General features: G+C 61.3%; 50 protein-coding genes (1 of these 50 only partly in view). 38 read left to right on the plus strand and 12 right to left on the minus strand.

All coding sequences use genetic code 11. The annotated features are described in order from the left end of the window. The 3 genes from J2R76_RS34460 to J2R76_RS34470 all read left to right on the plus strand — a co-directional run. Positions 1–114, plus strand: the 3' end of a protein-coding gene (locus J2R76_RS34460; RefSeq protein WP_253625486.1) for a class I SAM-dependent methyltransferase. 825 nt of this gene lie to the left of the window's left edge; the window shows 114 of its 939 coding nt (coding positions 826–939); its start codon lies off the left edge, out of view; the stop codon is at positions 112–114. 124 nt (positions 115–238) lie between these two features. Beyond that, entirely contained in the window at positions 239–1,066 is an 828-nt protein-coding gene (locus tag J2R76_RS34465; protein ID WP_168855306.1) for an ATP-binding cassette domain-containing protein, read from the plus strand. 40 nt (positions 1,067–1,106) lie between these two features. Then, on the plus strand, positions 1,107–2,651 hold the full coding sequence (locus J2R76_RS34470; protein ID WP_253626113.1) for an ABC transporter permease/substrate-binding protein: 1,545 nt from the start codon (positions 1,107–1,109) through the stop codon (positions 2,649–2,651). A gap of 998 nt (positions 2,652–3,649) precedes the next feature. On the opposite strand, the gene J2R76_RS34475 is transcribed toward J2R76_RS34470, so the two are convergent. Further along, entirely contained in the window at positions 3,650–3,886 is a 237-nt protein-coding gene (locus J2R76_RS34475; protein ID WP_253625487.1) for a hypothetical protein, read from the minus strand. A 456-nt stretch (positions 3,887–4,342) separates the two neighbouring features. Between J2R76_RS34475 and J2R76_RS34480 the strand changes: the two genes are divergently transcribed. Beyond that, entirely contained in the window at positions 4,343–4,558 is a 216-nt protein-coding gene (locus tag J2R76_RS34480; protein WP_253606941.1) for a hypothetical protein, read from the plus strand. Positions 4,559–4,873: 315 nt separating this feature from the next. Here J2R76_RS34480 and J2R76_RS34485 read toward each other — a convergent pair whose 3' ends face one another. From J2R76_RS34485 to dctP, 5 genes are all read right to left on the minus strand, one after another. Further along, complete coding sequence (locus tag J2R76_RS34485; protein WP_057017476.1) at positions 4,874–5,542, minus strand: outer membrane protein; 669 nt, start codon at positions 5,540–5,542, stop codon at positions 4,874–4,876. A gap of 742 nt (positions 5,543–6,284) precedes the next feature. Further along, the gene (locus tag J2R76_RS34490; protein WP_253625488.1) at positions 6,285–7,814 is read right to left on the minus strand and encodes a class I adenylate-forming enzyme family protein; all 1,530 of its coding nucleotides are present in this window, start codon (positions 7,812–7,814) and stop codon (positions 6,285–6,287) included. Positions 7,815–7,846: 32 nt separating this feature from the next. Next, on the minus strand, positions 7,847–9,130 hold the full coding sequence (locus tag J2R76_RS34495; RefSeq protein WP_253589162.1) for a TRAP transporter large permease: 1,284 nt from the start codon (positions 9,128–9,130) through the stop codon (positions 7,847–7,849). A 107-nt stretch (positions 9,131–9,237) separates the two neighbouring features. Then, entirely contained in the window at positions 9,238–9,741 is a 504-nt protein-coding gene (locus J2R76_RS34500) for a TRAP transporter small permease (protein ID WP_253625489.1), read from the minus strand. A gap of 9 nt (positions 9,742–9,750) precedes the next feature. Then, positions 9,751–10,773 carry a TRAP transporter substrate-binding protein DctP gene (gene dctP, locus J2R76_RS34505; RefSeq protein ID WP_253625490.1) on the minus strand — a complete coding sequence of 341 codons (1,023 nt, stop codon included), beginning with the start codon at positions 10,771–10,773 and terminating at the stop codon, positions 9,751–9,753. Between the two features lie 404 nt (positions 10,774–11,177). Between dctP and J2R76_RS34510 the strand changes: the two genes are divergently transcribed. From J2R76_RS34510 to J2R76_RS34595, 18 genes are all read left to right on the plus strand, one after another. After that, a complete protein-coding gene (locus tag J2R76_RS34510; protein WP_253625491.1) occupies positions 11,178–12,338 on the plus strand; it encodes an ABC transporter substrate-binding protein in 1,161 nt (386 codons plus the stop codon). Positions 12,339–12,348: 10 nt separating this feature from the next. Beyond that, positions 12,349–13,215, plus strand: a complete 867-nt coding sequence (locus J2R76_RS34515) for a branched-chain amino acid ABC transporter permease (RefSeq protein ID WP_253625492.1) — start codon at positions 12,349–12,351, stop codon at positions 13,213–13,215. Positions 13,216–13,219: 4 nt separating this feature from the next. Further along, positions 13,220–14,257 carry a branched-chain amino acid ABC transporter permease gene (locus J2R76_RS34520; protein WP_253625493.1) on the plus strand — a complete coding sequence of 346 codons (1,038 nt, stop codon included), beginning with the start codon at positions 13,220–13,222 and terminating at the stop codon, positions 14,255–14,257. Then, the gene (locus J2R76_RS34525; RefSeq protein WP_076826880.1) at positions 14,254–15,012 is read left to right on the plus strand and encodes an ABC transporter ATP-binding protein; all 759 of its coding nucleotides are present in this window, start codon (positions 14,254–14,256) and stop codon (positions 15,010–15,012) included. Before J2R76_RS34520 ends, J2R76_RS34525 begins: the two co-directional genes overlap by 4 nt. Continuing rightward, complete coding sequence (locus J2R76_RS34530) at positions 15,012–15,704, plus strand: ABC transporter ATP-binding protein (RefSeq protein ID WP_050387518.1); 693 nt, start codon at positions 15,012–15,014, stop codon at positions 15,702–15,704. The genes J2R76_RS34525 and J2R76_RS34530 overlap by 1 nt, the downstream gene beginning before the upstream one ends. Next, positions 15,704–17,098 (plus strand): MmgE/PrpD family protein, encoded by a 1,395-nt coding sequence (locus tag J2R76_RS34535; protein WP_076826882.1) that lies wholly within the window; start codon positions 15,704–15,706, stop codon positions 17,096–17,098. Before J2R76_RS34530 ends, J2R76_RS34535 begins: the two co-directional genes overlap by 1 nt. Further along, the gene (locus J2R76_RS34540) at positions 17,095–17,904 is read left to right on the plus strand and encodes an SDR family NAD(P)-dependent oxidoreductase (protein WP_057017379.1); all 810 of its coding nucleotides are present in this window, start codon (positions 17,095–17,097) and stop codon (positions 17,902–17,904) included. The genes J2R76_RS34535 and J2R76_RS34540 overlap by 4 nt, the downstream gene beginning before the upstream one ends. 79 nt (positions 17,905–17,983) lie before the next feature. Further along, entirely contained in the window at positions 17,984–19,147 is a 1,164-nt protein-coding gene (locus J2R76_RS34545) for a CaiB/BaiF CoA-transferase family protein (RefSeq protein WP_253589168.1), read from the plus strand. Next, positions 19,137–19,931: an enoyl-CoA hydratase/isomerase family protein gene (locus J2R76_RS34550; protein WP_057017381.1), complete on the plus strand. Its 795-nt coding sequence runs from the start codon at positions 19,137–19,139 to the stop codon at positions 19,929–19,931. The genes J2R76_RS34545 and J2R76_RS34550 overlap by 11 nt, the downstream gene beginning before the upstream one ends. 13 nt (positions 19,932–19,944) lie before the next feature. Then, entirely contained in the window at positions 19,945–20,880 is a 936-nt protein-coding gene (locus J2R76_RS34555; RefSeq protein WP_253589169.1) for a hydroxymethylglutaryl-CoA lyase, read from the plus strand. An 11-nt stretch (positions 20,881–20,891) separates the two neighbouring features. Then, positions 20,892–22,094: an acyl-CoA dehydrogenase family protein gene (locus J2R76_RS34560; RefSeq protein WP_375166548.1), complete on the plus strand. Its 1,203-nt coding sequence runs from the start codon at positions 20,892–20,894 to the stop codon at positions 22,092–22,094. 11 nt (positions 22,095–22,105) lie between these two features. Beyond that, positions 22,106–23,479, plus strand: a complete 1,374-nt coding sequence (locus J2R76_RS34565; RefSeq protein WP_253589170.1) for an MmgE/PrpD family protein — start codon at positions 22,106–22,108, stop codon at positions 23,477–23,479. 8 nt (positions 23,480–23,487) lie between these two features. Beyond that, on the plus strand, positions 23,488–24,300 hold the full coding sequence (locus J2R76_RS34570) for an aspartate/glutamate racemase family protein (protein WP_253589171.1): 813 nt from the start codon (positions 23,488–23,490) through the stop codon (positions 24,298–24,300). Continuing rightward, positions 24,297–25,184: an MBL fold metallo-hydrolase gene (locus J2R76_RS34575; RefSeq protein ID WP_253625494.1), complete on the plus strand. Its 888-nt coding sequence runs from the start codon at positions 24,297–24,299 to the stop codon at positions 25,182–25,184. The genes J2R76_RS34570 and J2R76_RS34575 overlap by 4 nt, the downstream gene beginning before the upstream one ends. 219 nt (positions 25,185–25,403) lie before the next feature. Then, positions 25,404–26,411, plus strand: coding sequence for a LacI family DNA-binding transcriptional regulator (locus J2R76_RS34580; RefSeq protein WP_233475241.1), 1,008 nt, complete (start codon positions 25,404–25,406; stop codon positions 26,409–26,411). Between the two features lie 55 nt (positions 26,412–26,466). Further along, the gene (locus J2R76_RS34585; RefSeq protein ID WP_253589173.1) at positions 26,467–27,663 is read left to right on the plus strand and encodes an NADH:flavin oxidoreductase/NADH oxidase; all 1,197 of its coding nucleotides are present in this window, start codon (positions 26,467–26,469) and stop codon (positions 27,661–27,663) included. Between the two features lie 420 nt (positions 27,664–28,083). Continuing rightward, on the plus strand, positions 28,084–28,296 hold the full coding sequence (locus J2R76_RS34590; RefSeq protein WP_028333410.1) for a hypothetical protein: 213 nt from the start codon (positions 28,084–28,086) through the stop codon (positions 28,294–28,296). Positions 28,297–28,298: 2 nt separating this feature from the next. Then, positions 28,299–28,577: a hypothetical protein gene (locus J2R76_RS34595; RefSeq protein ID WP_057017387.1), complete on the plus strand. Its 279-nt coding sequence runs from the start codon at positions 28,299–28,301 to the stop codon at positions 28,575–28,577. Between the two features lie 13 nt (positions 28,578–28,590). On the opposite strand, the gene asnB is transcribed toward J2R76_RS34595, so the two are convergent. Further along, complete coding sequence (asnB, locus tag J2R76_RS34600) at positions 28,591–30,531, minus strand: asparagine synthase (glutamine-hydrolyzing) (RefSeq protein WP_253625495.1); 1,941 nt, start codon at positions 30,529–30,531, stop codon at positions 28,591–28,593. A 270-nt stretch (positions 30,532–30,801) separates the two neighbouring features. Between asnB and J2R76_RS34605 the strand changes: the two genes are divergently transcribed. Continuing rightward, positions 30,802–32,097, plus strand: a complete 1,296-nt coding sequence (locus tag J2R76_RS34605) for a glycosyltransferase family 4 protein (protein ID WP_253589175.1) — start codon at positions 30,802–30,804, stop codon at positions 32,095–32,097. Here the strand turns inward: J2R76_RS34605 and J2R76_RS34610 are convergent. Together J2R76_RS34610 and J2R76_RS34615 are read right to left on the minus strand one after the other, a co-directional pair. Then, a complete protein-coding gene (locus J2R76_RS34610; protein ID WP_253589176.1) occupies positions 32,033–33,310 on the minus strand; it encodes an acyltransferase in 1,278 nt (425 codons plus the stop codon). The genes J2R76_RS34605 and J2R76_RS34610 overlap by 65 nt on opposite strands. Then, the gene (locus tag J2R76_RS34615; protein ID WP_307720388.1) at positions 33,307–34,455 is read right to left on the minus strand and encodes a polysaccharide biosynthesis/export family protein; all 1,149 of its coding nucleotides are present in this window, start codon (positions 34,453–34,455) and stop codon (positions 33,307–33,309) included. Before J2R76_RS34615 ends, J2R76_RS34610 begins: the two co-directional genes overlap by 4 nt. Positions 34,456–35,055: 600 nt before the next feature. Between J2R76_RS34615 and J2R76_RS34620 the strand changes: the two genes are divergently transcribed. The 5 genes from J2R76_RS34620 to J2R76_RS34640 all read left to right on the plus strand — a co-directional run bounded on the left by J2R76_RS34620 (position 35,056) and on the right by J2R76_RS34640 (position 42,200). Then, positions 35,056–36,432 carry an O-antigen ligase gene (locus J2R76_RS34620; protein WP_244558772.1) on the plus strand — a complete coding sequence of 459 codons (1,377 nt, stop codon included), beginning with the start codon at positions 35,056–35,058 and terminating at the stop codon, positions 36,430–36,432. A gap of 44 nt (positions 36,433–36,476) precedes the next feature. Then, positions 36,477–38,438 (plus strand): hypothetical protein, encoded by a 1,962-nt coding sequence (locus tag J2R76_RS34625; protein WP_244558773.1) that lies wholly within the window; start codon positions 36,477–36,479, stop codon positions 38,436–38,438. Positions 38,439–38,688: 250 nt separating this feature from the next. Further along, entirely contained in the window at positions 38,689–39,672 is a 984-nt protein-coding gene (locus J2R76_RS34630; RefSeq protein WP_244558774.1) for a GNAT family N-acetyltransferase, read from the plus strand. A gap of 120 nt (positions 39,673–39,792) precedes the next feature. Further along, a complete protein-coding gene (locus J2R76_RS34635) occupies positions 39,793–40,863 on the plus strand; it encodes an NAD(P)-dependent oxidoreductase (RefSeq protein WP_076826903.1) in 1,071 nt (356 codons plus the stop codon). Positions 40,864–40,880: 17 nt separating this feature from the next. Continuing rightward, positions 40,881–42,200 (plus strand): DUF4910 domain-containing protein, encoded by a 1,320-nt coding sequence (locus tag J2R76_RS34640; RefSeq protein WP_076826905.1) that lies wholly within the window; start codon positions 40,881–40,883, stop codon positions 42,198–42,200. 4 nt (positions 42,201–42,204) lie between these two features. Here the strand turns inward: J2R76_RS34640 and rfbC are convergent, their stop codons facing one another. Beyond that, positions 42,205–42,735: a dTDP-4-dehydrorhamnose 3,5-epimerase gene (gene rfbC / locus J2R76_RS34645; protein WP_076826907.1), complete on the minus strand. Its 531-nt coding sequence runs from the start codon at positions 42,733–42,735 to the stop codon at positions 42,205–42,207. 208 nt (positions 42,736–42,943) lie between these two features. Between rfbC and J2R76_RS34650 the strand changes: the two genes are divergently transcribed. From J2R76_RS34650 to J2R76_RS34675, 6 genes are all read left to right on the plus strand, one after another. Beyond that, positions 42,944–44,233 (plus strand): class I SAM-dependent methyltransferase, encoded by a 1,290-nt coding sequence (locus J2R76_RS34650; RefSeq protein WP_076826909.1) that lies wholly within the window; start codon positions 42,944–42,946, stop codon positions 44,231–44,233. Continuing rightward, positions 44,230–45,024, plus strand: coding sequence for a glucose-1-phosphate cytidylyltransferase (locus J2R76_RS34655; protein ID WP_057017398.1), 795 nt, complete (start codon positions 44,230–44,232; stop codon positions 45,022–45,024). Before J2R76_RS34650 ends, J2R76_RS34655 begins: the two co-directional genes overlap by 4 nt. 5 nt (positions 45,025–45,029) lie before the next feature. Beyond that, a complete protein-coding gene (locus tag J2R76_RS34660) occupies positions 45,030–45,683 on the plus strand; it encodes a PIG-L deacetylase family protein (protein ID WP_253625496.1) in 654 nt (217 codons plus the stop codon). Positions 45,684–45,751: 68 nt separating this feature from the next. Continuing rightward, positions 45,752–46,804, plus strand: coding sequence for a hypothetical protein (locus J2R76_RS34665; protein WP_253589180.1), 1,053 nt, complete (start codon positions 45,752–45,754; stop codon positions 46,802–46,804). Then, the gene (locus J2R76_RS34670) at positions 46,767–48,338 is read left to right on the plus strand and encodes a lipopolysaccharide biosynthesis protein (RefSeq protein ID WP_253625497.1); all 1,572 of its coding nucleotides are present in this window, start codon (positions 46,767–46,769) and stop codon (positions 48,336–48,338) included. Before J2R76_RS34665 ends, J2R76_RS34670 begins: the two co-directional genes overlap by 38 nt. Before the next feature lie 15 nt (positions 48,339–48,353). Further along, positions 48,354–48,842 (plus strand): hypothetical protein, encoded by a 489-nt coding sequence (locus J2R76_RS34675; RefSeq protein ID WP_253589182.1) that lies wholly within the window; start codon positions 48,354–48,356, stop codon positions 48,840–48,842. 17 nt (positions 48,843–48,859) lie between these two features. On the opposite strand, the gene J2R76_RS34680 is transcribed toward J2R76_RS34675, so the two are convergent. Further along, on the minus strand, positions 48,860–50,374 hold the full coding sequence (locus tag J2R76_RS34680; RefSeq protein WP_253589183.1) for a hypothetical protein: 1,515 nt from the start codon (positions 50,372–50,374) through the stop codon (positions 48,860–48,862). Between the two features lie 140 nt (positions 50,375–50,514). Next, positions 50,515–51,648 (minus strand): glycosyltransferase, encoded by a 1,134-nt coding sequence (locus J2R76_RS40875; protein ID WP_253589184.1) that lies wholly within the window; start codon positions 51,646–51,648, stop codon positions 50,515–50,517. 593 nt (positions 51,649–52,241) lie between these two features. On the opposite strand from J2R76_RS40875, the gene wecB reads away from it, so the two are divergent. Genes wecB through J2R76_RS34705 form a run of 4 tightly spaced genes read left to right on the plus strand, consistent with a single transcriptional unit; the run spans position 52,242 to position 57,658 of the window. After that, positions 52,242–53,459 (plus strand): non-hydrolyzing UDP-N-acetylglucosamine 2-epimerase, encoded by a 1,218-nt coding sequence (gene wecB, locus J2R76_RS34690; RefSeq protein WP_082653799.1) that lies wholly within the window; start codon positions 52,242–52,244, stop codon positions 53,457–53,459. A gap of 12 nt (positions 53,460–53,471) precedes the next feature. Then, on the plus strand, positions 53,472–55,679 hold the full coding sequence (locus tag J2R76_RS34695) for an AAA family ATPase (RefSeq protein ID WP_253589185.1): 2,208 nt from the start codon (positions 53,472–53,474) through the stop codon (positions 55,677–55,679). 4 nt (positions 55,680–55,683) lie between these two features. Beyond that, the gene (locus J2R76_RS34700) at positions 55,684–56,673 is read left to right on the plus strand and encodes a glycosyltransferase family 2 protein (RefSeq protein ID WP_253625498.1); all 990 of its coding nucleotides are present in this window, start codon (positions 55,684–55,686) and stop codon (positions 56,671–56,673) included. 4 nt (positions 56,674–56,677) lie between these two features. Continuing rightward, a complete protein-coding gene (locus tag J2R76_RS34705) occupies positions 56,678–57,658 on the plus strand; it encodes a WecB/TagA/CpsF family glycosyltransferase (protein WP_253589187.1) in 981 nt (326 codons plus the stop codon). Positions 57,659–57,671: the final 13 nt, after the last annotated feature.

Here is a 57,671-nt window from a genome sequence, read left to right on the forward strand (position 1 = left end):
GCCGCTCCCCTGGAAGACATTGTTACTGTTGCCAGCGGCAGGGGGCGTCCGATCGGACCCCGTTATGTCCATGTTGAGGGCGACGACGGCCTGCAGGTCGCGTTGGAGCCGTGACGGGTTCGCCTTCCGAAGATGGGCGTGGGTGTGACCCAGGGACCTGTGCATCCAAGTGGATCATGCCCTGACGCCTGCTTGCTCATTTTCTGGCAGTTCTGCAGTCCACAGGGAGGCCCTATTCATGACAGCTTCGCCGATTTCGAATCCGTCTAATTCCGTGCCGTATATCGAGATCGATGCTGTATCGAAATCCTACGATGGGGGGCGGAGTGTTGCTGTTTCCAACGTATCGCTCGACGTACAGCAGGGGTCACTGGTCGCGCTCGTGGGCGGCTCGGGATCCGGCAAGACCACGCTGCTGAAGACCATCAATCGACTGGTCGATCCTGACGTTGGAGAAGTCAGGATCGACGGAGTGCCTGTAAGCAAAGCCGAACCACCGATGCTGCGGCGGAGCATCGGCTATGTCTTTCAGGGGATCGGTTTGTTTCCACACATGCGAGTTGCCGACAACATTGCCGTGACACTCAAATTGCGTGGCTGGCAGGCGAACGAGATCGAATCGCGGGTGGCCGAGATGCTGGATATGGTGGACTTGCCGCAGGATTACGCCAGCCGCTTTCCGCACATGCTGTCCGGAGGTCAGCGCCAACGGGTTGGCGTCGCGCGTGCAATCGCCGCCCGACCGCGCATTGTTCTGATGGACGAGCCGCTGGGTGCGCTCGATCCTGTCACCCGCGACAGCCTGGGTTCTTCCTACCGCGAGTTGCACGACCGGTTCGGCATGACGACCCTGATGGTGACCCATGACATCCAGGAAGCTGCGCTGATGGCTGATCGAATCGTCGTCATGAAGAACGGCCGCGTACTCGCCGACGATACGCCGCATACTCTGATGATGGGCTCTGGTTCTGACGATCCGGACGTGACCGCCTTGATGGAAGTGCCGCGACGTCAAGCGGAACGCATCGCCGCGCTTGCGACCAAGAACGGACCTGCTCGTGCCTGATGCCGGCGCAGAGCTGCTTTCCAGTGCCCGATTAGACGCGTTGTTCGACGCCTGGCGCCTGCTTCCCACCTATCTCACACCACATATTGTACTTTGCGCCACGGCGCTGGCGCTTGGACTGCTCGTCAGCCTGCCGCTGGCTGCCCTCGCAGCGGAACGACCATGGCTACGCAGGCTGGTGCTTGCCATCGCCAGCTTGATCCAGACCATACCGGGACTTGCGTTGCTCGCACTGTTCTATCCATTGCTCCTTGCGCTCTCGACATTGACGGCACGGCTCTTCGGCTTCGGCATCCCCGCACTGGGATTCCTGCCGACGCTGATCGCATTGACGCTCTATGCGATGCTTCCGATCTTGCGCAACAGTGTGGTTGGTTTGAATGGCGTCAGTCCAGCTATCGTCGAAGCGGCAGAAGGCGTTGGTATGACGCCTCAGCAGATTCTGACGCGCGTCAAGGCGCCGCTCGCCACGCCCGTCATCATGGCCGGGGTGCGGACTGCAGCCGTATGGACGATTGGAGCAGCCACGCTTTCCACGCCCGTCGGCCAAACCAGCCTTGGCAATTACATTTTTACGGGGTTGCAAACCGAGAACTGGGTTTCCGTGCTGTTCGGCTGCATCGCCGCGGCCGGGCTTGCTCTGATCACCGACTTCTGTCTCGGTCTTGTGGAGACAGGGGCGTCTGAACGCAGCAGGAAGCGTGTGTTGTTCGGCATCGCCGGGCTTGCTCTCGGCACGCTCGCCGGTTTCGCGCCGCTGCTCTCGAACGAAGCAGAAACCTATGTCATCGGCGCGAAGAGCTTCTCCGAACAGTTCATTCTGGCGGACCTGATGGGTGACCGGCTGAAGGCTGAAGGAGTCGGCGTAACGCGCAAGGATGGGCTCGGTTCGGCTATCGCCTTTCGCGCGCTGGCTCACAATGACATTGATGCTTACGTCGATTACTCCGGCACGCTCTGGCGCAACGTTATCGGTCGCACTGACATGCCACCGCGCGAGGAGATGCGGGCGGAGATCGTCCGCTGGATGAAAGCGGAGCAGGGCGTCACGGTACTCGGTGCGCTTGGTTTCGAAAATGCCTACGTTCTCGCGATGAAACGGGAGAAAGCGCAGGAACTAAATGTCACCTCGATTGCCGATCTTGCTCGTGTTGCACCTCAACTTACCATCGGCGATGACCTTGAGTTTTTGGGCCGACCGGAATGGCGCTCGCTCAGGAATGCCTATGGTCTGTCGTTCAGAACGCGACGCTCGTACAATCCAACGATCATGTACCAGGCTCTCGAGGCCGGCGAGGCCGATGTCATCTCCGCGTTCTCCAGCGACGGGCGTATCGCGGCGCTTGATCTGCTCGTGCTGGCTGACCCGAAGCATGCGATACCTTCCTATGATGCGCTGATCCTCACCGCGCCAAAGCGCGCCGCCGATGCGCGGCTGAAGCGAGCACTTGTTCCGCTTGTCGGCTCGGTGCCTGTTGAGGCTATGCGCGCCGCTAACCTTATGGTCGACGGCGATACGGACAAGGCTTCTCCGGAAGAGGCGGCGCGAGCCCTGGCAAAGGCCGTGCATTTGCAGTCGCGATAAATACGAGAACACGATCAGGGGCGTTCTCGTTCGAGGTTCGACCATCGCCGATGAGTCGTGCTCAAGGTCCCGGACGAAATTGCGCGTCACGCAATGAACGATCACTTCGGCAGCGTGATTCATAATGAAGCCACGAATCGTGTCACGAATGTATAACCGTATTTGGGGATGACAATGCGGGCAAAAAGAGTGGAAAGGGCGGTTGGTTCCAACCAATCGCTACTCGAGCTGCTCCAGGCAGAACTTGCAGCCCTCAATTCGCAAATCGAAGCGGTTGAAAAGACGCGGGCAGAAACGCAATCGATCGATGAGTTGAGAGAGTGTGCGATCCGCGCGTGTCGACGGATTGACGAGATTCGTTCCATCGTTGCTGCCGAACAGTCGAACGACGCGCCCAACAGCGCAACTCGTGAATCTCCGTCTACGGTTGCTCGTTGAAGCATGTTCGAGACGCTGTTTTAAGCATCGCCGGCCGCGTGGTCCGTCTCTCGGATTCCTGAGCGGTAGACGCGATCAAGGCGCTCGCCAAACGGGGGCGGCGATGCTCCGCTCGCTCGTCTGCGGCGGTCGTCCTGTGGCGACGACGAATCTCGACTTGCGTCATGCGCTTGGGCACCAGCCCTAACCAAAATCGTCCCTTCGATCCCGACAGCCGCGCGTATCGCAATCAGCCAACTTCCGGGTGTAGCGCGATCAGCAAGATCGCCACCGCGACCACTGCGAGCCAGCATTCAGCGGCGATGATGGCCCATTCGGTGCCGGTTCGATTTTTCATTGGCGCCACCTTTTTCGACGGCTCCGACGTGAGTCTGAGGGGTTTCAACGTCGGAGCCATCTTCGCCGGTGCTTCGGACTATCCGAGTTTGATGCGCTGTGGGGCTCGGCTGATCCGGGCGACGATCAGATCACACTCGGCCTTAGATGGAAGTGCACTTTGTGCCAACGCAACCGGTTCCGTTGCCGTGGTTGCATCGAAATTCATGCGCAATCCATGCCGCCTATCGTGAGGCACCCAATTGTGTTGCCGCCAGTGCATTCCAAGCCAGGCCGAAGCTCAGTCCGATGGACGACACTTGATCCGCGTTGAGCGCAAGCCTGATTTCCCATCCGCGTCCATGCTGGCGTGAAATCAAAACTTCGGCCGACCCAAATCCGCGCACGTCGCGTTTCCATTCGCGCAGCATTAGAATCAATTCCTTCTCTTCCGCGCTCACTTCTATTCTGGACATCGCCATCACCGCATCAAGCCACCCCAACCGGCAAAGCTATTGAGCGCCTCAACGCCGCGTCAACACGCGCGCGTGCATATCCGACATTGGCACTCGATGGCTGTCACCCATCTCGCAAGCTCCGCTGACGCAAGCGACGGCCCCGACGTGCTGTCTGAGGGCCGCGCCGGAGCCGTCTTTGCCAGTATTTCGGATTGGCCGAGCCGATGCGCGTGCTCGGTCGATCCGATGTACGCAATGAGATCACAACCGCCTCGTGATGGGATGTGCAGTCCGTGCCAACAGCACCGGTTCCATGGTCACGATTGCATCATAATCAATCAACAACCAAAACGCCCACGCGTGTTGCTGTTCCATCGAATGCGTTTCACTTTGCATTTTCCTCGGCGGTGGTGGGCGACTCATGATCCAGCACTGGACTCGCAAAGTGTGTCGGCTAGCACTCGCCGGGGAACGGAGGCCATGATGAAACGCTGCGACCGCAAGCGCTCCGACATGACGCCGTGCGTGATTACCGACGGCGCGGATGCCTATAGCTTCGAGAGCGATCAGGACACCCACCCGATCTGCGTTGGCTGCGGTCGCAGCCCGCAAGTTACAGGCGTGGCGCCACCCGCCGATTGGGCTGAGCAGGTTGCCGACTATTTGAAGGCCGTGCAGATCAGGCAGCGGCGCTGAAGCCTCGCAGCGCGCGGCGCCCATGCAGCAGATCCGACCGGCCTGCCCAATCCACCAGCCCGGCCGAACCGCTCGCAACGGGCCTCGTGTTCGCGCTCGATCAGCCCGATGAGCGCTAGCTGCCATCGTCCCTTGGAGGTCAGTTCCATGACGCATTGATCGTCGTGCGTCATGTCGTCACGGATCAGCCCGTCAACGTGCGTCAATCGACCGCGCTAGAGGCTTCCAATCCGGGAGAAACCACCGTTTCAACGAAAAAGCTCCGGGCCTTTGTTTGGCCCGGAGCTCTCATGTCGCTTGGAGTTAAGCGAGCGATCAGTACCTGGCGACGGCCGGGCCGCCCAGGTTGAACCTGTAGTTCAAGCCCGCCTTGATGGTGTGCTGGTCGTTGCGGAAGCTGCCGATAAAGCCGAGAGAATCGGACACGTTGACGGTGCCGAAGTCATAGTACTGATATTCGAGCTTGCCCGACCAGTTCTGGGTAAACATGTATTCGAGACCGGCACCGACGGTGTAGCCGTCACGGCCGCCGTCGCCGCCGAAGCCGTTCGAGAAGCGCGTGTCAGCCCAGGCATAGCCGCCCTTGACGTAAAGCAGCGCCGGACCCCAAGTGTAGCCGAGGCGGCCGGTTACCGAACCGAGGCCACGATTGGCGAAGCTCGAACTGGTATCCAGAAAACTATAGTTGGCTTCAAGACCCAGCACCCAGCTCGGCGCGAACTGATAATCATAGCCAGCCTGCACGCCGCCCATGAACACACCGTCGTTGCCACCGCCGAAGCCGGGGGCGAGGACGTTGTCGTTGCCACCGAACGCACCACCGACGTGACCACCGATGTAGAACCCGGTCCAGTTGTAGATCGGGGTCGGAGCAACATAGGGCGGAGCCTTGGTGTAGGGCTGCGGCGCGAGATCAGCCGCGGAAGCGGGCGCGACCGCGCCGAGCGCGATCATGCTGGCGGTGACAAGCAGAATTTTCTTCATCTTTTTCATTCCAACTTTCTTGTACTAGCCCAGCCCCAAGTTCATCGCCTATCAGACACGTGCGGAATTGCTGTAACTTGGCTGCAACAGGCGGCGCCAAACGGGGGCTGCTAACGACAAAGGCGAGGGACGCTTGGCGTTAGGCGAGCTTGGAACTTTCGTGACGCGGATTATGCATTGCCGATCACGTCCCGGCGCAACGCGTCGGTGGATAGATGACTATCTTCGCATGGAACTGGGGCGAGCTCGAAGACGACCGAGAGCGAAGCGCGGGCCTGCAGCGCTTGTCGAGCCAAAAGGAAGAGTCACTATCGGGCTTCTGTCCCGTAGCGGAACGAAGTGGGAGGCCCCGACGCATACCAGCCCCGCGCCGCGGTCCGTTTGCGTGCGCGCAACACCCCGCCCGATATCTCTGACAGATTGATCCAGCGATAATGCAGGGCAGCGTCCCGATGATGGGAGTCCTGAACCAGGCTGTGTCAATCACCGGAGAGGATGTCGCAGCAGACTCGTCCGATGAGCCACGAAATAAGGCCAAGGGCGGCGATCACGACTCCAACTATTGGGGCAAACGCCACGTAATGGCGACAGGTCGTCGATTGGGGCGCTACGTAAGCCTTCTCGTTCGCTGGACGGTGCCGTTCTCGTGAAAACGGCGTGCTGTGCGTTCGACCGGAGTAAAGAAATGCGGCCACATTCTCTGCGCTTGCAACGCGAACTCGGCTTCGTCGCTCGCGCTGAACTAGGAGCGCTTTTCGAGCCGCGGCCGCGGCCCTTCGGTGATGCGGAACCGGGACAGCACGTCGGTGCGAATGGCGCCGCGGAGGATCTTGCCGATTCCGTTGCGCGGCAATTCGTCGAGGGCAATCAGCAGGCGCGGACGCTTGTAGTCGGTCATGTTCGGCACCACGCGATTGATGCGCTCCTCCCAGCCTGATGCGGGATTTTCCACCGCTGCAAGAATGACCTCGCCCCAATAGTCCGAGGGAATGCCGACCACCGCGACTTCCGATGGCTGCAGCGCCGGCGCAAGCAACCGTTCGACCTCTTCCGGCGCTACTTTGTAGCCGCCGGATTTGATGACGTCGGCGCTACGGCCGGTGAGGTGCAGCCGGCCGCGTGCATCGAGATAGCCGAGATCGCCGGTTTCGTGGAATTCATTCGGTGCCAATCGGACGAAACCCTCGGCGGTGCGATATCCGGCCATCAGATGTTGCGCGCGGATCAGGACTTCGCCGCCATCGCCCATGGCGGCCGGCCGGCCGTCCTCGCCGCGGATGACGATTTCAACACCGGGAGCGGGCCAGCCGACGCAGGCGTCCTCGCCTCCGGATGCATACCAGGACTCGGTCTCCTCGGCTTCAAGCACTGTGATCGGATTGAATACCTCGCTCTTGCCATAGGTCACCCGCACCACGGGGCCGAACATCTCCTTGACGCGCGCGTAGAGCGTGGGCTTCAGCACGGCCGTGCCGCAGAAGATCGTGCGCAGCGACGAGAACTGGCGCGTGCCCGCGGCAGCCACGATCTTTGCCAGCACGGTCGGCGGCGCAAACATCGCATCGCATGCGCCGCGTGCAAGGATATCAAGTACGCGCGGCGGGTCGACGCCGTCGAGCAGTGTCACGGCCGCACCCGACGACAGATAGGCATGCGTCATCAACGAGGAGCCGTGCGAGAATGGCGTCATCAGCAGGACGTTGCTGCCGGCACCCGGGCGGAACGGCAGGTTCGCCCGCAGCAATATGTTGGCCGTCCAGCGGCCGATCTGGCTGTGAACCGCGCCTTTCGGACGTCCGGTGGTACCAGAGGTGAAGACGATACGCGCCGGCGCGTCGCCGTCGACCTGCGGAAAGGCGGCCGGATCCAACGCGGTCCGTTCGATGCTTTCGACCTCGATGATGATCGGACCGCCGGCGGCCTTTTCGGTCGCGAGGGCCGCGCCGGTGATCAACAGACGAACGTTGGAGACCGCGAGGCAGTAAGCGCGTTCGTCGCTGCTCAGCGCAGGGTTGATCGGGACTTCGACGGCGCCCGCCAGCATGACGCCGAAAGTGGCCGCAACGGCGTCGGCGCTGTTGCGGAACAATGTAGCCACGGCATCTGCCGGGCCGATCCCGGCCTGCATCAGGGCATCCGCAACGCCGGCGGCTTTGGCGAACAACTCCGCATAGGACGTCGTGCCGGCGGCGTCGACGACAGCCGGCCTGTTGCCGTAGCGGAGCGCGAGCGTGGAGAATTCGCCGGCCCAATGGATTGATTTCGATAACATGCTCGAGTTCTCCGTCGAGACGATCCGCGCTGCTAGCCCGCGCCATAGACCAGATTGGGCAGCCAGAGCGAAAGCTGTGGGACATAGGTGATGATTGCAAGGCACAGCAGCAGCAGGCCGAGGAACGGCAGAACGCCGCGCACCACTTCGGTGACCGGCGCCGTCGAAATCGTGGCCAGCACGTAGAGGTTCAGTCCGACCGGGGGATGAACCAGCGCGATCTCCATGTTGTGGGTAAAGACGATCGCGAAATGGACGGGATCGATTCCGAGCGGTTTCAGCGCAGGCGCAAGGATCGGCATTACCACCAGCAGCGTGGCGGCGACCTCGAGAAAGCATCCGAGCACGAGCAGCAGCACGTTGATCGCGAGCAGGAATTGCCAGGGATGAAGCTGGTTGTCGAGCGTGAACTTCACCAGCGAGGCCGGGATGCCCGAGTCCGTCATCCAGTGGCCGAATGCCAAAGCGGTCGCGACGATGATCATGATCGTCGCGGCGCTCTTGATTGCCTCGGCGATCACCTCGAGCGTCTGGCTGACCTTAAAGCCGCGATAGAAGAACAGGCTGACGAGAAGAGCCACCGTGGCCGAGACCGCGGCTGCTTCGGTGACGGTCATCAGGCCGCCGTAGATTCCGACCATCACGATGAAAGGTACGCACAGCGCGGGCAGGGCATTGAGACTCATCCGCACCAGTTCGGCGCGAGGCACGGACGGTTCGCGCGGCAGCTCGTATTTGTGCGAGTAGTAGAACACCCAGCCGAAGAACATCGCTGCCTGCAGCAGCCCGGGCATGATGCCGGCCAGGAACAGGCGCGGTACCGATTGCTCCGCGATCAGTCCGTAAAGAATCAGCGACAGGCTGGGAGGAATCACGATGCCGATCGTGCCGGAAGCGCCGACCACGCCAAGCGCAAAATGACGCGGATAGCCGCGCTCGATCATCGCCGGCACCAGAATGGTGCCCATGGCGAGCGCGGTCGCAACCGAGGAGCCGCAGATCGCGGCAAACAGGGTGCATGACACCACCGTCACGAGACCGAGTGCGCCCCGCAATCGTCCGAACCAGGCGATCGCGACATCGACCAGCGCTTTGGCGACGCCGCCGCGCCGCATGAATGCGGCGGCCATCACGAACAGGGGCAAGGCCATCAGTGTGCTGGAATTCATTTCATCGGCGATCTTCTGCGCGATCGCCACCAGAGGCTGGTCGCTGAAGCCGAACAGGACCGCCGCGCAGAGACCCAACACCAGAAAGATCGGCATTCCCGCGCAGAGCAGCCCGAAGAACATCAGCAGGAAAAGCATCGTCCACATCGTGTCGGTCTCGTTGTTGCTGGACCTGAAGCGTCCCGATGCGGGACCACGACGGTCAGTTTGCCGATGGCAGATCGGTCATCAAGACGGCTGACGTCGTCGATCGCTCAGTGATCGTGAACGGCGATGACCATGGTGGCGGGATCGAAGCGGAATACGAGCAAATAAAGCTTGATGACGCAGCGCAACAGCATCAGCACGGCGCCGGTCAGGATGGCCGAGTAGTAGATCCACATCGGGAATTCGAGGCCCGTGATGCTGCGCTCGTCGAGGCTGCGGGCGACATACGCAACCTGGAAGCCGCAATAGGCCAGGCCGCCACAAAACAAGATCGCGACACAGCAGTTGAATGCCTCGACCCATCTTTGCCCTTGCGGCGGCAACAGTCGCAGCACGACGTCGGGCCTGACATGCCCATCGGTCCGGACCAACTGGCTCGACGCCAGAAACACCGCCCAGACCGTCAGATAGACCACTACCTCCTCGCCATTGATGAAGGCGAAGTTCTTGTTCACGTAGCGACCGATGACCTGAGCGGTCCCGACCGTCAGCGCGGCGGCACCAAGAACTCCTATCAACAGGAGTTCAAGCCCGTTCCAGATCTTCATCATGGGTGGCAATCAATGGCCGACGGTCGTTACATCCGCCTGCACCTGCAGCAGCAAGGCGGGCGAAATCCGCAACTCCTTCGCGATGCCGTCCTGCAAAGGCAGCATCTTGGCGCGGACCGCAGCGAGCGCGCTCTCGGACGGCGAAACGAACACGATGCCGTTCTTTTCCAGCGTGTGGCGCGCCTCGGTCTGAGCTTCTTCCATACTCTTGCGGTAGGCCTGGATGTTCTCCTGCCAGAGGTCGACGACCAGCTTCTGGAGATCCGGCGGCAGCTTCTTGTAGAAGCTCTCGCTGATCATCGGCACGTAGAACCCGACGAATTCGCGATCCGCAAATCCATATTTCACGCCGGATTCCCAGAGCTTTGCGCTGGCAAGGCTTTCATCGGTCGAGCTCAGCCCGTCGAACGTGCCTTGCGAGAGCGCCAGCGGAACGTCCGGCCAGGCTGTGACGTTCGGTGTTGCATTGAGGAACTTGGCTCGCGCCGATTGTCCGGCACCGCCGGAGTTGCGGATCTTCATGCCGGCCTGATCGGCGAAGTCGCGGATCGCCTTGTTGGTGCTGTAGGTGTTTTGATATCCGAGCTGCAGCCAGGGGCCGAGCAATTTGACATCGAGCTTGCTCTCGAATTGCTTGTTGATGATCTCGCCGATCTTGCCGTCGGCAGCAGCATAGACCACCGGGTAGGGCTGCCCGAAAAATGCCGGCAGCTGGAAGACGTCTGCATCGGGGACGAAGCCGGTCAGCACCCAGGTGCCGGGGATCGCCATCTCGACGGCGCCCTGACGCAGCGCCTTCACCACGTCGCGGTCGCGAAACAACTGGCCGCTGTGGAACAGCTCGGTCGTGATCCGGCCGCCGGATTTTTCCTGCAGCTTCTTCAGGTAGTCGGCGGCAGACAATGTCCGTCCGTGTGTCGCCGACGTGTCCACCGAAGCCCGCAGCTTGAACTGAGGTTCAGCTGCTAGCGCTCCCTGGCTGCACTGAATCGCAAGCACGGCAAGCACGGCCGTCACGGCGCACCGCATCATCGAGTTTCTCCCCTTGGCCGTCGTCTTCTGTCCGCGACGGGTCACGGAAGCTAACGGGCAGGTTAGGTTGATTCAAGTGGAACGTTTCATTGCATAGGTGTGTCAGTAGCGGTGCGTCGTTTGGAGTTTCTGATGGATCATTCGATCGACAGGGTAAATTACTGTTATTATTCATGTTTATTGCATGTCCAGAACGGTGGCTCATCTCAAGCATAGCTGATCTGCCCTATTTTTCATGAAACGTTTCATTGACAAGGCGACCTCCGCGCGCCTAGCGTCCCGGCGCCGAGCGATACGCGCGGCCCCGGGGCGAACGCTTCGGGTTTCCACGCAACAAGTGGACGGCGCATGAGCCGCAACAAATTACGGGGGGAGTGATGAGCACTACGCGGAGAAATCTGCTGTTGTCTGGCATCGCCGTCGGCGCTGCGCTGGCCAGTTCGAATGTCTCGGTGATGGCGGCGGGACAGGAATTGACGCTCGGCGTCGTCGGCGTTCTGTCGGGTCCCGCTGCGCAATGGGGCCTCGCGCTGCGCGGCGCGGTCGAACTCGTCGCCGCCGAGGCCAACCGGGACGGCCTGATCAAGGTCGACGGGGCGCCATGCAAGGTCAACGTCGTTGCCATCGACAGCAAATACACGGCCGAAGGCGCCGCCGCTGCAGCCAACACGTTGGCAGGGCAGGGCGTTAAATTCATCATCGGCCCGATCGGCTCGCCCGAGCTCACCGGCGTGAAGCCGATCGCCAAGCGCAATTCGATGCTGGTGATGGGCAACGGCTACGCCAAGGATGCGCTGTCGCCGCAGTTGCCACTGGTGTTCCACATGGGGCCGGGTCCTTCGGGCTGGGCCGAGCCGATCATCAAGATCGCCAAGCAGAAGTTCGGCATGAAGAGCGTGGTGCTGGTCGCGCCGAACGACCAGGGTGGCACGGATATCGCGAGCGTCGACGCCGACGCATACAAGAGAACCGGCATCACCGCTTCCGAAGAATATTATCAGCGTGGCACCACCAATTTCGCGCCGATCGTGACCCGGATCATGAACGCGAAGCCCGACGCCGTCGATCTCGCTTCATCGCCCCCTGGCGACGCCGGCATCATCGTGAAGCAATTGCGTCAGGCTGGCTTTGAGGGACCGATCGGACGTCTCGGCGGTCCGGGATACACCGAAATCTCCCGCGTCGCCGGTGGCGACGAGGTGCTGAAGGACTTCTATTGGTACGAGCCGGTTCTCATCGACGAGAAAGTGCAAATGATCGCCGACGAGTACAAGAAGCTGCTCGGTGCCGAGCGGCCGGAAAACAATCTGTTCTTTCAGTGGGTCTCCGCCGCCCGCATGGTAACCAAAGCCATCGCCAAGGCCGGTACCATCTCGGACACGGCCAAGGTTGCCGAGGCCCTGCGATCGTTGCCGGTTGAGGATCCCAATATCGGTCCCGGTCATTGGATCGGGCAGGATTTCTTCGGCATCAACCAGGAACTGTCGTTCCCGTTCGGTGTCGGACTCGTGGAAAAAGGCAAGCTGCAACCGACCATCAGGGTCGAAGCGGCCGGCGGCAAGTAGCGGGTACTCCGTGCAAGGTTTTGTCGCCACCTGCCTCATCGGCATCAGCCTGGGTGCGCAGTACGCGCTGCTCGCCCTCGGCTTCACCCTGATCTTCGGCATTCTGGGAGTCGTCAATTTCGCGCATGGCGGCTTCTACGTTCTCGGAGGATATCTCGCCTATTCCGCGGTGACCTATCTTGGCATGCCCTACGCGCTGGCGGTGATCTGCGCGGCGCTGGGCTCCACGCTGCTCGGATTCCTGTTCGAACGCTTCGTGCTGGATCGCGTGATCGACGATCATCTGGCGACGCTGATGCTGACGCTCGGCCTCTATTTGATGATGTCGAGCGGCATATTGGTGGTGTTCGGACCGCAATCTCCGGCCTTCGCCTTTCCATTGACCGGTGTCATTCACGGCCATGGCTTCTTTGTGCCGATCGAGAATCTCGTGGTGCTGGGCGTCTGCATCGTCGGGATCCTGTCGATCTACGGCCTGATCTATTACACCGATTTCGGCCGCGCGCTGCGAGCGCTGGCCGATGACCGCGCGGTGGCGACAGCGCAGGGACTGCGTCCCGCGATTCTGTTCCCGGCTGCCTTCGCCCTGGCGACGGGGCTCGCCGGCCTCACCGGCGCGCTGGTCACACCGATCCTGTCGCTCGCGCCGCATATCGGCGATCCTGTGCTGGCGACGTCCTTCCTGATCGTCATTCTCGGCGGTCTCGGTAGCGTCGGTGGTGCGACAGTCGCGGCTTTCATCGTCGGCATGGCGGAGGCGTTCTCTGCGGTCTATCTCGGTGGCTCGAAGGGCGCACTCGCGCTGTTCGTGCTCGTCCTGGTCATGCTGGTCGTCAAGCCATCGGGTCTTTTCGGTCACCGGGGTCGGGGAGCTTGAGCACATGACAGCCCGCACCCTTTCCAAGCGCGGCGACCTGGCCGAGGCAGCAAGCGTCGTGGTCATCGCGGCCGCTTTCGTAGTTCCCTGGCTCAGCCAGAACCCGATGGTCTATTCGCTGGCCAACCAGATGCTGATCGCGATTACGGCCGCGTTCAGCGTCTACATCATGCTGCGCATGAATCTGATGACCTTCGCGGTGCCGACCTTCATGGCGATCGGCGGTTACACCGTCGCGATCCTGGGGCTTCGTCACGGCGTGACCGATGTGCTGCTGCTGGGGCTTGCGAGCTTCGTGGTGCCGGCGCTGTTTGCGCTGCCGCTCGGCGCGCTGGTGCTCCGTCTGACCGGCGTCTATTTCGTGCTGGTCACGTTCGTCCTCACCGAGATCACGCAACTGTTGCTGTTTGAAACGCCGGGGTGGACCGGCGGGTCCAATGGACTGGTCGGCATGCCGGTCGTGACGCTGTTCGGGCTGGAGCTCGCCGACAACCGCGCGGTGCTGCAGGTCACGATCGGGCTGGCGCTCGCCGGCGCTATCGTCACCGCTGCGGTGACCCGCACGCTGCGCCAGCATTTCGCGGCGATCGAGGAGAACGAACTGCTCGCCCAGAGTCTTGGTCTCGTCGTCTGGCACTACAAGGCGTTCGGCTTCGCCATCGCCGCGGGCGTATCCGGGCTCGCCGGCTTCGCCCTCGTCAACATGCTGCTCACGGCCCATCCGACCTCGTTCAGCGCGCTGTCATCGGTCAACTACATTGCCTATGCGATCATCGGTGGGAAGAGCAGCATGCTTGGCCCGGTTGTCGGTGGCGCCCTGCTGATCTGGGCGGGAGACGTCTTCGCATTGCGCGGGGAGTATTCCCAGTTCCTGTTCGGCTTCCTGATCGTGGTGGTGGTGCTGGTCGCGCGCGAGGGTGTCGTCGGGACGATCCATCGCCTCGGCGTCCGCGTGTTTTCGCCACCGTCGCCGTCGCGGTCTTCCACCGTCGCCTCGTCGCCGACGCTGAGTGTGCCCAATGCGATGGAGCCCCTGCAATGACGGCTGAACGCACCGGACGGACCGACGGCGGCGCGCTGCTCGAGGTCGCAGCCATCTCCAAGCGTTTCGGCGGGCTGCATGTCTTCGACAATGTCAGCTTCGCCATCCCGCCAGGCGACGTCCTTGGCGTCATAGGGCCGAACGGCGCCGGCAAGACCACGCTCATCAACGTCATTTGCGGCATGCTGCCGCCGACCATCGGCCGGGTGCGGCTCGACGGCAAGGATATGACCGGCAAGCCGCTGCATGCCGTCAGTCGCATGGGAATTATCCGCAGCTTCCAACAGACCAACACCTTCCGTACGGCATCGGTCCGCGAGAACATTTCGAGGGCCCTTCGCTTCAGCGGCAGTGGGCCCGGATGGGACAGCGTCGCGCCGCTGATCGACGAGTTCGAGCTCGAACCGCAGCTCGACGAGCAGAGCGACAAGCTGCCGTACGGGCTCCAGAAGATGCTGGGCCTTATTCTGGCTTGCGCCGCCCGGCCGAAAGTCCTCCTGCTCGACGAGCCGGCGGCCGGTCTCGAGCGGCGGGAGCGCCTGCGGGTCGATGCTTTCGTGCGCCACGTGAGGACGGAGCTCGGTTGCGGGGTCCTGATCGTCGAGCATGACATGGATCTCGTGCGCCGCCTCTGTCCAAGAATACTGGTTCTCGATTCCGGTCGTGTCCTGGCCGAGGGCGCTCCGGCCGACGTCCTGGCACGCAAGGATGTCATTGACGCCTATCTCGGGACAGTGGACGAGGAGGCGGCCTGATGCTGGCGGTGAAAGACCTCGAAGTCCGCTACGGCGGCATCACGGCAATCAGCGGCGTCTCGATCGACGTCGCCGAGGGCGAGACGGTGCTGCTGATCGGCGCCAATGGTGCCGGCAAGTCGAGCCTGATCAACGCCATCATCGGTCTGGTCCAGGCCTCGCATGGCAGCGTGCGCTTCGCGGGCCGTGATCTCAGTGCCGTATCCTGCGATGGGCGCGCGCGGGCCGGAATTGGGTATTCGCCCGAAGGGCGCCGCGTGTTCCCGACCATGTCGGTCGCTGACAACGTCCTGAGCGGCGCCTGCTGGCACGGCGGAGCGAGCCAGCGCCAAGCCTGGGCCTGGCTTTGTGGCATCTTTCCGATCCTGAAGGAGCGCGCCAGCCAGCCGGCCGGACAATTGTCGGGGGGACAACAGCAGATCGTCGCCTTGGCGCGCGCCATGAGTTCGTTTCCCAAGCTGCTGCTGCTGGATGAACCCTTCCTCGGGCTCGCGCCGGTGTGGATCGCGCAGATCAGCGAGGCGATCCGTCATATGCAACAGCGCGGCACGACCATTCTCATGACCGAGCAGATGGCGCGTCCGGCGCTCAAGCTTGCCACACGCGGCTACGTGATGCGCGGTGGCGAGGTCAGGCGGAGCGGCACCGTCGCCGAAATTCGCGACGTTGCGCTTGCCGAGGAGTATTTGTGATGTCCGCTACTTTGAACGCCACTGCGCTGCTCGGGACCTTCGCCGCAACGACGTCGGCGAGCGAACTGTCCCCGGATGTCGCCACGAAGGCAGCCATTTGCCTGCTGGACTCGCTGGGGCTCGCGCTCGCGGCGCGACACGAGCCGACGGCCGCGGCCGCGCGCGCGATGTCCGCGGAGGTGCTGCCTGGACCGCGCACCGCGCGCATCTGGGCGAGCGGCAAACATGCCGCGCTGTCCGAGGCGGTTCTCGCTAACGGCATTGCCGTTCACGCCCATTTTCAGGACGACACCGACCACGATTCATGGACGCACCCGGGATCCCTGATTGCGCCGGTCGCGGTGTCGCTTGGTGAAACGCTGGATGCGCCGCTGCGCACCGTATTGACCGCTCTCACGGTCGGCTACTCCACGCTCAAATGGCTTGGTGCGGGTGAAGTCGTTGCCCGCGGCCTGATCGGCAGGGGCGTGCGGACCAGCCCGACCTTCGGCACGATCGGTGCTGCGGCGGCGGCCGCAGCCGCACTTGGGCTCGATCCACCGAGGTCCACCAGCGCGGTTGCAATCGCGGCCTGCACGACCGGCGGCACGCTGGAGCCGGTGCGCTGCGGCTCCGATGAATGGCGCGTACAGAACGGGCGCGCCGCCCAGGGCGGGCTGGTGGCCGCGGAGCTTGCGGCGCGCGGCGTCCAGGGGGCGCCCGATGCGCTGGAAGGACCGAAGGGATTGTTGCGCTCGCTTGCCGGCCTCGATCGCACGCCAGAACAATGGCAGCGAGGCCCCGATGTCGCGACGATGATCGGCATCATGGCAAAGCCGTTCGCAACCCTGGGCGACAACATGTCGGCGGTGCTGGCGGCGCATATGCTTCACCGCGACGGCATCGATCTGTCGCAGGTGAAGCGGATCACCGTGACGATCTGGGAGCCCTATACGCAATATCCGGGAACGTCATTCAAGGGACCGTTCACGCGGACCGTGCAGACCCAGGCCAGCACCGCCTTTGCGGTCGCCGCCATGCTGCGCTACGGCCGCCTCGACTACGAGATGGGCGTCGAGCACCGCCAGGACCGGGAGATCATGGCACTCGTCGGAAAGACGATCGTCGAGCCGGACGCGGTCGGCACCCATCTCGACGCGACCGTCGAGTTGGAGATGGAAAATGGTGCGCGTCTTCGCCGGACCGCGCGCGAGGCGCCCAAGGTTCTGGTGTTCCAGGACGAAGCCCGCGCCACCGAGGTTTTCGATAGCCGCCTGGCCGGCACCGGAATTCCGGCCGGCGAAGGCGCCAGCCTTGCGGCCGAGGTTTTCGCCTCGGCACGTAGTGGCGGATCGATGCCTGTGCGCAGGCTGCTCGACCGCCTGACCCGATCTCAAAGGGATGCGATCAAATGAAACTTGGACTTGAAGGCAAGACTGCGATCGTCACCGGCGGCAGCAAGGGCATTGGTCTCGAGACCGTACGCTTGCTGGCGGAGGAGGGTGTCAAGGTTCTGGTCTGCGCGCGCCGCGAGGACGCGCTGGCCGAATGTCGTTCTGACGTCGAGCGGAGCACCGGCGTCAAGGTCGAAACGCTGTCGCTTGATGTGACGGATCTGAAGCAGATCGAGCGGCTGCCGGCGGTCGCCCGCGACCGTCTCGGCCGCGTCGACATCCTGGTCAACAATGCCGGCACGGGCACCTACAAGCCGTTCCTCGAAGTCACCGACGAGGAACTGCAATACGGCATGGCGATCAATTTCTTCGCTCAGTTCCGTATCTGTCAGCGCATCATCCCGATCATGATCGAGCAGAACGGCGGCGGCATCGTCAACGTGTCGGGCGAAACCGGGATCATGGTGACGATGCCGCCGTTCCTGTCGTCATGCACCGGTCCGGCCAAGTCGGCCGAAATCCGCTTCTCCAAGATTCTCGCCAACGAATTCGGGCCGCACAACATTCGCGTCAACTGCGTCGTTCCCGGTTTCGTCAATACTCCGGAACGTTTTGCAAAATGGGAGCGTGAGCTCGCCAAGCGCAATCTGGGCGAAGAGGAGGCGGAAGCCGAACGCAAGCGCTGGTCGGAAAATAACTCGATGCGCAACACGCGCTGGGGCACGCCGGAGGAACTCGCCAATTTGATCGTCTTCGCGCTGTCCGACCGCGCGAGCTTCGTCAACGGCGCGGTGCTGGTTGCCGACAATGCGCAGGACAAGTCGTGAAAGCGACGCCGCTCGACATGATGAATCGATTGATGACAACAGGAACGTCGGCGGCCCTTGCGGCAGCCGGGAGGATTTGATGGACGTTGACAAGCCGCTCGCTAGTATCACCGTGATTGAACTCGGACACAGCGTGGCCGCCCCCTATGCCGGATTGATTCTGGCCGATCTCGGCGCCCGTGTGATCAAGGTCGAAAATCCCAAGAGCGGCGATTATGCGCGTGGCTGGGGGCCGCCGTTCTGGAACGGAACGGCAAGTGTGTTCCATAGTCTCAATCGCGGCAAGGAAGGCATCACCGTCGATTTCGGCGCGGCGGAGGATTGCGAGAGGCTGAAGTCGCTGATCCTGAACGAGGCCGATGCCGTCATCCAGAATCTGCGGCCCGGCATTCTGGACAAGTTTGGTCTCACCGCGGATGCGCTCAGCGCCGCGAAGCCATCGCTGATCTGGTGCGACATCGGCGCGTTCGGCGCCAAGGGGCCGCTCGCCAGCAAGCCCGGCTACGATCCGCTCGCCCAGGCCAGCACCGGCATCATGAGCGTTACCGGCGAGGGCGGCCGGCCGCCGGTGCGTGTCGGCGTCTCGCTGGTCGACATGGGCTCCGGCATGTGGGCAGTGATCGGCATGCTCGCTGCGTTGGTGGCGCGCAACAAGGGCGGTCAGGGTCGCAGCGTTGCGACCTCGCTTTACGAGACCGGGCTCGCGTGGATGACCGTTCCGCTGGCCGGCTATGCGGCGTCAGGTGAGGTGCGCAAGCCCTATGGATCGGGCACCGCGGAAATCGCGCCCTATCAGGCATTCGAGGCGTCCGACGGATGGCTGATGATTGCCGCCGGCAACGACAATCTGTTCCGCAAGCTGTGCGTGGCGTTGAGCCTCGAGGCGCTTGCGCATGATCCTGACTTCGCGACCAACGCGGCAAGGGTCGTCAACCGCGAACGACTGATCCCCCAAATCGCGGCCGCGGTGCGTAAGTATACGGCCGATGCGCTTGGCTTCATTCTCGACGGCGCCGGGGTTCCCAATGCACCGCTGCTGACCACCGATCAGGTTGCGGAGCATCCGCAAACCCGCGCCCTCGACATGATGGTGCGATGTGCTGGCGACGATATCGATCTTGTCGGCGTTCCGCTTGCCTTCGACGGTATGCGACCGCGCGCACGCACCGCTGCGCCGGCGCTCGGCCAGCACAATGCCATTCTTCGAAAGCCTGCGAGCAAGGGAGCCATCAATGCGAACTGATTTCCAGACCATCAAGGTCGAACGGCGTGATGGCGATATCCTGCTGGTGACCTTGCACCGGCCGGAAGCGTCGAATGCGATGAACACCCAGATGGGCCTCGATCTGGTGGAGCTGTTCGAGGGCTTCTCGACCGACATCGAGGGGTTGCGCGCGGTGATCCTGACCGGACACGGCGACAAGGCGTTCTGCGCCGGGGGCGATCTGAAGCAGCGCAACGGCATGACGGACGAGGCCTGGCAGGCGCAGCATCTGGTCTTCGAGCGCATGCTGCGCGCTCTGCTGGGCTGTCCGATTCCCGTGATCGGCGCGATCAATGGTGCGGCCTATGGCGGCGGCTGCGAGATCGCCGCGGCGCTCGACTTCGTCTACGCCTCGACCAATGCGCGCTTCGCGCTGACCGAAGTGACGCTCGGCATCATGCCGGGTGGCGGCGGCACGCAGAATCTGCCGCGCGCCGTCGGCGAGCGCCGCGCCAAGGAATTGATCCTGTCCGGGCAGCCGTTCTCGGCTGCCGAGGCCGAGCAGTGGGGGCTGGTCAATCGGGTGCTGCCGCCAGGGGAGTTGCTGGAGGCGACCTTCGCCATCGCCCATCGCATCGCTGCCAATGGCCCGATCTCGGTGCGCCAGGCCAAGCAGGCGATCCATCGCGGTTTGCAGATGTCGCTCGCCGATGGCCTCGCCTTCGAGATCGAGGCCTACAACCGTCTGGTCCCGACCGCGGACCGGCGCGAAGGGGTGCTGGCGTTCAATGAGCGCCGCAAACCCAACTTTCAAGGCAAGTAGGAGGAGGCGCGAAATGCGTGAGAAAGCTCATGTTCGCGAGGTCGGACCCCGCGACGGCATTCAGATGGTCAAAACCATCCTGCCGAGCGCGCGCAAGCTGGCCTGGTGTCGTGGCGCGGTGGAGGCCGGAATCCGCGGGATCGAGGTGACCTCATTCGTGCCGGCCAAGGTGATCCCGCAATTTGCCGATGCGGAGGAGGTGGCCGGCGGCGCGCTGACAATGCCGGGCTTGCGGCCCTCGGTTCTGGTTCCGAATCTGAAGGGGGCCGAGCGTGCCTTCGCGCTCGGTGTGCCAATCGTCAACTACGTGCTGTCGGCGAGCGAGGAGCACAACCAGGCCAATGTTCGCCGCAGCACAGAAGAGTCGCTGCAGGACTTCGCGCGCATCGCCGCGGCGCGCGATCAGCGCCCCGGGGCACGAATCGGACTTGGTGCGGGCATCGCGACCGCATTCGGCTGCACCATCTCGGGGACGGTATCGGAGGCACGAGTGGTCGAGATCGCGGTGCGACTCGCTGGGATGGGCGCCGACGAGATCATCGTCGCCGATACGGTCGGCTATGGCGATCCGGGTCAGGTCCGCCGCCTGATGGGCGCGGTGATCGCAGCGGTGCGTCCACTGCCGGTCGCCTGCCACTTCCACGACACGCGCGGTCTCGGTCTCGCCAATGTGACGGCGGCACTGGATGCGGGTGTACGCGCCTTCGACGCATCCCTCGCCGGACTCGGCGGCTGTCCGTTCGCACCCGGCGCCACCGGCAACATCGACACCGAGGATACCGTCTTCCTGCTCGAGCAACTCGGTTTCGATACCGGCGCCGATGTCGAGCGGCTGGTTGCCTTGCGACGCGAGGTCGAGAGCTGGCTGCCCGGCGAACGGTTCTCCGGCGCGATCGCCCGCGCCGGCCTGCCCAAAACGTTCCGCGTGTCGGCCAGCGCCGCCGCCTGAAAGGATATGACATGAACTATCACGACGCCGCCCAAACCGCCGACATGGAGGTCACCGTCACGTTGGGCGAGGATTTCTCCGACCTGCGCAACACGGTGCGGCAGATCTGCAGGGGCTTTCCGGGCGAATACTGGCGCAAGCTCGACGATCAAAGCGCCTATCCGACCGAATTCGTCGCGGCGTTGACGGAGGCGGGATTCCTCGGCGCGCTGATCCCGGAGGAATATGGCGGTTCGGGCCTGCCGCTGCGTGCGGCGGCAGTGATCCTCGAAGAGATCAATGCGAACGGCTGCAGCGCCAGTCCCGCGCATGCCCAGATGTACATCATGGGTACGTTGCTTCGTCACGGCAACGAGACCCAGAAGCGGACCTACCTGCCGGAAATCGCGGCGGGACGGCTGCGGCTGCAGGCCTTTGGCGTAACCGAGCCCAATACCGGCTCCGATACCACCCAACTCAAGACCCGCGCCGAGCGTCAGGGGGACGTCTATGTCGTCAACGGCCAGAAGGTCTGGACGTCGCGGGCGCTGCACTCCGACCTGATGCTGCTGCTGGCGCGCACCAGTCCGGTCGATCAGGTGAAGCGGCGCACCGACGGACTTTCGGTGTTCCTCGTCGACTTGCGTGAGGCCAAGGGCAACGGCGTCGAAATCCGCCCGATCAAGGCGATGGTCAATCACAATACGACAGAGGTGTTCATCGAGAACCTGAAAGTGCCGGTCGCCAATCTCATCGGGGAGGAAGGCAAGGGCTTTCGCTACATCCTCGACGGCATGAACGCCGAACGAATCCTGGTCGCCTCCGAATGTGTGGGCGACGGACGCTGGCTTCTCGGCAAGGGCGTCGCCTATGCCAATGAGCGGCGCGTCTTCGGACGATCGATCGGCCAGAATCAAGGCATCCAGTTTCCGCTGGCGCGCGCCTACGCCGAACTCGAAGCCGCCGACATGATGTGCCGCCGCGCCGCCGCGCTGTTCCAGGCCGGGCAGCCCTGCGGAGCAGACGCCAACATCGCCAAGCTGCTGGCGTCGGAGGCCACCTGGAAGGCTGCCGATACGACATTCCAGACCCATGGCGGCTTCGCCTTTGCGCAGGAATACGACGTCGAGCGCAAGTGGCGTGAGGTCCGTCTTTACCAGACAGCCCCGATCTCGACCAACATGGTGCTGGCCTTTGTGGCGCAGCACGTGCTCGGTCTTCCGCGTTCCTACTGAGGAGACGACCCATGCTGGATATCACGCGTCAGACGGCCAATTTTGTAGCCGGCCTCAAGCTGTCCGATCTGTCCGGCCGCTGCCGCGAGGCGGCGCGGACCGGCATCATCGACTGCGTCGGCGTCATGATCGCTGGCGCCGCCGAGCAGCCGGTGCGGATCGTGTCGGCGATGGTGGCCGCGTCCACGCAGAACGACGGCGCGCCCGAGGTTCCTTCGGGCCGCAATCTCGCGGCGCCGGATGCTGCGCTCGTCAACGGCGTCGCGGCGCATGTGCTCGACTATGACGACGTGGCGCTGGCCGGACATCCGAGCACGGTGCTGGTGCCGGCCATCCTGGCCGAAGGCTGGTCGCTCGACTCCAGCGGTGCCGACGCGCTCGCCGCCTATGCCGCGGGCTACGAAGTCTGGGCGCAGGTCATTGCGCTGGAGCCCGGTCACCTCCATGAGCGCGGCTTTCACCCGACGGCCGTGATGGGCGCGCTCGCCACCGCGGCCGCCTGTGCGCGGCTGCGCAATCTCGACTCCACGAAGACCGCGCATGCCATCGCGATCGCCGCCTCGCTCGCCTCCGGACTGGTCGCCAATTTCGGCACCATGACCAAATCGCTGCATGCCGGCCGCACCGCCCAATCTGGCGTGCTTGCCGCGCGCCTCGCCGATCAGGGATTTACCGCATCGCTGGACGTGCTCGAGCACCAAACCGGCTTCCTGCGCGCCCATTCGCCCTCCGGCATGCCGGATATCGAAAACGGCACGATCGATATCGGCCGCAACTGGCGGCTTGCCGATCTCGGCATCAATGTGAAGCGCTATCCGACCTGCTATGCGACCCATCGTTCGATCGACGCGATGATTGGCCTGGTGAATGCGCACAAGCTCAAACCCGACGACGTGAGGGAAATTCGCGTCCACACCGGCGTCACGCAAAGGCTTATGTTGCGCAACACCAATCCGCAGACCGGTCTCGAGGCCAAGTTCAGCATGGAATTCGCGATGACCGCCGCGCTGATCGCCGGCCGTGTCGGGCTGTCCGAGCTCACCGATGAGTTCGTCTCGCGGCCGGATGTCGGCGCTACCTTCGCCAAGGTCCGCTGCACGACGACGGACGAGATCATGCCGGGCGACCAGCCGTTCGCGCCGGCCGACCGCGTCAGCGTCTTGTTGACGTCGGGCGAAGTGCTTGAGCACGCGCCGGTGGTTCATGCCAAGGGCAGCTGGCAGCGCCCGCTCTCGCGCGATGAACTGCAGGATAAGTTCATGGAATGCGCGACCCGGGTGTTCAAGCAAGGCCAGGCCGCAGCGCTGTTCGAGCAGCTCTGGAATATCGAGGACCTCGGGTCGATCCGCTCGCTTCGCCTGACCAACGACCGGGGCGACGCATGAGCGCGGCAATGCTTGGGAAGGGATCGACGCCGCGCATCTGGCACCAGTCGGTCAACGAGCTCGATCATCTCGAAGTCTACAAGCGCGCGCTCGATGCCCATGCGGCGGAAATCCTTGGCGACGACGCCGAGGTCGTCGTCCACGGGCTTCCGTCCGGATCATACGCCGGCGCTTCGGCCACTGCGGTGCTCGGCAATGCATTCGCCTATCACCGCATTCTCAGCCGGGTGATCGACAATGCGATCACCGCCGAGCGGCAGGGTTATGATGCCTTCGTGATCGGTTCGTTCAGCGAGCCGTTTCTGCGCGAGATCCGCTCCGCGGTGGATATTCCCGTCGCCTCGCTGACCGAGAGTGGTCTTCTGGTCGGCTGCTCGCTCGGCAGCTATGTGGCGTTGATCTCCAATGCGCCGGCGGTGCAGTGGATGACGAAGGTTGCGGTCGATAAGCACAAGCTCGCCGCCCGTGTGCTGGAGGTTGCGGCGATGGATCCGCCGCTCGACGAGCCGCAGCTGGCGCGCGCTTACGTCGATCCGGCTCCGGTCATCGCAAATTTCACCGCCGCGGCCGAGCGCCTGGTGGCGCGCGGCGCTGACGTCATCATTCCGGCGGAAGGCGTGCTGGCGGAACTCCTGGTTCGTCACGGCGTCCACCGCATCGCCGGTGCTCCCGTGATGGACGTGTTTGCCGTCACCTGGGCCTACGCGCTGATGCAGATCAGGCTCTGGTCGAAGGCCCAACTTGGCGTGGGCCGGAGCTGGCACCACAGGCGCGACGATGCAGCGATCGTTGCAAGATTCTGGCAAGGGGACGCACAATGAGCACTTCACCCTCAACGCAAGTCGCAGGAGTCTATCACCGCAGGCTTGGCGACGCGCTGGTCACCGGCCTCAGCGACGGTTACGTCGACATGGGATACACGATCTTTCGCAATATCCCCGAGGAGGAAACCAAAGCCATTCTGGCGCGCGATCATCGCACCTCGCCGCCGCGCATCTCGGTCAACGCCTTTGCCGTGCGCATGGACAACCGGACCTACCTGATCGACTGCGGATCGGCGGATCTGATGGGGCCGACCTGCGGCCGCCTGCCGGCAAATCTCGCTGCAGCCGGTATCGATCCGGCCTCGGTCGACGCGGTGCTGCTGACCCATGTCCATCCCGACCATTCGAACGGGCTGACAGATGCCGCAACCGGAACGCGGCTGTTTCCCAATGCGGAAGTCATCGTCCATGAGAACGAGATCAATCACTGGTTCAACGACGAGGCGATGGCCAAGGCGGCCGAGCGGCCCCGGCGCCGCTATTTCGAGGCCGGCCGCACCCAGCTGAAGCCCTATATGGCTGCCGATCGCGTCAAGACATTCCGGAAGGGCGAGGTGCTCCCGGGCGTCACGGCGATCCCGATCCACGGTCATACCCCCGGCCACACCGCCTATGTCGTATCACGCGGCCGCGAATCAATGGTGGTTTGGGGAGACACGGTCCATGTGCCGGAGATCCAGGTTGCACGTCCGGAAGTGACAATGGAATTCGACACCGACCCCGAGGCCGCCGCGGCCGCTCGTCAGATGATGTTCGACATGGTGGTCACTGACGACATGCTGGTCGGCGGCATGCATCTGCATTTCCCCGGGTTCGGACATTTGCGGCGCGAGGCAGGCCGATACAGCCTGGTGGCGGAGCAGTGGGCGTTCGAAGTATGAGCCGCAATATCGTCGAAGCCGACGCCATCTGATCGTTCCGGAACAAGGACGGGAGGCCAGGCCGTTTGGATCACGGTGGAGAAATGCACAAATCATTTGCCTTCGGCCGGTGGATAGCACCTGCGGCCGAATTGGCTTCCGCGTATTGTGCAGGGGATTGAGGTCTCAGCCCCGGTGATGGTGATGGCAGAACAGCAAACGGCAGGTCGCGGAAGCAAATTGACGATCCGCGACGTGGCGACCGCAGCGGGCGTTTCGACCGGCACGGTGTCGCGGGTGCTCAATGCCAATGCCACCGTCCATCCCGACATCCGCCGGAAGGTCCAGCGCGCAATCGATGATCTGGGCTATACGCCGAACGCGGTGGCGCAGAGCATGCGCATCCGGTCGACCCACACGATCGGCTGCATCTTGCGTGAGATCAACATTCCGCAACTGGCGGGCTTCGTCAAAGCCGCGCACGACGTGCTGGACGAGGTCGGCTTCTCGCTGCTCATATCCAACTCGGAAGGCCGCAAGGAGCGTGAGCGAGAGCTGCTCAGCCGGCTGTCGCGGCGGCAGGCCGACGGCGTGATGATGGGGCCGTACACGCCGATCGCCGGTGAGTTCGAGGCCTTCCTGCGCGATCTCGATATTCCGATCGTGCTGATCGATCGTGATCAGCCGGATTGGACTGATGCCGTTATGGCCGATCACGCCGAAGGGATGCGCGTCGCGGTCAGTCATTTGCTCGATCTTGGTCATCGGCGCGTGGCGCTGATCACCGGCGACGCCGGGCTCTATCCGGCGCGCGAACGCGTTCGCGGCTATCAGGAGGCTTTTGCCGCGCGAAATCTCGAGCCCGATCCCTCGCTCGTTCACGCCGGGAGCTTCCTGCCCGGCGCTGGATTTCGTATCACCTCGGCATTGCTCGGCCAGCGCAACCCTCCGACCGCGATCATTTCCGGCGGCATCGACATGCTGTCTGGCGTGCTGCGCGCGGTGCGCGGGCGAGGCCTGCGGATACCTGAGGACGTGTCGCTGATCGCGTCAGGCCATTCCGAGCTCGCCGAGCTCGTCTCGCCGGCCGTCGCCATCATCGGCTGGGATCAGGCGGAGGTCGGCCGGATTGCGGCTGGCATGCTGCTCGATCGCATCCGAAACGACGGTCCGCACGAGCCGCGGCGCGTGCTCGTGCCCAACGAGTTCATCCCGCGCGCGTCGCTGGGGCCCCCAAGACGTACCTGAAGACTTGCCGTCCATGGCACGAACGGACGGCCATAGCATGCAAGGAGACAGTTCCATGAGTGGTGAAATGATCAACGGCAAAGAAGACGGGCGGCCGATGCTGTTCAAGCCACTCACGATTCGAGGCCTTACGCTGAAGAACCGCCTCGTCGTGCCGCCGATGGTCCATTACAGCTGCGAACCAGGAAATACCTGCGGAGCGTTTCATCTCGTACACCTTGGTCGCTATGCGCTCGGTGGATTTGGGCTCGTCTTCGTCGAAGTGACGGCGGTGGAGGAAGTCGGACTCACCAACGAAAACGATCTCGGCATCTGGAATGACGAGCAGGCCGAGAGCTTCAAGCCGCTGGTCGCCTTCATGAAGCGTCAGGGGACGGCGATCGGCATTCAGATCGGCCATGGCGGCCGCAAGTCGTCGGCACAGTCCGCCATGCAAGGCATGGGGCCGCTGACCGAGGAGAATCTGAAAGCCGGCGCCAGGATCTGGCAGCCGGTGGGCCCGACCGCCGAGCCGGTCGCCAAGGGCTGGCTGGCGCCACGGCAATTGACCACCGCCGAGTGCAAGGCCATGGTCGGCACCTGGGCAGCCGCTGCAAGGCGGGCGGTTGCCGCCGGGTTCGACACCATCGAGATTCACACCGCGCACGGCTATCTGCTGGCCTCGTTCCTGTCGCCGGTCTCCAACACACGCAATGACGAGTATGGCGGCGACCGCGCCGGGCGCATGCGTCTGCCGCTCGAGATCGTCGAGGCGGTGCGCCGCGAAATGCCGGCGGACATGCCGCTGTTCGTGCGCGTCTCGTCCGTCGACGGCACCGTCGAGGGCTGGAACATGGATGATACGGTCGCCTTCGCGCGCGAGCTGAAGGCGCGCGGCGTCGACGTCGTCGACTGTTCCTCCGGCGGAATCTCCGGCGCGGCTACGGCAGCGCAAGTGCCGCGCAGCCTCGGCTTCCAGGTTCCTTTCGCCGAGCGCGTGCGCAAGGAGGCGGATGTCACCACCATGGCCGTCGGCATCATTCTCGAGGCGCAGCAGGCCGAGGCCATCCTTCAGAAAGGCCAAGCCGACCTCATTGCCGTCGGGCGGCAATCGCAGTTCAATCCCAACATCGCACACCACTGGGCGCACGATCTCGGCATCAACAGCCGTTTCGAAGATTGGTCGCCCGAGTTCGGCTGGTGGCTCGAGAAGCGGATCAAGACTCTCCAGGGCTTTGCCACGCCGACGGGCGTCGTTACGCGTCACTCCTGACCGGCGTCACACACATCGCTCGCAGCCGGTGAACGGAACGCCGTCCACGGCATCGCTGCTATCTTTGAGGATCCGCGGTGCCGCGCGACGGGTATCGCAGCGCGGGTCCAGCAGCGCGTTTCAGGTTCGCTGCTGAACCTGCGCCGAGTAGATATCGGCGAAGCGGTCGCGCGACAGGTTCTTCTGCATCCTCCCCATCGTGTTGCGTGGAAGTAACTCGACAAAGACGATCGAGCCGACTTCTCGCTTTCAGCCGGATCCCGACAAGCGGCGGAATCATGTCGTGGAGGTCCGGATTTTTACGGACTGAGCGTTAACGCTATCGCACGAGCACTAAGGCGGGGGTCTTGTCAGGACGCGATTTGGCCAATTTAATCGAGAGATTGCAGTACGTTATTCTTATTGTAGAGCGCATTTCCGATGAAAGCCATCGAGCAGATTGTTGCCGGCTACGTTTCGTTGAAAGATCGCCAAGCCCTGGAAAAGCTGAGGCACCATCGTCAGCAACTGCTGGATGATGTTCAGATGCACACCATTCCAGGGTTCAAGCCGTCGATCGTGAGCGATATCCTCCGCGAGGAGATCGAGGTCATCGAAGGCGCGCTAGCGCGCGTAGATGAGGATCGACCATAGTCATGAGCAAAAACTTCGACGAGATCGAGACACTGAAACCAATGGCCTGCAGTGCCATCACCGATCCAAGTCTGAGGATGATATACGAAGCTATCCGCGGCGCGCTCGAGGCCGATGATGAATTCGAGGCAAGCGGCAAAGATCCCAAATTCCGAGTCCGATCGACGGCCGAATGGAAGCGGCATGCCCGCGATCTTGAGGCGGAGATGTTGAAGCGAGGGCTCGAGTTCGACGTTATCGATTGGACGAATGGTCAGAGTGAGCGGCGATACAGCCGGTGAAGGCACTCGCTGTTCATGCGTAAACGCCGTTGCGATGGCACCAACGGACAAACGTGTAGATGGACCAAACCCGCGACCAGTACATGCCGGGCGCTCCGTCCAGAAAGGCTCGCCAAAGTCGCTCAACCGCGTCGGGATTCAGGCCGGTAGGCGCGATCGCCTGCGGATCGCGCATGGTTCGATCCATGGCGTCCTTCAATCCGCGGCGAATCCACCGGTCAAAGGGCATGACGAAGCCAGTCTTTGGGCGCTCGAAGAGCGCAGGATCGAGACCGCGCAATCCGATCCGCCGAAGCATATCTTTGCGCCCCAAGGGGTGATATCGCGCTTGGTCCGACAGGGCGTCGACGCTTTCAAACAATACGTGGTCGACCAGCGGAACGCGCTGCTCGAGCGAGCTGGCCATGCTTGCTGCATCATTGTCGCGCAGGAGGCGTTCACCCAAAAAGAGACGTTGTTCCATCACGCTAATAGCGGAAACAGGGGTGCGGCCGGCCGTTTCGGCCGTCAGCCGCCGGCGCATCGCGTCGGGAAGGCCTTCCATGAGCGAGCCCGCGAAATCCGGTGCAAGCAATTCACCCTGAAATCCAGGCAGGAAGAGCGCGTAGGCCATCTGGTATAACGCCAAAAGATCCTCGCTACGATCGACCATATCCGGAAGCTTCGCCCAGCGCGTTTGAGGCGGCACGGGATGCGAGGATCGTCGCAGGGGCCAAGTCAACAAAGCTGCAGCCTTGGCTTGCCATTTTCTGGGAAATGCGCGGCCCCGATGACACCACTGCTGCAAGATCGGAAGATCGCGGTACGTCGGATACCCGCCGAACAGCTCGTCACCCCCGGTTCCTGACAGCGCGACGGTAAAGCCTGCTTCGCGAATGGCCCGGGAGATGAAATAGGCGTTCAGTCCATCGAAGGTTGGCTGGTCGAGACTATCGAGGGCGTCGTCCAGACTGTCGACGAACCGCTGCTCGGACAACACTACTTCATGATGCTGAGTGCCGATTGCCGCAGCGGTCTGCCTTGCGAACGGCGCTTCGTTGAACTGCTGGTCCTCGAACGCGAGCGTGAAAGTATGAACCGGGGCGTCAGCGGTCAGTTGCGCGAGATTTGCCATCGCGGAGGAATCGATGCCGCCCGACAGGAAAACCGCGAGCGGCACATCACTGGCGAGGTGAAGCTTCATCCCTTCGTCGAGGATCGAGGCAAGCGCCGCTTCGTCCATTGTCGGTTTTGGCGCCTCTCCGGGAATGCGCCAGAAATCGTGCTCGCTTATTTTGCGGCCTGTCCCGTCAAACTCGGCGTAGTAACCCGGCGCAAGAAGTTCAACACCCTGAACGGCGGTGCAGGGGCCTACAACAAACCCGTTCCATACGTTGCTCGCAACCGCCTGCGGATCAAGACGCGGCGTTCCGAGCAAGCCTGAGGCCAGCAATGCACGCAATTCGGATGCAAATATCAGCGACCACGTCGTGTTCGGATTGCTGGACTGCGCGATATAGAGCGGCTTGATGCCGAGCTGGTCGCGCGCAAGCAGAAGTCGTCGCTGTTGCGGATCCCAGCTTGCGAATGCGAACATGCCGCGCAGCCATCCGACTGCCTCCAGGCCATGCAGCCCGAGTGCCCGCAGCATGACGGCGGTGTCGCCGCTGGACCGAAAAGACTGCCCTTCGCTCTCGAGGCGTTTGCGCAGGGCGACATAGTTGTAGATTTCGCCGTTGAACGAAATCACGTGCCCGGTTGTATCGTCCACCATCGGTTGGGCGCCGGCGGATGACAGATCGAGGATCGAGAGGCGGCGGTGATCGAGCATGACACCCCAGCCGCGGGCATCCGGCGTCGAAGCCCACGAGCCATGGCCGTCCGGCCCGCGATGGATCATGGCCTTGCTCATCCGAGCGAGCGCGGCCCGGTTGTTTTCGTCAAGCCGGCCGATGATACCCGAGATACCGCACATTCAATCGTCGCCTTCGCGGCTTGAGCTTGAGCTGGCCCGCACGAGGTAACGTTGCGGAGAACCTACCAAGACTGCTTCGGCAATGCTTTTACGTCGAAAATCCAAGCGGATAAATGGACACGCCGCCTTTCTATCATTGTTTCGTTAAGAGGAACGAGGCAACTATTAACGCAAGGCTTCGGCTTAAGCATTGAGTAAGCCGAGCTATGTGAATGTGGGCCTCAGCGAGCATCTCAGTACCTGTCGACGTCGGCAGGCAGGTTTGGATCGATGCACTCAGACCGCCTAAATATTCTCTTCGTGTCACAAATGCCTGCGAGCCCGCCGCGGATCGGCGCGCAGGCACGTATGCACGGTTTGATGACGGAATTGGCTCAGCGCCATGACCTGACGGCAGTCATGCTCGTGGATGACGAGCACGACATCGAGGAATGCCGAACTGCCATGCAGGCCTACTGCCGCAAGGTGGTACTCGTGCGTAACCCGTTCGGTCGCGATGGGATGCCGAAGCGCCTGCTTCAACTCCGCTCCCTGGTATCGCCCCTCAGCTTCGAGCGTTTGCGAATCACGGCAGACGTCGTGCGTCAGACGCTGGATGACTTGCTTGGGTCGACGCGCTTCGACGTGGTTAATCTCGAGTTCACGTTCCTTGGTCACTACGAACTGCGCAAGGCGCCGGCAGGAGAGAAGCTTCCGGTATTGGTCGTGGATTCTCACAATATCGACTACGACCTTGCCCGACAGTACGCCCAAAGCGGCGACAGCTTGTTTCGTCGCCTTTATTCCGAAGTCAATTGGCGCAAGCTTCGGAAGGAGGAGCTCGGGACCTATCGTGACGCGGATGGCGTCTATCTGTGCAGCGCTGCTGACGAACGACGGCTGCTTGAAGAAGTGCCGGAAGCCAGGACTACTGTCATTCCCAATGCCGCGGATATCGAGTTCTATCGCCCGCGTGCCGACGATCCGAAGCCCGACGGGCGCACTGTCGTGTTCTTTGGCCTTTTGTCATATGCACCGAATGTCGACGGTGTCATCCACTTCATCAATGATATATGGCCGCGCATCGCGGCCAGCCATCCGGATGCGCGTTGCAAGATCATTGGCGGGTCGCCGCCCTCCGCCTTGTTGGCGCTGGCGGGTCCGCGAATCGAGTTCACCGGCTTCGTGCCGGATCTGAGGCCGCATCTTGCCGAGGCGGCGGTCGTCGTCGTCCCTCTGCGATTGGGAGGCGGGACACGGCTCAAGATTGTCGAGGCTATGGCGATGGGCAAGGCAATCGTCTCGACAACCCTGGGCGCCGAGGGGATCGAGGCCGTGCCGGATCGTGACATCATGATCGCGGACGATGTCGAGAGCTTTGCCGCCCGTGTCAGCGGCTTACTGGGCTATGCTGATCGCGCTGCGGATCTCGGACGTTCCGCGAGGCATTTGGCCGAAAGCAAGTATGCCTGGAGTTCAGCAGCTCGCGCTCTCGAGGGCTTTTACCGTACGAGGCTCGCCATCAGTTGCGGTACGGATGGGAAGGCGCCAACGCTTCGCCAGCAGCAACGGCGCGCCGAGCGTTGAAGAACCGCTTCAGGTCCAGGAAACGCTTTTCGACGAATTCATAGCTCAGATAAGCGATCAGCAGCGAGACGAGTGCTCCCGCTGTCGCCTGTATTGCCACGGCTGCGCTGTGAGAGCCGAGCCATTCGCCGAGTGCCAGTTCGGTTCGGTGAGTCACGAGATAGTACGATATAAAGTGATGGTAGACGTACAGGCCGTAGCTATAGGTCCCGAGAAACATCAGCGGTCGGCTGCAGAAAAGGCGCGATACCAAGGAACGCTTTGGCGCAACAAGCGCGCAGATGAGGAGACAAGCCAACAGCACGGTGATGATGGAAGACCGAACCGGAAGGACGAAAGCGTTACCTTGGTCGGTCACTAGGCGCGTCCAGATGAAAGTCAGGGACAGCAAGCCAAATGCAGTGGTCGCAACGTATGGAAGGGCGCCAACAAGTCGCTGAAATCCGCCCGGTTGTCGGACCACCACGGCGAGGAAGGCGCCAAGGGCCAGACCGTCCAGGCGAAACGGTGTCAACACGTAGGTTGTCCACCAGCTAAGTCCGGCCAAGGAGCCGCCCAGGCGAGCGAGCATCGCAGCGACCGATAGGCCGAGGCTGACCGCAATCAACTTTCTCGGTTGCTTCGCGACCAGATATACGACGAGCGGCCAGAAGAAATAGAAATGTTCTTCGATGCAAAGCGACCAGAGATGCTCCAGATATGAGAATGACCAGTCACCGTTCCATGCGATGTAGACGTTGACTCCGTACAGCCAGGCCCAAGCCTGACGGTCTATCAGATAGTCGAGGGTCGGACCACGCAGCGGGCTCACAAGCGGAGCGACGAAGAAGACAATTGCGAGCACGCCATAATAGAGCGGAAAAATGCGCAGCACTCGCCGTATATAGAAATTGCGGAAGAAGTTCGGCTCCTCCCGTGAATCATAGAGGATTCCGGTGATGAGAAAGCCGGACAGGACGAAGAACAACTCGACGCCATAGGAGCCGTAGTTGGTGATTCCGACGACGATCTTCTCGACAGCGTTGGTCGGCAACGTATTGCCGACGAAGTGCAGCAGCATCACCATTGCGATGGCAAGTCCCCGCACGCCGTCGAGCGCAGGAATGTGTCCGTGAAGGCGGGGCCACCGGTCGCGGACTGTTGCCTCGGCGGATTCGGTTGCCGGCAGCATACCTGCCGCGCGAGCCGATTCCGCCAGGCCAATTGTCGTCATCGGGACGACGTAACGATGGTTGTCGCGCCAGAGATGCTGCCGTTGGCGAGTCCCTTCAGCGTGTAGGCATCGATCCCGGCGACGATTGGATCGCTCACTGTGCCGATGATCATCCGCAGGTAAGTCATGAACTTTGTCGCTTCGACAGAATTTGCGTTGGACGCGAAGATGACATCTTTATTCCGCATCTCGAATTCTGTCGCGATGAAGTAGCCGCCGGGATCTCTCAAATCGAGAATATAGATAACGGGGACAAGGGGTCCGCTATAGCGAGTGCAGTCGACGCCGAGCTGCTTGGCAACTTCGCGTGGCTCCCCGCGGTAAATAAACACGGACCCAGGGTCGGCGTGATCATCCTTGAGGCCGCCCGCTTTCGCCATGGCCTCGGCCAGTGTCAGGCGCCAGGCTCCAAACGAGAACTGCCCCTGTTGCCCGGAAGCGCCCATCGCGAGGAAGGTTTGCGGCTGCGTGAATACGTAGACCGTATCTTGGGGGCGAACGAAGATGTTGTTTGCCGGTTGGCTGAGCAGCGATCCGAACGGTGCGGTACCCTGCCGGCCGTCGCGTTCGAGGGTCACCCAGGTATCGAAGCCGGGATTCTTGGGGCCGCCCGCGCGTGTGATGATGTCGAGCAGCCGCTCGCCGCTGGCGCTTGCGGGCAAGCGTGCAGGCGTTCCGACCTCGCCCAATACGCTGATGGACGTTGCCTTCTGATCCACCAGCGCAACCACTGCCTGTGGTTCGATCGCACGGTCCTGCAGGGACTTCACGATCGCATTCTGGACTTCCTCCGGCGTCCGGCCCGCAGCGCGGATCGAGCCACCATACGGAACCGTGATGTTGCCTTTGTAGTTCACGGCCTGATTGGGCAACGTGACGTAATTTCCCTGACGTGTGCCGGCTTCGGTCGGAGTAAACAGGCCACCGGCCATCGATTCAAACAGCGTCACGCTGACCGTGTCGCCGATGCCAAAACGAATCTCGGGAGGGCCGCGGCGATCCGTGAAAACACGGTCGATCCGCCTGGAGTTGCGCACCAGGACCCTCTCGGTGTCAGCCGTCAGGCGCACCAGAGCATAGTGCACGCTTTCAGGGTCGGTCTGCCCCGCGCGGACATAGGAGCTTGCCGGTCCCGAGGTCGGCATGGTCGAGCAGCCAGCGAGCGCGATTGTCGCTGTGATGGCCAGGGCGCCCAATAGGCGGCTACCACTGAGACGCGAGGAATTGCCAGCCGAATGCGCCGGCGTCACTTCGCAAGTGGTCAGGCGCAGCGTTCGTTGACTACTCTTGCCTGCACTTCTCGGCACAACATTGGACCCTGGTTAACGAAGATTATCGAACGGAGTCTTGGTAAACGCCGGTCTCTTCTTCGCGCTTGCTTGCGCGCCGCTTGCGGTCGTCGCCGTCCGGCATCGACCGCCGCACCGCCGGACACAGGCTCGGAAGAAATTTGCGCGAGTAAACATGTGCTTACGCGGCATCCAGAATTTCCCGGAATATCAATCGACCAGGCGAAACAGCCCGCCCTGTGCGCCACGCTAGGGGACAAGCGTTAACGAAGCGTTCACTATAAAAATTCAGGAAAGATTGACTTATCGTTGGTGTTCGGAGCCGTGTCTGAGTACGTGTTGGCGCCAGCGCCATTGAGAGGCTGATCGTATCGCTGCGTGGCCCCACGATCGGGCAAGGCGGGCGAGTAACGATCAGCGTGCTGCCTTGGCGACTGGAGTTGACGGGCACCGAGCATGCACGAAGCCGTATTGCGTTCTCAGCGACCAGGCTTGGCGGCCCCGTCCGATCGGGTAATCGATAGATACGCAATCATCCCGCTGCTGGCTTGTGTCTACGCCACGATTGCTTTTCCCCTGATCCTCGTGACCTGTAGTCCGACGGACTCGGCTTGTCTTTTGGAAGCTCGACCAGAGAGCAAAATCTTTTGGCCGATCCTGTCCGCAGTCGCGCTCGTCGTTGCGCTGCGCAATCGGTCGCGACTCCGCTTTCCGCCGATCCTGATCATACTGTTTGCCTATCTTGCGCTGGCGGGGGCGAGCGTTGCCTGGGCATTCAAGCCGGAGGCTTCGGGGATCAGGTTTGCGCAGCAGGCCATGATCATTGCCTCGATCGCGCTCCCGGCGATCGTTGCAACTCGATCGACCGACCTGCTGCGCGGCTTGTTCTGGTGCTTCTTTATCGCTGCCGTGCTCAACATGCTGTTCGTCATGGGCAGGCCGCCGATCGACGTGAAGTTCGCCACGTGGGGCTACCCCGGCTATTTCTCGGGCAAGAACTATCTAGGCGAATGCGCTGCCGTTGCATTCCTGCTTGCGCTCCATGAACTGCTTCATCCCGGACGGCGACGGATTCTCGGCATCGTTACCGCGCTGATGTCTGTTGCGCTGCTGCTGCTGAGCAATTCAAAGACGGCGCTTGCTCTTGCGGTGCTTGTCCCTGCGTTCGCCTGGGCCTTGCTCAAGCTTTCCAGGGCTATCCGCGTTCCGGTGTGGGTGATTGTCGTATCGATACCGATTTGCTGGATGGTTTTTTCGTTCGTCACCGGCTTCAGCATGAATCGCGTATCGTACATGCTGTACGGCGATTCGACTTTCACAGGCCGTACCATCATTTGGGATTTTGCAAATATGCAAATCGCAAAGAAGCCGCTGCTGGGCTGGGGTTATCAGTCGTTCTGGCTGGTTGGACCCGACGCGCCGAGCATCGTGGAAGCGCCGGGCTGGGTCAAGGAGATGCCCAACGCCCACAATGGGTATGAAGACACGTTGCTCGAACTTGGCTATGCGGGATTTTTCCTGCTTGTCGCGTTCATCCTTGCGACGATACACGGCATTGGTCGCCTGGCGCGTTTTGATCTTTCGCGGGCATGGATCCTGCTGTCGATCGTTCTCTACGTTGCCATTACCAACGGTCTCGAGAGCACATGGATGCGCGGCTTCGAAATGCTGTGGGTCGTGTTCGTTATAGCCGCGGTTGAAGCTGCCAGATATTGGGGGCAGGCGCGTCCCGCGGCCAGCTTGCGGATAGCCAGGCGTCCAGCAATGCGGCGCACCCACGGATCGCGGTTCAGGCCGCCGTCCACTGCCGTCAACGTCGTGAGGTCACGCTAGCAGGCGCGAAGCCGGTCGGTTCGGCGCTGCAAGTCAGAGGATGCATGTTCAACCGGAAGGTCATCGCGACGCGGCGCAACCCTGGTCACCGGACGCTGCGAACGGCCCTGCGACGGCCTTGGCAGCGCTTGGCTGCAACGATGATCTTCGTTGCATGCTCAAGCCATTCGTCCGCATTTGCTCTCGATTCGATGGAAATACTGCCTTCAGATCGCGCGACCACCTGGCAACCCGGCCTGATGGCCGAGGGTGGTATACCCTCTCGAAAAACCATCTGCGCGACGCTGTCGCCTCGTGGCGGCACACTCGATGACGCTGCGGTAATCCAGGGCGCAATCAACGCATGTCCGGTAGGGCAGGTCGTGCAACTGTCCGCGGGACGGTTTCTGATCAATGGCGGCAATTTCCTGCTGCTCAACAAGGCAATTACCCTGCGCGGCTCCGGTCCGGGCCGGACGATGCTAGAAAAGCAGGATGGCGCGAAACCTTTCAATGACGCGGTCGGTGCCCGGCCGTCTCCGCTGGTCGTGGTGGGACCGTCGCTTTTCTCCAGCACGAGCGATACGGTCAATGCCGTGCGGTCGGCGAACCTTCGGAATGATGCAATAAAGGGCGAAAGAACGGTCGAGGTCGACGACGCTGCGGGCTTTGTGCCTGGACAGATCGTACTGCTCGACGAGGCGTCGGCCGCTGATTGGCGTGTCGACCCGCAGGGGCGAGGGCAGATCTGGGCGTCGGAAGATTTCAGGGTTGTCTGGCAAAAGCACAAACCTGCAATTCAGTTTGTCGACGACTTTGCACCCGATGGGTTTCCATCGACGCCGCAAAGCGCCGGATCGTGGTTCGGAAGACCTGATCGGCCCGTCGCCGAGATCAAGGAGATCAGCACCGTCTCCGGTTCCAGGATCACCTTCACGACCCCAATTCACATCAGCTATCGGAAGGCAAACGCAGCTCAACTGTCACGGTTCGCGCAGCCGCATGTGAAGCACGCGGGCATCGAAGATCTGGCGCTCAAGGGGGGCGACGCGGGCAATCTTCGCTTCAATTGGGCTGCTTCTTCGTGGGCGAAGAATGTCGACAATTCGGTTTGGCACGGCGAAGGCTTTGCAATTCACAGCTCCTTCCGGGTCGAACTGCGCGAGTTCTACGTGCACGACGCGGCCTGGGCTCAACCCGGCGGAGGCGGATATGCCATTAGCCTTTCCGCCGGATCGTCGGAAGCTCTGATCGAGAATGGAATTGCCGTGAGGGCCAACAAGCTGGTGGTGGCGCGTTCCGCCGGGGCTGGTTCGGTGGTCGGTTACAACTACATGGACATGGGCTACATCAATACCAATGGAGCCTGGATCGAGACCGGGCTCAACGCCAGCCACATGGTGGGCGCCCATCACGTCTTGTTCGAGGGCAACTATGCTCAGAACGCCGACAGCGACGACACTCACGGCAACAGCATCTATCACACGTTTTTCCGCAACTATCTGCGCGGCGTCCGGGCAGCGTTCGACAATCAGGCTGGCGGGACGATCGATGACGTGTCGCAGCTCCGCAATGGGCCGCGTCGCGCCGCCGGTCTGATGGCGTATTCCTACTGGATGTCTTTCATAGGAAACGTGCTCGGGGTTCCCGGTCAGATGGACGGCTGGTCGTATGAAACTTGTTTTACCGACGCAAAGCCCGGCGTCTGGATGCTCGGCTGGGACGCCGTGAAGCCATATCCGACGGACGCAAAGGTTGCGACGTCCACGATTCGATATGGCAATTTTGATTACCTCACCAACAAAACGCACTGGGATTCCGGAAGCGAGGATCAGGCCTTGCCTGCTTCCATGTACCTCACAAGCCGCCCCCCGTTCTTCGATGCCGGGCGCGGATACGAGTGGCCTTGGGTGGACCCGGTCGGGATAACGAAGCTTCATGTGCTTCCGGCCAAAGCGCGCTATGACGCCGGCACGCCGTTCGTGCAACCGAATTTGGATGGATCGGCACGCAAAAGTTCGCAGTGAGCATACGCCTCGCGGGCAATGATTAAATATGTTTTGAACAGGCGCGGTATTGCGTCAATGCGTCACCTGACCGACGCCGAGCTCGGAGGCTAACTAGGCGAGCGCCCGATTTAAATGCTGCAGACGTCGTTAATTAACTACAATAGAAGCTAAGGCCTTCTGATCCGCGCGGACCTTGGGCATTTCTGCACGTTTTGGTTTAATCAGATTGCCGATTCGCTATCCGGTTAGTCTCCGGAAGAGGAATTTGATGCGCAAATCGGTCTTTCACGAGGATTGGTGGCTGGATGCGCTGGCTCCCGGTGGCTGGCGCGAAGTCACTTGTTCGCGTGGCGGGCGCGTCGTGGGTTCTCTGCGGTTCGTCACGCGTACTGAAAGCGGGATGAACATTTGTGAGATGCCTCAGATCACGCGTTTTCTCGGGCCGACGGTCACGCTGCAGTCCGGCAAGACGGAAGCGCGCATGCGGTTGGCGCATGCGGTCATCACTGACCTGCTCAAGCAGGTCGCGGATTTCGATCACGTCGAGATGACGCTCGATACCGGGTTCAGCGATGTGGCCGCGTTCCTCGCGTGCGGCTACGAGGTGCGCGCGCATCCGACTTTCATGCTGAAATGCACGATCCCCCGAGACGAGCTCTGGTCGGGATTGCGCGACAAGACGAAGAACGTGATACGACGCGCGCGGGAACGGCTCGCCATTCGCGAAGTCACGTCCCCAAAATACTTCGTGAAGTATTACCAGGCCAACCTGGAGGGCGCGAAGTCGTATTTCGACCTCTCGCGATTGGAAGCTGTCTATGCCGCCGCGAACGAGCGACAGCAATGCAAGATCCTCGCGGCGGTGGACTCGAACAACAACGTCCACGCCCAGGTCTTCTTCGTCTGGGACCACAAGTTCGTGCACTATTTCCTGTCATCGCGGGACAGGAGCATTGCGCATCCAGGCGCAGTAAGTCTGCTCCTCTGGAGTGGCATCGAGCTGGCGCACGAGCGGGGCCTTCATTTCGATTTCGATGGCGGAATCGAAAACGAGGCGCGATACAAATTCGTTGTGGCGTTCGGCGGAGAACTGGCCAATCGCTTCGACGTCAGCCGCTCCACCACACGTTACCGGCTTCACCGGCAACTACGCAGAGTTCCCCAAGCGCTGCTGCGGCGTCTCTCGCCTGGCGCCGCTACCGGCGACGTCAACGATCATGGGGTACGGCTCAACCATTTTCCGTCGTCCTGAGCGGATCGTTCCCGCAATTTCAGGCGCGCCATTAACTAAGGTTTTACAAACACGTGCATCAGCGGGCGATTTTGAAATAAGTAGGCGAGATAGAAACAGAATAAATTTGGAGGCGTTTAGATGCGCGTTCTCGTGAGCGGACATCTCGGCTACATCGGAACAGTGCTCACCCCGATGCTACGGCGTGCCGGGCACGAAGTCGTGGGCCTCGACAGCGATCTGTACTCTCGCTGCACATTTGCAGAGGGCGGGTCGATCGTGGATGTGCCGGCCCTTTGCAAGGACACGCGAGACATCGAACTTGCGGACCTGAAGGCTTTTGATGCGGTCCTGCATCTTGCCGCGCTGTCTAACGATCCGCTCGGCAATCTGAGACCTGGCCTTACCGACCAGATCAATCATGTAGCCAGCGTGCGCCTCGCGCAGCTGGCCAAGCAAGCCGGTGTGCGACGGTTCGTGTTTGCGTCCTCCTGCAGCAACTACGGCAAGGCGGGCGACGGGATGATCGACGAAACCGGAGCCCTCAACCCGGTGACTGCTTATGGCGAATCCAAGGTGCAGTCGGAGCGCGATATTGCCAGCCTCGCCGGTGACGGATTTTGCCCGGTCTACCTGCGACCCGCAACGGCTTACGGCGTATCTCCCCGGCTCCGATTCGATGTCGTGCTGAACAATCTCGTTGCCTGGGCGGTGACAACGCGGAAGATCCTCTTGAAGTCGGACGGCACGCCCTGGCGGCCCATCGTTCACATCGAGGACATCTCCCGCGCCTTTATCGCGGCGATGGAGGCTCCCGAGGCGGCGGTGTTCAATGAAGCTTTCAACGTCGGCCAGACGGCGCACAACTACCAGATCCGCGATCTCGCGAAGATCGTCGCCGATGTTGTCCCCGGTTGTCAGATCGAATTTGCCGATGGCGCCGGTCCCGACACGCGGTCCTATCGCGTGAGCTTCGAAAAGATTCGAACCAGGCTGCCGGAGTTCAAGCCGCAATGGGATGCGAAGATGGGCGCGGAGCAGCTCTATAAGGCCTACCGGGTCTCGGGCATCACGCTCGAAGAGTTCGAAGGTCCCCGGTATCAGCGCATCAGCCACGTCAACAAGTTGCTGGCGGACGGCGTGCTCGATGCGGATCTCCGCCATGTAAAGTCGAGGCAGAGCGTCGGGCAATCGGCTCTCGCCGCGAACTAATACACGCGCCGATCGATTTGACACACCAGGAGGACGGCGTGTCGGCGGCAGACGATGGCACGAGTTCAGGCGCAAAGATCTTTGCGCTTGCCCAAAAGATCTACCCGATCTGCCGCAGCATTACCGGTAACGGTGTGCGGCAGACCCTTCGGGAGATCGGTGCGCACATCTCCCTTGATGTCCACGAGGTGCCGACCGGTACACCCGTTCTCGACTGGGTCGTGCCACGTGAGTGGAACATCCGGGACGCGTACATCAAGGACCCGCGGGGCCGGAAGGTCGTAGATTTCAACGAATCGAACCTGCACGTCATGAGCTACAGCGTGCCGGTGCGCCGCACCATGTTGTTGGACGAGCTTAAGTCCCACATCTTCACATTGCCCGATCAGCCGGACCTGGTCCCCTACCGAACGTCTTACTACCAGGAAAACTGGGCTTTCTGCATGGCCCACCGACAGCTGGAGCAACTGCGGGACGATAGCTACGAGGTCGTGATCGACTCGACCCTCGCCGACGGGCATTTGACCTATGGTGAGTATTTTCACCGGGGAGAGTCAGACGACGAGGTGCTTCTGTCGGCGCATGTTTGCCATCCCTCGCTTGCCAATGACAATTGTTCCGGTCTGGCCCTGCTTGCGGAGCTCGCAAGCCGCATCTCCCAGATGCGAACGCGATACAGCTATCGGTTTCTCTTTGCGCCGGGAACGATTGGCGCGATCACCTGGCTCGCCCGCAATGAGCATCGTGTGTCTCATATCAAGCACGGCCTCGTGGTATCAATGGTCGGAGACGGCGCCGGTCCGACATACAAGAAGAGCAGGCAGGGCGATGCCGAAATCGACCGTGCAATGTTACACACGCTGCAGCATTCCAAACTGACGCCGACGATTTTGGCGTTTTCGCCCTACGGCTATGATGAGCGGCAATACTGCTCGCCCGGGTTCAACCTGCCGGTGGGATTGTTTCAGCGCAGCCGTTTCGGTGCCATCCCTCAGTATCATACCTCGGCCGACGACCTGAGCTTCATTCGGCCGGAGCACCTCGGGGAATCCTTCCGCATCATTTCCGAAGTCATCGACCTGCTCGAAGGCAACCGCAGCTACTACAACACGTCGCCGAAAGGCGAACCGCAGCTGGGCAGACGCGGACTCTATGGTGCGATCGGCGGCGACAAGGACGCCGCTGCAGCCAACATGGCGATGCTGTGGATTCTAAATCTGTCCGACGGACATCATTCTCTGCTTGATATCGCCAGGCGTGCCGACCTGCCGTTCCCGGTCATTCTGAAGACAGCAAAGGTGCTCGAGCGCCACGGGCTCCTCGCGCCTGTTCGGTAGGCGCTCACGCACCTCGAAGCGGCCAGTTCAGGTCCTTATCGGAGATCGTGCTTACGGCCAGCGGCCAGCTGATGCCGAACATCGGGTCGTCGTATCGGAGGCCGTTAGCAGCCGAAGGCTCGTAGAACTCCGAAATCAGGTAATTGACCTGAACGTTGTCGCTCAAGGTTTGAAAGCCGTGCGCGAACCCCTTGGGGATGTAGAGCTGCGAACCGTTCTCCGCTGAAAGCTCGAAGCCGCGCCATTGACGAAAGGTAGGCGAGTTCGCACGCAGATCGATGATGACGTCCCAAATCGATCCGTTCAAGCAGCGCACGAGCTTAACCTCGGCGTGCGGCTCATTCTGAAAGTGCATTCCGCGCAATGTCGCCTTGCGCGAGGAGCTCGAGATGCTGTGCTGGGGAAATCTGGTCACGAGCCCGTATGCGCGAAACTCGTCTTCGCAGAACGTGCGCGCAAAAAAGCCGCGCTCATCGTGTGCAGGCTCGATTTTGACGAGCCACGCTCCGTCAAGTCCTGTTGCTTCAAAGCGCATGGGACGTATCCACTCCCGACCGAGAGGCCAATTGTCGACGACAAGTTCTATACAATTTTACTAAAATTTTCAGCAACTGCGTGGTTTACCTTGTTGTTCGATATCGCTTCATATTGTTCGCTTTCATACGATAAAATTCAATCTATCGAGCCCGATTTAAGCGCCGGCAATCTCATATTCGGCAATCCTATATTCATGGTACGGCCCAATGAACGCTCACTCGAGATTCAAATCGATTCGGTCGAAATCCTCTCACGGTAACTGCCGTCTGTGCGGTGCGACGTTGAAATCGACGTTTGTCGACCTGGGAATGTCGCCCCTCTGCGAAAGTTTTCTCACAGCCGACCAGACCGACGCCATGGAGCCGTACTATCCGCTGCACACCGTGGTTTGCGGGGTCTGCTTCCTGGTGCAACTCCAGGAATACGTCAAACCGGAGCATATCTTCACCGAGTATGCCTACTTCTCGTCTTACTCGACGTCGTGGGTGGAACATGCGCGGCGCTACTGTGAGATGATCAAGGCCAGGCTGAGCCTTGGTGCCGAGAGCCGCGTCTACGAGATCGCGAGCAACGACGGCTACCTGTTGCAGCACTTCCTGCCGCTCGGAGTGCCGGTCACGGGAATCGAGCCGGCGGCCAACGTGGCCGAAGTAGCTAGGCAGAAAAACGTCCCGACAATGGTCGAGTTCTTCGGCCTGGAGCTTGCGCGGAAGCTGGTGTCGGATGGCAAGCGGGCCGATCTGATTATCGGCAACAACGTGCTGGCACAGGTTCCGGATCTAAACGATTTCACCGCCGGAATGGCGTGCCTGCTCGCGCCGCAAGGCGTGATTACGCTCGAATTCCCGCATCTTGAGCGGCTCATCGACGAAAATCAGTTCGATACCATCTACCACGAGCATTTCTCCTATTTCTCGTTGGTCACGATCGACCGTCTGGCGCGGCGGCATGATCTGAAGGTTTTCGATGTCGAGCAGATCCCAACGCATGGCGGCTCGCTTCGCGTCTATCTCTGCCGCGCCGACGCGATCCACGCCGTCTCGGCCGCGGTGACCGCGCTGCTGGCCCATGAGCGTCGGATCGGCCTGGAAGACATAGGTCAGTACGAGCAATTTACATCGCGTGTTCATCGCACCAAGCGCGAATTGCTGTCGTTCTTGATTGAGAGCAAGAACAAGGGGGCGCGGATCTGCGGCTATGGCGCTCCCGGCAAGGGCAACACGCTGCTTAACTACTGCGGCATCGGAACCGACTTTCTCGACTTCACCGTGGACCGCAACCCCTACAAGCACGGCCGCTATACGCCGGGAATGCACATTCCGATCCTCCCAGTCGAAGCCATTGACGAGGCTCGTCCCGACTACCTGTTCATCCTGCCCTGGAATTTGAAGAGGGAAATCGTCGCGCAAATGCGGCATGTCGCGGACTGGGGCTGCAAGTTCATCGTTCCGATTCCTAACGTCGAAATCATTGATCCGCGTGAGGTTGCGCCATGAAGGTTGTCCTTTTTTGCGGCGGTCTCGGTACGCGGATCCGCGAGTATTCGGAGAGTATACCAAAGCCGATGGTCCCGATCGGCCATCAGCCGATCCTCTGGCATGTGATGCAGTACTACAGCCAGTACAATCACAATGATTTCATCTTGTGCCTTGGCTACAAGGCGAACGTGATCAAGGATTACTTCCTGAATTATCGCGCGACTGCGAACAGCGACTGCGTGATTTCAGAGTACGGCAAAAAGGTCGAGTTGATCGGCGAACATCAGCCGGACTGGCGGGTTTCGCTGGTGGATACGGGGACATGGCGCAACATCGGGCAGCGCTTGCTGGCCGTCCGCCATCTCGTCCAGGACGAGGAGATTTTCCTTGCGAACTACAGCGACGGGCTGACCGATGCGCCGCTGCCGGACATGATCCAGAAGTTCAAGGAAAGCGGAAAGATCGGCTGCTTCGTGGCGATCCATCCACCGATCAGCTTCCACCTTGCCGAGTTTGACGCCGAGGGGTCGGTGCAGCGGATTCGCTCCAGCCAGGAGTCCGAGATCTGGATCAACGGCGGCTACTTCATCTTCCGCAACGAAATCTTCGACTACATCAAGGAGGGAGAAGAACTCGTCCAGGAACCGTTCAACCGTTTGATCGAGGGCGGTCATCTCATGGCCTATCGCTATGAGGGTTTTTGGCGCGCCATGGATACCCTGCGCGATAGACAAGTGTTGGAGGACATGGTGGAGCGCGGCGACACGCCGTGGCGGCTGAATCACTCGTCGGTCGCCAGCGCGGCATAACCGGAATGAGAGCATTGCAGCTTGCCAGGCCCGGAGACCGTCTGTCGATCCTGTGCCTTGGCGCCCATTCGGATGATATCGAAATCGGCGCGGGAGCGACGCTGCTGGATCTGATCGAGCGGGGTATCAAGCTGGACGTGCATTGGTGCGTTCTAAGCGGTGGCGCCATACGGGAGGCTGAGGCGAGAGCGTCGGCAGCTGACTTCTTGTGCGAGGCGGCATCCGCGAATGTCGAGGTGCTGTCATTTCCCGACGGATTTTTCCCGGAAAGGGGAGAAGCCATCAAGGAATGGTTTGAATCGCTGAAGCGGCGGGCCGAGCCCGACGTCATTCTGACGCATCGCAGGGATGATGCTCATCAGGACCATCGCCAGGTCTGCCGCCTGACCTGGAACACGTTTCGTGATCATCAGATTCTGGAATATGAGATCCCGAAGTGGGATGGGGACTTCGGTCAACCCAACGTTTACATGCCGGTGTCGGCGGCGGCGCTCGATCGTAAGATTGAACTCCTGCTCAAGCATTTCGGGACGCAGCGATCCAAGCAGTGGTTCGATGCGGACACCTTTCGCGGCCTCGCACGGATTCGGGGCATGGAGTGCAGGGCTACGGAACGCTTCGCCGAGGCATTTTTTGGACGAAAGTTGACACTGATCTGACGATGGTTGCGCGGATGTCACGCAGCCGGTGAATTTCTGATTGCAGGGTGTATCTCAAGGCGCACGATATGAGCACGCTATTTTCAAGCATCTTTCGCGCTGGTGACCTGGTGGAGGTCAGAAGCAAGGAGGAGATCCTCGCGACGCTGGATGCCAACGGCCGCCTGGAGGAAATGCCCTTCATGCCCGAGATGCTGAAGTATTGCGGCAAGAGGCTTCGCGTCGGCAAGCGAGCGCACAAGACCTGCGATCCCGCGCTCGGTATCGGCGGGCGCAAGATGCTGAACACGGTCCATCTCGAGAACATTCGCTGCAACGGCGCGGCTCATGACGGCTGTGAGGCGGCCTGTCTGATATTCTGGAAGGACGCCTGGTTGAAGCCGGCGGGCGAGAAAACGCCGTCGCCAGATGGCGCTGACAAGCCGTTCAGGTCAGGCGGCTGCAGCGAGGATACGCTGTGGAGCACGATCAAGCATCCGCCGAAGGTGGGCGAAACCGAGCCGACCTACGTTTGCCAGAACACACAGGTCAAATTCGCCACGCAACCCCTGAAGTGGTGGGATCCGCGTCAGTATGTCGAGGACTACACTTCGGCTAACGTTCGGTTGCAGGACCTCGTCGCCGGGTTGACGTTCTCGGTCTGGCGTACGGTCACCGAAGCGGGGCTGGGCATCGGCACCGCGATGCGCTGGATCTACGACACGTTCCAGCGCATGAGAGGTGGCGTGCCTTATCCGATCAGGCCCTTCGGTGTGCCAGAGGGTAGCAAGGCCCCGCAGTCCCGGCTTGATCTGCAGGTGGGCGACGTCGTGCGCGTCAAGCCGTACAAGGACATCCTCGAGACACTGGACTGCAATTACCGCAACCGCGGCCTGTATTTTGATCCGGAGATGGTGCCGTTCACGGAACGCGAGTACGAGGTCGAGAGGCGTCAAAAGCAGATCATCGACGAAGGTTCGTGCAAGATGGTCCGTTTCAAGACGGACGCGATCATCCTGAAGGATGTCGTGTGTGAGGCGCGCTATGCGATCTGCCGCCGCTTCTGCCCGCGCGCCATCTATCCCTATTGGCGAGAAATCTGGCTTGAGCGGGTACCTCAAAGCCAGAATCCGGCGAATTGAGCAGGAACGACGCGTGCATCGGAACGAACGTACCGATCAGTATTTTGCGGACAACAAGCCATATTCTGGCCTTGGCCGCAGGTCGCTGCACAGCGGGGTGGCGTTCATTGCTGCGCGTGGACTGAATATCTTCGTTCAATTGGCCTCGACGATCGTGCTGGCGCGACTGCTCGGACCGCACGATTTCGGGTTGGTGGCCATGATGCTGGCCCTGATCGGCTTCGCGCCCCTTTTCGTCGATCTCGGGATGAGCGAGGCCTCCGCCCAGCGGAGCAGCATCTCACGCGCCGAGGTCAGCACGTTGTTCTGGCTGAATGTTCTGATCGGCGTCGTGCTGGCTGTCGTGCTGGCTGCGTCCGGTCGGTGGATAGCGCGTGCCTTCGGCGAGCCATCGCTCGCGGGCATGGCATTGGCATTATCGGTGACCTTCCTGATGATGGCCTTGTCGACGCAACACTATGCGCTGATGCGTCGGGCAATGCAGTTTCGCCGCATCGCGATGATCGACATATCGGCGAACATCATCGGAAGCGCTGCAAGCGTTGGACTGGCGCTTTCGGGCTGGAGCTACTGGGCGCTGATCGCCAAGCCGATCATAACATCGGCCTTGACCGTCGTGGGAGCCTGGACCGCCTGTCGATGGATCCCAGGCAGGCCCAGGCTCACGCCAATGGTCAAGGAACTGCTGCGGTTCGGACTGGGAGTCACCGGCTTCACCATGACGGATTACTTCGCTCGTTCGGCGGACAGAATCGCGATGGGGTATTTCCTCGGGGCGGGGCCGCTTGGCTATTTTCAGAACGCCTTCACGATCTACAACAACCTGCTGTCGATTCTCAGTGAGCCGCTGCATAACATCGCGGTTTCGGGACTGAGCAAGCTCCAGCACAGTGCGGCCGAATTGAAACGCTCTTGGGAAGGCGCGCTTTCATTGCTTTGCTACTTTTCGGGGCCTGCCTTCGCGGCCCTGGCCGTGAGTGCTCATGACATCGTGATCGTGCTTCTCGGAGAAAAATGGTCTCCCGCGGGCTCCTTGCTCTGCATCCTGGCCATTCGCGGCATTGCAGACTGCATCGAGCGAACTCTCGGTTGGGTGCATGTCGCGGTCGGGCGTCCCGATCGGTGGATGCGATGGGGCGTCTTCAGTGCAATCTGCCAATTGGTTGCGCTTGCAGCCGGACTGCCGTTCGGCGTGGTCGGAGTGACGATCGCCTACACGGTCACCATGTTTGTGCTGTTCGTTCCTGCGCTCGTCTATGCCGGCAGGCCTGTCGGGATCACAATCGGGGACGTCCTGCGCGCGACAGCGCCGCAGACCATTGCTGCGCTGGTCGCGGTAGCGATCGCCTTCTCGATACAGGGCGCATTCCTGCAGGAATTGCCGCGGTTGCTGCGAATTCCCGTCGCGAGCGTGATCTGTGTGACGGCCTACCTGGCCGTCGTGGTCGGGGTCTTCAGGGTCACGCGGCCACTGCAACTCGCGTGGTCCTTGCTACGCGACTTCGGCATTGTACGACTGCAAGTCAACTCCTGATCCTGGATCACGCCCATGACCTCCGTTGAGCGCTTCCTGATTAACTTGGACACGTGGCCCGCCGGGGCATTCCTGAGGATCGGCCTCGGCCTTTGCATTCTGCCGGTGTTCCGACTGCTGTCCGGCGGCGACGATCGTATCGTGGTCGCGTTGACGATGTTTCTTGCCTTGCTGCTCACGCTTCGCCTTGTGCCGGCCGTGTGCCGACGTGTCCTTCCGTTTTCGCGCGAAGCGAAAGATCTGTGGTTCAAGCGTCGCAATCTTGGCAAGAGGTACGACTCCTACCAGTGGCAAAAGCTCTTCTGGATGGGTCTGGGCATGCTGCCCTACGCACTGATCTCTGGTGGATTGGGGCGCGGTGAAATCGTGCTGCTTGCGATCTGTACGATCGGCGGCGGAGCAGGGTTGCTGCTTTGGCGCAAGACCGGCCAGCTCAGCGTCGGTGTTGCCACTGCGAAAGCGACAAAGTTGCCGCCGGCCGCGGTCGCGTCGACGCCGCCCTAGGACCGGGCCGCCCTACATTACGGGAGCCTGCGGCACTCGGTGAACCTGTCGCCGTCCGGCGTTTCCGCCCTCTCGAGGCAATGAGCCTTATCGGTAACCTTGCCGGCTACGACAAAGTCGTAGGCCTGGTTTTTGAAGACCAGCACGTAACGGCCGGGTGAGAGGACGAGATCTGGGTTCACTGGCTGCAGCTCGACCATCTCGCGGCTTTCAGGGACCGGCGCTACGGTCAGGTCGACGGAAACGGACCGGATAGCCCAGGCATCGTTGGCCATAGCGACTGCCGGTGACGACGGTGTTCGTGCCACCTGGGCGAGAATGCGCAATTGTGCGTTGTCGGGCGCGCTTGTCATAAGCTCGCGCTGATACGCGACAAACGAAAGCGGGCCGTGCGGCACCACAACCGTGCCCGGCTTCGTGGTCAATACCGACACGGCGATCCGGCTGTCGGGAAGGCGGATGTTCATCGGCTCGAGCCGGATCATCCGCCCGATGCTTGACGCAAAAATCCCATATGTCGTCGGCAGTGAACGTGCGGGTGGTGCGGGCGCGGCTGCTTCGATCGGAGCACGATGTACGAACGTGGCAATTACCGGTTTCAGCTTGCGTCTGCTTTGCGGTGGCGACTGAACGGGCGTCGCGTTCGAATGGCTGACAACCTGGGGTGTTGTATTGAACACGGATGCAACATTGCCCCGCATGAGCATTCCAGTGCCAATCGCCAGCAGAACCGCTGTCGGAGCAAGGAACCACACAAAGTTGCGCACTTTCCATTCGCTGGTGATGGAACGTCGGTCTCGCGGCGAGCTCTGAAGGTCTTCCGCGATCAGCTTGTCGATCAGTATGATCTGCTGTTTCTGCACCGCGACGCTCGCCTCGGCGGTGCTGGTGTGCACGGGCGGTTGCACTGCTGGACGGATTGACGCCGGCGGCACCGAGTTCGGACCTGGGTCCGCGGCCGGACTGAATCCCTCTCCTCCATCTGCTTCAGGCGCGTACGAGGCAACGGCTGAGCCAGCATGCGAGTCCGGTGGCGCTGGCTGCGTGTCGTTGTCGGATTCCTCCGCTGAAGCATCGCTTGGATCGGCCGCAGAGGAGACGGACCCGTCGTCTGGTCCGGCATCAGGCGGAGCCACATTTGTCCAGCGGCCGATGTTCTCCGCGGCCTCATTCAGGCGCAGACTGACCTCATCCTGCGGGAGCACGATCGGCTGCAGGTGTTCCAAGTCGGGGACCGGGTGGGCTTCATTCGTCGGCCCACCGCCTGGCAAGCTCGGATTGTCGCCGAGGATCGTCGGTTGCTTGTCGGTCGGACTGTCTGGCGGCAGCTCGGCGGGATTTCGTTCCGGATTTACGGGCTCGCGCAGGCGGGCTTCGACGAATTGCGTCCAGGCGCCACGCCGTCGCAGAGGTGCAGCAAGCCTGTCTGCCTGACGTGGCAAGGGCGGCGCATTGAGGATGGCCGCCTGAGCCGAGGGGAGCTGACTGGAGCGTTTCATGCCTGGATACGCAGCTTGACGTTTGTCCGCCATTGCGGACGTTCGCGACACCCTGGCGATCGTATGAAAAGGATCGCCTACCTGCCGGGATGTAGCAGCCGCCGCTTAACAGGCCGTTAACCATAAACCGGCGGAAACGCCGCATTGCTCCGCACCACGCGAGGGCGACGATTTCAGGCGGCCGCTGGCAGCTCAAAGGATCCGGCGATCTGGCGCAGACGGTTGGCTCGTGCGCGCATCTGATCGGTATGAGCAATACCGAGGATGTCGAATACCGTCTGTATGCGGTAGAGCCAATCGTGCCTCAGCGCGGCTTCCCGGACGTTTGCGTTCTGAACCGCTCGCAGTCGCGCCGGGTCTGCGTCCAACGCTTCGAGGATCTGGCAAATGTCGGGCGAATCGAAGGGTACATGAATGACGGCGTCGGGCCAGTCGAACTGCCATGCAAACTCTTCGGTGCGCGGCGCTTCTCCAACCATCACCGCCCCGGCTGCAGCGCCTTCATAGTAGCGGGCGGAAATCTCGTCACGGCCGGCCGTGAATTCCGGGTTGTTGACGTGACTGCGATTGGCAATGAAATAGCGGCTGCGCTGGAGGATATTCGCAATCATGATGCGGTGTTCCTCCGGATTATCGACCCGGAACGTCCTTTCCTTTCGGTTCGAACCGCTCGCCGCCACAGTGTCGTAGTAGTAGAAGAAGCGCTCTCTCTTGGCGCCGGTCAGCAACGCGGCGTGGGTTGTCGCCGAACGACGTCCGATATTGCACACGGCGATCGATCGCTGCTGCTCAGGCTTCGGCGCGAACCGCTCAACGTCGACCGCCAGCGGCAGATAGCTGCACGGTCGACCTGCTATTCGCGCAATCTGCGGTGCGCAGTGATGCAGGCCGACGAATATATGATCAAATCCGGACAGGAGCTCGACCAGATACTCCGGGATGTCATCTGCCCAGACTTCAGTGATGAAGCATGCGGCCTTGCGACACCGTTTGCGCCAGTCGGGAATCGCGGCGAGCGAGTGAAGTTGATACGCATTGCTGAAGATCGGGAAGAACAGTTCGTAATCACGTTGCAGCCGCAGTTGCGGCGGGGAGGGTGCCAGCACACCTGCCAGTTTGGTCGATCCTGATGCAAGGCGCGTCCACTTGTAGACCCGTCGCGAGAACTCCAGCGCAGCGCGATTTTGAACATCGAACCGATCGGCGCGCGTCATCGCCGCCAAATTGTCCTCGAACTCATAGCTGAGGCAAAATGCAACAAGATCGGAAATCCGACGCTGCGAGAGGAGTAAAACCTTGCCTTCCACGAGGCGCTGCCTCCGACCTATCAAATGCCGGAAAGTGCCGGCCACACGACTTCCGGAATCTTTCGACCAGGAGCGAGTTGTGCGTTGATCGTCGTCACGATGCGCGCAATGGCGCCAATCAACGCTAGTCCAGATACGCTATTTAATCTTGTTTTGTACAAGTTTTCCCGAAATTGGATAATGCGAGCCTGTGGAGTTCATTGCACGCGCATTGGCATTCCCGCCGTGCCGTTGCGAATGCAAGCACGAGGACGCATCGGCGAAGATTTGCGAACGGTACAGCGAATCCGCGTTAACCTGGAGAAGTTAAATCTGGAACTCGCTGGCAGTAGCGAAGAACGTCAGCGGACAATGACTGAGTGCGCGTTAACCCGAAAAGGTTAAATCTGGAACCGCCTGACAACAGCCGGCTTCGATGATGCGCAACGCGCTCTGCGGCAACTCCGAGAATTAGCTATAAATTTCATTTAACATGTGCCGAGCCAACGTTGGCGATGAACGCGTCGGGAAAATCCGGTAGCGTGCCGCATCATTTCGAAACGACAAAAATATTCAACACGGCAAATCATTGAACACAGGCGGCGTCGGGGTTCATGCGTATTCTTAGCGTATTTGGTACTCGTCCAGAGGCGATCAAAATGGCACCGCTTGTGCTTGCGCTGGGCGAAGCAGAAGGAATTGATACGCGCGTCTGCGTGACGGGCCAGCATCGTCAGATGCTCGATGATGTGATGTCGGCCTTCTCGTTGAAGGCTGACTACGACCTGAACATCATGCGACCGAACCAGTCGTTGAGCGAAGTGTTCAGCGCGGTCATGACCGGAATCGATCCGATCATCGCCGACTACAATCCGGACTACGTTCTTGTACAGGGCGACACCGCAACCAGTACGGCGGCTGCACTTGCCGCGTTCTTCCGGTCGGTCAGTGTCGGGCATGTCGAAGCGGGATTGCGAACCGGCAATCTCATGAGTCCATGGCCGGAGGAGGCCAATCGGCGGGTCACTGCCGTCGTTACGACGAGGCATTATGCACCGACGTCGCGGGCGCGTTCTGCCCTGCTGAAGGAGGGGTATCCGCCAGACGCCGTCATTGTCACCGGCAATACCGTGATCGACGGACTGCTTCGTATGGCTTCAAATATCTCTCAACCGGGCGAGCTTCGTCGGTCGCTTGAAGCGAAATACTCATGGCTCGATACCTCGAAGCGGCTCATCCTCGTGACTGGACATCGGCGCGAGAGCTTTGGATCCGGGTTCCGGCAAATCTGCGAGGCATTGAAGACGATCAGTCGGCGGGACGATATTCAGATCGTCTATCCCGTCCATCTGAATCCGAACGTGCGCGGGCCGGTGTTCGACCATCTGCGCGATGCGTCGAATATCTTCCTGATCGAACCCCTTAACTATCCCGAGTTCGTCTACCTCATGACGCGTTCGTATCTCATCCTCACGGATTCCGGTGGAATTCAGGAGGAGGCGCCGGCGCTTCGCAAGCCCGTGCTTGTCATGCGAGATACCAGCGAGCGCATGGAGGCCGTTGACGCCGGCGTCGCTCGCCTGGTCACCACCGACCCGGTTCGCATTGTTGCAGGCGTCGAGCGCCTGCTCGATGTGCCAGCGGAGCACGAAGCCATGTCTCTCGGTGCCAATCCGTTCGGTGAGGGGCGCGCCAGCAAACTGATCGTGCATGATCTTCTGAATGTCCGTCGGCCGAAACATCCAGCTGATGGCATAGCGAGCGTCAATCTTTTGTCGAATGCCGAGATGCATACGAAACCGCCGTCGCCGGTTCCCCAACCGGCCCACTGATCAAACGAAGCCATGGACACCAGAACCAATCAATTGGTTATTCAGGAATACGGCCAGCCACTTGCGGAAGACTATGGTCCGCCTGCGGCGGGCCGTCCCGCTTTCGGCTTATGGGACATTGTCGACGTTCTGCGCCGCGAATGGCGGTTGCCCGTTATCGGGCTGTTGATTGGGCTGGCGGTTGCCGTGGCTTCCGTTGTGGTCATGAAGGCGCCCTACAAGAGCAGTGCACGCATCCTCATCGATCGAAGTCTCAATCGTTATCTGCAGACGAACAAGATCGTAGATCAGCCGACGATGGATGAAGTGGAGGTCGGCAGTCAGCTCTACGTACTGTCATCAGACAGGGTCCTGCTTCCGGTTATTCGCTCGCTGGGTCTGGCCAGTGATGGCGAGTTTGCCGGGCGATCTGCACTTGGCAGCGCCACAGACGGGAACTCCAGCACGACGGAAGCCACTGCAGCCGCTGAACGAGCGGCGCTCGAATCTCTGCTGAAGCGGGTGACTGTTGCACGTGAGGATGTCGCGAACGTTATCAACGTAACGGTCGAGTCGCAGAGCGCGGAGAAGGCCGCGAAGATCGCCAACGGAATCGTGGATAGCTATCTCGCGTCCCTGCAGGACGCAAAGCTGAAATCAACGCAGAAGGTGAGTAAGTGGCTGCAGGAGCGGCTGATCGAGCTGAAGAAGCAGGTGGCCGATGCTGACAAGGCGCTGCAGGACTTCAAGACGGCTAACAATCTCAGCAGCACTGGCGCTCAGGATACCGAGCTCCTGGCAAGTCTGAATACCCAGCTGATGAATGCCAAGTTCGCGGCAGTTGAAGCAAAGGAGCGTCTCGACCGGATCAAGCGGACAGAGGCAAACGGGATTCCGTCGGCCGTGTCGACGGACGCGCTATTCAACGACAAGCGAGCGGCGGTCATCAACTTCGCGCTCAACAACAGCGAACTTGCGCGTCTCCGCACGCAAAAGCGCGACCTTGCGTCTCGGCTTGCGGAGATGGAAGCTCGCGTCGGTCGCAAGCACGCGGCTGTCGTCAAACTTCGTGCGCAGCTCAACAGCGTTGACGCCGCCATTCGGTCCGACGAGGGGCGCATTACCGATTCCTACGCCAGCGAATACGAAGTCGCTAGGGCACGACAGACTGAACTCGAAGACACCGCCGCGAAGCTTTCCGCGGAAACCGGAAGCCAGCTGCGCGAACTCGAGAGCGCTGCCGAGGCGCTGCGCAATCTCTATAGCGGATTCCTGCAAAAGCATAAGGAGATCGAGGCGGCGCAGGCGGAGACGCTTCCGGCCCAAAGTGCGCAGATCATCACGAGAGCGGTTCCGCCGCTGACAAAGAGTTCCAAGAAAACCCTCGTCGTGGCGGCAGGCAGCATTCTTCTCGGTCTGTTTCTCGGCATAGGCTCTGCCTTCGGACGTGAATGGATGGCGGATGTGTTCCGTACGCCCAAGGCCGTCGAGCAGGTGACCGAGACGCGGTGCATCGGACTGCCCTTCGTCTATGCTGGTCAATTGCCAATCGAGGAGCATGTCCTTGCTGCCCCCTTCTCGCGCTTCGCGGAAGGTCTTCGAAATGTGAAGGCGATGCTCGATCGTTCGTCCGCCTCGACCGGGGGCAAAGTCATCGGCGTCGTGTCGGCGGTTTCGAAAGAGGGAAAGACTGTCGTTGCCGCCAATCTTGCCGCGCTCATATTGTCGTCCTCTGGATCGCGCACGCTGTTGATCGATGCCGACCTTCATCTCCGGAACCTCACGACTGCACTGTCCCCCGATGCGAAGGTAGGGCTTTTCGAAGCGCTGGAAGATCCTTCCCGTCTTGGCGAGTTTATTTGCAAGCGACCGCATTCGGGGCTGGATGTCCTGCCGAATGCCTGCGCGCTTCGGATTCCCAACGCTGCTGAACTCCTGGGCTCGCGGGAAATGGAAAACCTGCTCGCCGTGGCACGGAAGTCCTATGACTACATTGTGGTGGAGGTGGCGCCGATCATGTCGGTCGTCGATGCAAGGCTGATCGAGCGCTTCATCGATGAGTTCGTCTTCGTTGTGGAATGCGGTCAAACCAAGCGCACGAGCGTGCTCGAAGCCTTGTCGGTAACGCAGCTCATCCGTGAGCGCGTGTCGACCATTGTGCTCAACCAGATCGATCCCGTCGAGCTTAGAACCATCGAGGCAAGAAATGGCGTCAGGTCCGAAGGATATTACCGGGAGTAGACCTGTGTACGAGCTTGACAGTCGCGCTTCAGGTGTTCCGCACAGCGCCACGCCGCGCAGGTATGTGCTGATTTCGCCCTGCCGCGATGAGGGAGCCTATCTCTGCCGTACGCTGGACAGCGTGGCTGAACAGACGGTGCCGCCTGCGCTGTGGATCGTCGTTGACGACGGATCCACCGACGAGACGCCACGGATTCTGGAAGAGTATGCGGCGCGGTTGCCTTATCTGCGCGTCGTGCGCCGCCATGACCGAGGCCATCGGCGGGTAGGGCCCGGCGTGATTGAGGCGTTTTATGATGGTCTCGATCAAGTGTCGCTCGGCGACTTCGGCTATTTGTGCAAGCTTGATATGGATCTCGACCTGCCGCCTCGCTACTTCGAACTGCTGATGCAGCGAATGGAGGATAATCCACGTATCGGGACGACCTCAGGCAAACCCTGGTTCGTTCATCCCCAAACCGGCGATCTCGTGCCCGAAATCTGCGGCGACGAAATGTCGGTTGGAATGACGAAGTTCTATCGGGTTGAGTGCTTCGAGCAGATCGGCGGTTTCGTGCGACAAGTCATGTGGGATGGCATCGATTGCCACCGCGCCAGAATGCTGGGCTGGATCGCGGAGAGCGTCGATTCAGAGCCAATTCGATTCGTCCACCTTCGTCCGCAAGGGGCCAGCCAGAAGAGCATCTGGGCAGGCAGAATTCGTGCTGGCTTCGGTCAGTATTTCATGGGCACTTCGCCGTTTTACTATCTGGCGGTGGCGGCTTCCCGTCTTCGCGCGCACCCAATGTTCATCGGAAGCATCGCGATGCTTTGGGGTTACTTCAGCAGCTGGGCAAAGGGGTTGCCGCGCTATAATGACCCCGAGTTCAGACGTTTTCTTCGTACCTATCAGCACGCGTGCCTGAGACTGGGTAAACGAGCTGCCACGGCTCGCCTGGACGCCGAGCAAGTGGCTCGGTGGCAAGCCGGCCGGCAATCGCCGCAGGGGAGTTGAGCAGATGAAGCAACACGCGAGCCTATTGGGCGTCGAATTTGATGCGGTTACGCTCGATCAGGCGGCGCGGCGCTGTGTCGATATCTGTCTCCGCTCGAACAATTCTCACATCGTGATGACGATCAATGCGTCGCATCTCTGCATGATGCGGCGAGACGTGGAGTTGGCGCACGCATGTTCCGCGGCCGATATGACGGTGGCGGACGGTATGCCGGTGGTTTGGGCAATACGAGCGTCAGGTCAACACATGCCGGAACGCGTGGCCGGCATCGATCTGATGGAAGGACTTTTAAGGGGGGCCGCGTCCAACGGACTTTGTGTCTATTTTCTAGGGGCGCACCAGCAGGTCGTCGAAAAGCTCGTGCGGGTCTGCGAGGCGCGCTTTCCGCAGCTGAAGATCGCTGGTTTTCGGAACGGCTACTTCGGTCCGGACGAGCACGAAATTATCGTCGATGAGATACGAGCCAGCGGCGCCCACATTCTCTTTATCGGCTTGCCGTCCCCGTTCAAGGAGGTATGGAGTGAACGCTATCGGGATCGGCTGCAAGTTCCCGTCATTCTGGGGGTCGGCGGCAGCTTCGACGTCTTGGCCGGCTTTATCAGGCGCGCTCCTCGGCTATTCCAATCGCTCGGTATCGAGTGGTTCTGGCGCCTGATGATGGAGCCGCGCAAGTTATGGCGGCGATATCTTTCCACCAACAGCGAGTTCATCTGGCTGGCGCTCCGCGAAGTGGTGGCGCGCAGGGCTTACGCCGCCCGTCCGGAGAGAGCGATCGCCGGATCGGCAAGCGTGGTGCGGAGAGACGACCGAAAAGTGGGTACGGAACGCAGGGTAGCTGATCGGCGAATTCTTGTCCGGCGAAGGAGCAACGTGCGGGATTCGCAGGTTCCGATACCCGATCGCCGGCGCGGCATAGAGCGACGTATCTCAGAGCGTCGGGCACGGACGGCTAATGCTCTCAAGGGTATCGAGGTGAGCGCCTGATGTATCGGCTGAC

Source organism: Bradyrhizobium sp. USDA 4532 (genome assembly GCF_024171315.1).
GTDB lineage: Bacteria > Pseudomonadota > Alphaproteobacteria > Rhizobiales > Xanthobacteraceae > Bradyrhizobium > Bradyrhizobium australafricanum.

Coding starts and splice junctions, on each gene's coding strand:
- J2R76_RS34620 (WP_244558772.1), top strand. CDS start 35,056: ATGCACGAAGCCGTATTGCGTTCTCAGCGACCAGGCTTGGCGGCCCCG.
- J2R76_RS34660 (WP_253625496.1), top strand. CDS start 45,030: ATGAGAGCATTGCAGCTTGCCAGGCCCGGAGACCGTCTGTCGATCCTG.
- J2R76_RS34520 (WP_253625493.1), top strand. CDS start 13,220: ATGACAGCCCGCACCCTTTCCAAGCGCGGCGACCTGGCCGAGGCAGCA.
- J2R76_RS34525 (WP_076826880.1), top strand. CDS start 14,254: ATGACGGCTGAACGCACCGGACGGACCGACGGCGGCGCGCTGCTCGAG.
- J2R76_RS34650 (WP_076826909.1), top strand. CDS start 42,944: ATGAACGCTCACTCGAGATTCAAATCGATTCGGTCGAAATCCTCTCAC.
- J2R76_RS34495 (WP_253589162.1), bottom strand. CDS start 9,130: ATGTGGACGATGCTTTTCCTGCTGATGTTCTTCGGGCTGCTCTGCGCG.
- J2R76_RS34480 (WP_253606941.1), top strand. CDS start 4,343: ATGATGAAACGCTGCGACCGCAAGCGCTCCGACATGACGCCGTGCGTG.
- dctP (WP_253625490.1), bottom strand. CDS start 10,773: ATGATGCGGTGCGCCGTGACGGCCGTGCTTGCCGTGCTTGCGATTCAG.
- J2R76_RS34585 (WP_253589173.1), top strand. CDS start 26,467: ATGAGTGGTGAAATGATCAACGGCAAAGAAGACGGGCGGCCGATGCTG.
- J2R76_RS34590 (WP_028333410.1), top strand. CDS start 28,084: ATGAAAGCCATCGAGCAGATTGTTGCCGGCTACGTTTCGTTGAAAGAT.
- J2R76_RS34705 (WP_253589187.1), top strand. CDS start 56,678: ATGAAGCAACACGCGAGCCTATTGGGCGTCGAATTTGATGCGGTTACG.
- J2R76_RS34485 (WP_057017476.1), bottom strand. CDS start 5,542: ATGAAGAAAATTCTGCTTGTCACCGCCAGCATGATCGCGCTCGGCGCG.
- J2R76_RS34695 (WP_253589185.1), top strand. CDS start 53,472: ATGGACACCAGAACCAATCAATTGGTTATTCAGGAATACGGCCAGCCA.
- J2R76_RS34595 (WP_057017387.1), top strand. CDS start 28,299: ATGAGCAAAAACTTCGACGAGATCGAGACACTGAAACCAATGGCCTGC.
- J2R76_RS34540 (WP_057017379.1), top strand. CDS start 17,095: ATGAAACTTGGACTTGAAGGCAAGACTGCGATCGTCACCGGCGGCAGC.
- J2R76_RS34625 (WP_244558773.1), top strand. CDS start 36,477: ATGTTCAACCGGAAGGTCATCGCGACGCGGCGCAACCCTGGTCACCGG.
- J2R76_RS34500 (WP_253625489.1), bottom strand. CDS start 9,741: ATGATGAAGATCTGGAACGGGCTTGAACTCCTGTTGATAGGAGTTCTT.
- J2R76_RS34550 (WP_057017381.1), top strand. CDS start 19,137: ATGCGAACTGATTTCCAGACCATCAAGGTCGAACGGCGTGATGGCGAT.
- J2R76_RS34535 (WP_076826882.1), top strand. CDS start 15,704: ATGTCCGCTACTTTGAACGCCACTGCGCTGCTCGGGACCTTCGCCGCA.
- J2R76_RS34565 (WP_253589170.1), top strand. CDS start 22,106: ATGCTGGATATCACGCGTCAGACGGCCAATTTTGTAGCCGGCCTCAAG.
- J2R76_RS34635 (WP_076826903.1), top strand. CDS start 39,793: ATGCGCGTTCTCGTGAGCGGACATCTCGGCTACATCGGAACAGTGCTC.
- J2R76_RS34475 (WP_253625487.1), bottom strand. CDS start 3,886: ATGGCGATGTCCAGAATAGAAGTGAGCGCGGAAGAGAAGGAATTGATT.
- rfbC (WP_076826907.1), bottom strand. CDS start 42,735: ATGCGCTTTGAAGCAACAGGACTTGACGGAGCGTGGCTCGTCAAAATC.
- J2R76_RS34610 (WP_253589176.1), bottom strand. CDS start 33,310: ATGACGACAATTGGCCTGGCGGAATCGGCTCGCGCGGCAGGTATGCTG.
- J2R76_RS34490 (WP_253625488.1), bottom strand. CDS start 7,814: ATGTTATCGAAATCAATCCATTGGGCCGGCGAATTCTCCACGCTCGCG.
- J2R76_RS34545 (WP_253589168.1), top strand. CDS start 17,984: ATGGACGTTGACAAGCCGCTCGCTAGTATCACCGTGATTGAACTCGGA.
- J2R76_RS34655 (WP_057017398.1), top strand. CDS start 44,230: ATGAAGGTTGTCCTTTTTTGCGGCGGTCTCGGTACGCGGATCCGCGAG.
- J2R76_RS34575 (WP_253625494.1), top strand. CDS start 24,297: ATGAGCACTTCACCCTCAACGCAAGTCGCAGGAGTCTATCACCGCAGG.
- J2R76_RS34530 (WP_050387518.1), top strand. CDS start 15,012: ATGCTGGCGGTGAAAGACCTCGAAGTCCGCTACGGCGGCATCACGGCA.
- J2R76_RS34615 (WP_307720388.1), bottom strand. CDS start 34,455: ATGCCGACCTCGGGACCGGCAAGCTCCTATGTCCGCGCGGGGCAGACC.
- J2R76_RS34630 (WP_244558774.1), top strand. CDS start 38,689: ATGCGCAAATCGGTCTTTCACGAGGATTGGTGGCTGGATGCGCTGGCT.
- wecB (WP_082653799.1), top strand. CDS start 52,242: ATGCGTATTCTTAGCGTATTTGGTACTCGTCCAGAGGCGATCAAAATG.
- J2R76_RS34560 (WP_375166548.1), top strand. CDS start 20,892: ATGAACTATCACGACGCCGCCCAAACCGCCGACATGGAGGTCACCGTC.
- J2R76_RS34555 (WP_253589169.1), top strand. CDS start 19,945: ATGCGTGAGAAAGCTCATGTTCGCGAGGTCGGACCCCGCGACGGCATT.
- J2R76_RS34605 (WP_253589175.1), top strand. CDS start 30,802: ATGCACTCAGACCGCCTAAATATTCTCTTCGTGTCACAAATGCCTGCG.
- J2R76_RS34675 (WP_253589182.1), top strand. CDS start 48,354: ATGACCTCCGTTGAGCGCTTCCTGATTAACTTGGACACGTGGCCCGCC.
- J2R76_RS34665 (WP_253589180.1), top strand. CDS start 45,752: ATGAGCACGCTATTTTCAAGCATCTTTCGCGCTGGTGACCTGGTGGAG.
- J2R76_RS34570 (WP_253589171.1), top strand. CDS start 23,488: ATGCTTGGGAAGGGATCGACGCCGCGCATCTGGCACCAGTCGGTCAAC.
- J2R76_RS34465 (WP_168855306.1), top strand. CDS start 239: ATGACAGCTTCGCCGATTTCGAATCCGTCTAATTCCGTGCCGTATATC.
- J2R76_RS34680 (WP_253589183.1), bottom strand. CDS start 50,374: ATGGCGGACAAACGTCAAGCTGCGTATCCAGGCATGAAACGCTCCAGT.
- asnB (WP_253625495.1), bottom strand. CDS start 30,531: ATGTGCGGTATCTCGGGTATCATCGGCCGGCTTGACGAAAACAACCGG.